Raw genomic sequence first — 54,521 nt, forward strand, 5'->3', positions numbered from 1 at the left:
TGGAGGCCGACGACTGCGCAACCGCTGCACCAGTACGACACCTCGCCCCCGCCGCCACCCATCACAGATGGCCACCCCACAACTCAACGCCTAGGAACCACCCGTGCACGCCACCCTCATCACCCTGACCCTTCTGCTGGCCGTCTTGTTCGCCTTCACCGGAACCACCAAGGCACTGAACACCGTCACCGCTCGCAAGAACGCCACTCACCTGGGCATCAGCACACCGCTGAGCCGCCTCATCGGCATCGCCGAACTCGCCGCAGTCATAGGCCTGTTGGCCGGACTCGCCTTCACCCCCCTCGCGACCGCGACCGCAGCCGCGATCTGCCTGCTCATGATCGGCGCCGCAGGTTCCCACCTCAAAGCCGGGGACTCCGCAGGGGCCCTCGCCCCCGCCGCCGTCACCACCCTGGCCGCCATCGCCCTGCTGGTGCTCACCCTCACCACCTGACGGCGACGCCCCGACACGGCCCTGTACTGCTTTGAGCGCGGTGCAGTCGTGTTGGGGCAACGGCCATCCGGAGGTCTACCCGTGGGCGGGGGATGGTTGGGGCCCAGGCGATCTATGCCGAATGGTCCGGCGACAGCTTGAGCGGACGCAGTGGCTGAGGACTATGCCTGGGCCAGATCCACGAGCAGGGAGAGCGAGTTCTTCCACGCCATGGCGCTGGTTATAGCGTCCTCCAGCGTGCCGCTCTCGGTGATCCGGACCAAGGTCGCGTTCTTCGGGCTGAGCGTCATCGGGCGTTCGTGCGATGCCGGACCTGTTGGCATGATGAAGGGGACCGTGCTTCACGGCTGCTGGCGGCGGTCCGGGGGAGTCCGAGAGTCCCGCCGGGGCCTCGAAGACGTGACGTTGTGCGAACTGACGGGGGCATTGTGGACGCCAGTTGGTCGGGGTTGTGGATCGCCGTGGTGGGTGTGGCGGGGACGCTGGGCGCCGCGGTGCTGACGCAGAGCCGCGCGGACCGTGCCAGGCGTATGGAAAGTCAGAGCGCGAACCTTGAGCGGCGGCGCACCTGTTACATCACGTTGAATACCGCCGCGCGCCAGTACCTGACGGAGATGGGGAATTACCTTCACGCGCTGCAACACGACGAGGGCGTTGCCGCGTCCCTGGAGAATTTGGAAGCGGCCAGGATGACCTACCGGGACAGTTACGCGGAAGCCCAGATGGTCGTCCCGAATGCGGTGCTGGGCGTCTCCCGCGCGGCAAAGAGGCGACTGAACCACGCGTACGGCGATCTCAAGAGGTACGGGGCGGAACCCTCCAGGTACGCAGAGGAGTTGGCGGAGCTGGAGAGGCATCTCCACCGGGAGGTCTGGCCCTCCGTGGGGGCGCTGAGGAAGTCCATGCGCGTCGACCTCGGCGTCGACGACTGACTGGTGCTCCCACCCCGGATGCCGGGGTGGAGACGGGCAACTCGCCACAGGCCTGGAGGCCTGGGGTGGTGATACTTCGTGGGCGCCCGACATCCGACTGCAACGGTGCGCCCCTTGCATGCCCGTTCTGAGCCTCCGTTCACGCAGGCAACAGCCGTACGCTGTGGCGCAGCTCTTCACTCCGCTTCCGAAACTCTCGCCATCGACGCCGCGACGCCGGGAGAGCCGCCATGGACGACACGACAGCCTCCGGTCAGCTTCTGATTTCGGGGGAATCGCTTCATCTTCCGTCTCTCGCGTGTTCCACCACGGCGAAGGTGAATCCCGACTACCCCACGATCTACGAGCACAACGCCGCCTGGGTGATGGCGTTCCTTCCCTTTGCTGATCCGGAGTCGCTTGGCCGCATGCTGGAACACCGCTATCCGCTGTGGGAGTCCATGGTGTTTTCCGTGGGCCTGCCCGAGCGGGTTGCTCACTCCTCATGTGTCACCTCGCTCATGTTCGAAGTGGATGATGTCGCCCTGCTCCAACGCGGCCTTTTCGACGAGGTCGACGCCGACTGGGAGAGCGACCAGCACCCCTATGGGCGGGCCTTTCACGGCATCTGGTCTACTCTGCACGCACGCATGCCCGAGGGTGTCTATCGGCGGTACCTCGCCGATTGGCAGAACTGGTTCGCCGGAGCGCAGCGGGAGAACGAGTTCCGCACCACCGGACAAGTCCCCGACTTGGAGACCTACCTCGCCGTGCGCCGCAGCAACGTGGGGCTGCGCCCGTACATCACCTGCATCGAGTACGTGCTGGACCTGGACCTCACCCAGGACCTGGAGCGGGACGAAGAGCTTGCCGCGGTCAAGGACTTGGCGGTGGAGCACGCCATGCTGGTGAACGACATCTACTCGGCCCGTTGGGAGTGTTTCAACGGCGACTACTTCAATGTGGTGGCCACCCTTCTGCGCGCCCAGGGCAAGACCCTCCAGGAAGCTGTCGACGAGTCCGCAGCCATGGTCGAGAGGGCCGACGCCAGACTGGCGGACGCCGTTGCCACCTTGCGCCGACGCTATGGGTCAGCCGGCCCCAAGGGGCGGGCGATCAGCGCCTACCTGGACGGCATCGGCTCATTCTGCGCCGGGAACCTCCGATGGTCGTGCGAGACCTCTCGCTACAACGGAACCGGATACGGCTGGAACGGGCTACGCACGGGCACGGTGACCATCCATCCGGAGCGCACCGTCATTGCCGCTGGCTGAACTCCACTTGCGGTGGAGTTCACGCCAGGTCGGAGCCCTCGCGTTCCGAGGCTCCGCTCGCGCCGCGCGCGGCCGACGCCCCGGCTGCGAACAATGGCCCAAAATGATTTAACGTTCAACAGAGCTGCGCGGCATGCTGGACGGAGCGTCGGCAACCACCCAGGTGACCGGCCCAACACCCCATCCGACCAACGGAGATGACCCGCAATGAGCCAGACCCTGCCGCTCCGCCTCCACCACCACGCGTGGATCACCGACGACCAGGAAACCAACCGGCGCTTCTACGAGGACGTGATCGGCCTGCCCCTGGTGGCCACGTGGACCGAGCGCGAGGTGCTGTCCGGGGCCGAGCGCGTCTACAGTCACACCCTCTACGGCCTGGCCGACGGCAGCGCACTCGCCTTCTTCCAGTTCGCCGACCCCAAGGACCAGAAGGAGTTCAAGACCGCCATCAACTCCACCCCCGTACGCCACATCGCCTTCAAGGTCGAGGCGGAGGTCCAGGAAGCCATGCGCGAGCGCATCGCCGCGTCCGGCCATGCGGAGGCGAACGCCCATGTGATCGACCACGGGTTCTGCGTCTCGCTGTACATCACGGACCCCAACGGGCTGGTGCTGGAGTTTGCCGTCGACCACCCCGACGTAGAGAAGATCGACGCCGAGCGGCGCGCCACCGCCCACGCCGACCTCGCCCGCTGGCTCGCCGGCGACCACGCCAGCAACAACCACTGGCGCTGACCCGCCCGGTGGGCCTTCACCGGCTGATCAGCCGCTCGACTTCGTTCACCGGTGCGCTGACGTCTCATTGAGTGCCGCGGCGGCTGCGTCGACGAAGGGCGTGATCAGCCGAATGTAGGCACGCAACGTTTCTTGGAACTCACGGCGGTTCTCCCGGCCGGCGTTCTCGGCCATGGCCGCCAGAGCAGTGGTGAGCGTGCCCGACATGATCAACAAATTCGATGCTGCGACTTGGACCGTGGAAGGGCCTTCCAGATCAATCAGCGTCACCGCCCGACGTAACTGCTGATGCCGGGTGCGGTGGGCGGTCAAGACGGCTTCAGACTCGGTGGTCGAGAGGCCGTCGACTCCCCGGAGCCCGTCAGCGACGACCTGGGCCTGCTCGATGAGGCCCAGGTAAGCGGCCCGTCGAGTCTGACGGGTGCTTTCGCGGCGCTGCGCCTCAGTCGTCGCATCGACCTGGACTCGAGCAGCGCGGGCGTTGCCCCTGCTGGTCAGCCAGCTCGCCAGCGAGCTGGCCGCGATCGCCGTCACACCTGTAAGGGCAGCGACGAACAGCGAGTTGTCAGGCATGCCCAAGAGTCTCTCCAAGAAGCACCCACGACGGCCACCGCTTCCAGGGCCGGGGGCTGAGGCTGTCGTCATGGGCGGGAGCTGCATCGACGTGCCACGATGTTGATCGGCGGGGGGCATCCCGTTGCCGACCGTGAAGAGGGACCCGCACACAATGACGAACCAAAGCGACAAGGTCGACCAGTTGATGGAGGCAGTCGATCATCCGCAGAAGGAGGCCGTCGAGTACCTGCGCGCCGCCATCCTGCGGGTCGATCCGAAGATCACCGAGCAGGTGAAGTGGAACGCACCGAGCTTTTGCTATGACGGCGTTGACCGGGTGACCTTCCAGCTGAAGTCCAAGGACATCCAGCTCATCCTCCACCGAGGTGCCAAGGTGAAGGACGGCGCCGAATCGTTCTCCTTCGCCGACGACACCGGCCTGATGAAGTGGCGCTCCAGCGACCGGGCAGTAGTCACGTTCAAGGACCTGGCCGACATCAAGGCGAACGAGACGGCCTTCTTGGCGCTGCTCAAGCGATGGGTCAAGGCATGAAGCCGACTGAGTCGCTCGACCACATCGTGCACGGTCCTTGACCCAGATCATGGAGGCGCGGAGATACAGGCCGGCGAGATGGCTGTCCGGGGTCTTGTCATGGCGGGTGGCGCTGCCCCGCCAGGCTTCCAGCTTGTTGATCAGGCGCTCGACGGTGTTCCTCTCCTTGCAGAGGTCGGTGTCGTGCCCGCTTTGTTCTCCGCGGTCGCCCCTTTTGACCTGGCCTTCTCCTTGGCGGCGACCTTCTCCAGGGCGGCGAGGGCGCCGTCGCCGAGCTGCATCCCGGCGGCGTCATGGTGAGCGCGAGCGGTGGTGGAGTCCACGCTGACCAGCGACAGGTCCACCTCACCGCGCATCGCGACCTCGGCTATCAGGCCCTCCAGCAAGGCCTCGAAGACACTGGCGTCGCGCCGCTGGCGGAAGCGGTTGTGGACGGTGGACCAGGTGCCGAACCCGGCGGGCATCTCCCGCCACTGCCCGCCGGTCGGGAACCGCCAGGCCGCGCCCTCGAACTGCTGCCGCAGCCGCCCGGGACACGGACCGTACGCGCCGACCGGCAGGTGCGGCCTGACGAACTCCCATGCTTCAACAGTCAGTTGCGCCCGCGTCATGCATAACGAACGACCGGATCACGTCACACGACACAGACAAGACCGCAGATTGATCACGACCGAAGACAGCCCCTAGCAGGCCTGCCAGTTCCCGAACCTGCCTGGAAGGTCCCGCTACGGGATACCGGTCCGGATGCGGAACGAGATCCCGTTGATGACCTGCCGGTGATGCTTCCGCGGCCCGCTGCGACCAACGTTCACCGGCGAGTGCGGCTCCAGCCGGTCCCATGCAGCCTCGGCGAGATTTCCCCGCCCCGCAGCGCCCTGAACGATCGGCAGCCCGGCTCGCCACCCACCGATCGGACAGGCCCCAGTGCGCCTCCTCTGGCTCCTCACCTGATCCCAGCCCTTCGCGAACGCGTCGGAGATTCATGACGCGTCGGATTTTTCCGACGCATACTGTCGTCATGCCTGCCGATGTGTTCGGTGTGCTGGCCCATCCAGTACGCCGCAAACTGCTCGAAAGCCTGCGTGACGGGCCTCGCTCCACAGGGGAGCTGGTCGGCTTGTTCGAGCTCGGGAGGCCAGCGGTCTCCGAGCACCTGGCGGTGCTCCGTACCGCCGGACTGGTGCGCGAGGAGCCGCGCGGCCGACACCGCTTCTACCACCTCGAACCGGCCCGGCTGGCCGAGGTGGGCGAGTGGCTGCATCCGTTCGAGCGCTACTGGAAGCAGCGCCTGGACGAGCTGTCCGATCTCCTGGACGAGCAAGAGGGAAACAAGCAATGACCGAGAACGACAACGGCACGATCACCTGCGAGAAGTTCCTGGCCCACACCCCGGCGGCGGTGTGGAAGGCCCTGACCGACCCCGACCTGCACGCCCGCTGGTGGGCCGCCGGCGATGTCAAGCCGGTCGTCGGGCACCGCTTCACCCTCGACATGGGCAACTTCGGCAGCCAGCTCTGCGAGGTGACCGAGGTCGAGGACGAGCGCCGACTGGCCTACCGATTCGCCGAGGGCACCCTCGACACCACCATCACCTGGACGCTCAGCCCGGAAGGCAACGGCACCCGCCTCGTCCTCACCCACGCCGGCTTCGACCTCGACTCCCCGATGGGCCGACAGGCATACGAAGGAATGAGCAAGGGTTGGCCCCATGTCCTGGAGCGCCTCGACACGGTCTTGGGCGAGGCGGTCTGACCGGACGCGCGCACGCATGCACGCGGTGCGAGCCGCACCGGCCAACTGGTTCGCCCGGGAGTACGGTCGGTTCGCGCCGTCAGGGGACCAGCACCTGCCCGATGGGGGGGAGGCGATGAACTGGACTGCCGCTCGTCCGACGCCGTGTAGGGCGGGGTGATTCACCGGAGACGAGCGCGCGGGCAGCGTCGATGTACTCGGCGAAGAGCGGATGGGCTTCCTTCGCCTGCGTCTGTACCGGCACACGGTCAGGCCATGCCGCACCGAACTCCGGCAGCCTCGCGGCGAAGTTGGGGTTCACAGAGGTGGAGCGGTTCGAGGAGTGCGGCGCCGAGCAGTGGTTCGGCATGTGGCCCTCGGTCACGTCGTCCAGCTGAATCCAAAGGCTGTTGTGCAACGGATGCACGGAATAGGTCCACATCCCCGCAGGCTGCGGCCTGCGGTTCGTGCGGGCATGTCGGGCCGACCTCGCTGTCGGCCCGACGCTCTCCGTGCGGAACCTGCCTGATGCCACATCACAGCGGTTGCTCCCTGCCGCAGTGCGGGCCGTTTCAGGAGCGATCGGTCTCATTGCCGCCGACCCGCACCCGCCGTGGCCGTCACCGTGGGCGTGCGCTCTGTTAGCGTCCTCCTGATCACCGTGCGGGAGGGGCCATGACAAGGCTGAGGTGGACGGTGCTGGTCGGGGTGAACACCCTGGCAGTGGCGGCGGGGGCAGGGTGCTGGCCTGGTTTGGGGACAAGGACGGGCTGCGGGACCGCTGTGGTGGCTCGCTCGCCGTGAAGGTGCCCATGGACGCCCGCCCACTCAAGGGGTCGTGTCCGGGTGCGGTCGGTGAGGCGTTCTGCACCATCGAACGCATCGCGACGGGTACGGGGCAAGACGTGCGCCGCCACGGCGCCTCCGACAAGCACACACTCAATGCGGTCCTCCAAGGCTTCGCCAGCGCGTCTGCCGCACGCCACGGTTGCTCTCCGCCAGACAACTGACGCTGATGACTCAGTTCGTTGTCAACGGATCCAGCACCACCAAGTGTTGCCACGGAAGTCTGGGCCGCGGGCTCCGCCACGCAAGCGCCCCGACAGCCATGAGCCACGCAGGAGAAGCGATGCCCTTCGCCTTCGGAATCTTCGACGTGTTCACGTACGCGATACCCGGAGGGCTCCAACTCTCCCTGGTCGCCTATGTCCTGGCCCGGCTCGACGTCGCCGACCTCTCTGGTCTGACCTCGGGCCCGGCGGCGCTCGTGGTCATCGGCGCCGTTGGGGCGAGTTACGGGCTCGGGCACGTCACCTACCCGCTGAGCGTGGTCATGGAGAAGCTCTTCCCGCGGTGGCACCGAGGAGGGCAGGCAGCCCGTGAGGAGTTCATGGCCAGGGTGCCGCAGGCGCGGGAACGGCCTTTCGTCCGTGCGGACCTGCCGTTGCTCCTGGCCGCAGCCGAGCAGCACAACAAGGAGACAGCCGGTGAAGTCCTCAGGCTGCGGGGCCTGTCGCTCATGCTGCGGAACATCGCACTGACGCTGCTCCTGGTGATGCTGACCGCCCTGGCGGAACTGGTGCCTGCCGACCGGCCCTTGCTCGCCGGCGTCTGCGCGGCACTGTCGGCTGCCGGTGCGGTGGGGGCGGTCAGGGAAGGGCGCAGAATGCAGCACTGGGCGCGGCTCAAGACTCTGGAGCTGTGCTTCTGGATCCCAGACATCGACGAGCGGTTCACCCGCTCCGCCTGACCATGTTCTGCGGAAACTCTTTGCCTTGCCCCTGCCCCGGATCAAAGGACCATACGTACCAGGACCGTCAGTCTGTTCTGAAGAGCACCATGGGTTCGGCGGCAACTCGCGTACCAGGGAGGGAAGTTCATGGATGCCGCGGACCCGGTGCCGAAACGCTCGGCAGGATGGAGGCATGGACCACAAGCGTGAGAAGCCCGGCGGTGCACGGCCGGTGGTCGTTCGGATTCCGCAGGAACCGGTGGAATCCGCGGTGGAGGCCGATGCGGTCGACGCCATGCAGGCCACCAAGGTGGCGGTGCGCGGCCCGTTGTTCGGGGTGGCCGCGCAGACGGCGGAGGGCGGGCAGCGGTGGCGGGTGGTGGTCGCGGTGACAGCGGGCTGCCCGCAGGAAGCCCGCGACAGCCTGAACTCACTGCTGTGGTTCCGGGCGAAGGACGACGCGGAGGATCGAGCCGAGCGACGTGCCCTGCTGACGGCAGTCACTCGACTGGAGAACGAGCGCGTCGACGAACTCACCGTGCTCGGGACCCGCTACCGCGTCGTCCGCGCCGACGAATACACCGGGATGGGCCCGGACGGCATCGAGCAACCCCGTCCGACAGATCCAGAACCTGTCATCCCCGACTGGAACCACAGCTCCCGGGACCTGGAGGTCGATGACGATCTGGTCCTGGATCCCGCCACGCCCGTCACCCCCGCCCAGGCCGCCGAGCGTCTGATGCTGTGCGACATGGCCTACTCCGGCGCCCAGTACCCCGACGACGTACTGCGCGACTCGCGTCAGGCCAGGGACACCCACCCCGACGTCCTGTTGCTCCCCACGGCCTTTCTGATCGTGAAACAGACCGCCACCGGATGGCAGCGGGACAGCGGTCTCCACACCAGTGCGCACGGCGCCCGCAAGACGCTGGACTACTCCCTGACGCACTGGCAGCCGCGCAGGCGTGGCCTCATTCCTCTGCAGGCCGGTTTCGACGTCGACGCCCGCACACTCATGGCCGCGGGCGCCGCCACCGCGGACTCGGAGCTGGCTGCGTACGCCGACGCCTCCGATCGGCTCCGCACCGGCCGGGTCAACCAGATCGAGGTCCAAGGCACCCTCTACCGGATCGCTCGCGTCCGCCGCCTGCTGCGCTGGGGCGACAACGGCCCTGAGGGGCCGCGGCCGTCCGACACCAACGGCCACGACCCCGAGCGCATCCACCCGACGCTCGACGAACACGGCACGGTCTTCTTCGAGGACGACGGCGACGCCTGAGGTCCTGCTCACTGTGGCGGCGATGTGACCGCCGTCCGCGATCCTTGCCGGATGTGTCCTTCCGCGGTAACGGCGCTGCTGGTCCCCGTACGTTCGAGCGCACTCAGCCTCTTCCTCGGTCGCTGTCGTCCAGGTTTGTGATGGGGCATGCGGAAGAAGGTGCGATGGTCAGCTCTGGAGTTGGTTGCCGTAGGTGGAGCGAGCGTTGCTCTGGTGTACACCGGGTTCAGCTATCGCTCGGCTCGGTGTGGCCAAGTCACCGACCGCTTCACGAAAGCGATGGAGCGCCTGGACTCCGAGTACTCCCCACAAACCGAGTGCCGAAGTGCAGCACGCCCTGACGGCCCTGAGCGACCCCGGTTTCCGACGCAACGTCCGCGACCCGCGTGCAGTCGAATGGGCATCTCCAAGGCGCGGACCTGAGTCACGCTTCATTGCGCGGCGCTCGACTGGATCACGCTGATCTGACCGGTGCCCATTTGGGCAAAGCCGCCCTGGAGGGAGCCGGTCTGCGGAAGACACCGCCATTGTCCGTGGCGCAGATCGTCTCGGTCTGCCCGACGCCTTCCACCCGGCTGCCGGTCGAACTGAAGACGCACGTAGAGCGTATGGAGCGCCTTTGAGCTGATCGCGGGCGTGGAGAAGGGCGGGGGCGCGCTTCCATCCCATCGTGTGAACTGTTCCTGCCGAGCCCTGGGCCGCGCATGGCGCACGGTCGAATGCAGGCATGTCGTTCTCGTCCGGCCGCCGTCGGCGACCGCATCGCACCAACCGGCGCGTTCCCCGGATCCGTCCGCAGTCGGCTGCCCGCCGCGGGCGACCGCAACAGGCAGGCGTTGACCCGCCTCCGGAAGTCCTGGACTGGGCCCGACGCATCGAGCTGATCTCGGTCCTGGTGGCCTCCCTCGTGGCCGTTGCCGGGCTCTGGTACTCGAATGTCCAGGCACGGCAGACCAACAGCCAAGCGCGAGCGGACAGGGCCCTCGCCAAGGAAGGCCAGATCACCGATCGGTACACCGCGGCGGTGGAAAACCTCGGAGCGGGGAAGATGGATGTGCGCCTGGGCGGCATCTACGCCCTCCAGCGCATCATGCAGGACTCGCCCCGCGACCACGTCACCATCGCCAACGTCTTGGCCACCTACATCCGCGTCCACGCCGCCGCTCCGCCTCCCCGAGGGCAGGACGTCGCCGCTGACGTGCAGGCGGCTTTCACGGTCCTCGGCAACCGCAATCCTGCTCGCGACGGCAAGGAGTTCCTCGTGGATCTCCATGGCGCGCACCTGCCTGGTGTGACTGCAGGCACGATGGGCCTGAGCAGGATGAATCTGTGGGGTGCCGATCTTTACCGTGCGAACCTGCGCGGCGCGTACCTGAGAGGGGCGGACCTACGCCGTACGAACCTTGGCGAGGCGAACCTACGTGGCGCGGACCTGGCGGGTGCAAAGCTCTACGGTGCGGACCTGGCTGAAGCGGACTTGAGCCGCGCGTCCCTGAACGAAGCAGACTTGCGCCGTGTGTACATGGGCAAGGCGGACTTGAGCCGCGCGGACCTGGCTGCAGCGGACCTGCGCGATGCCTACCTGGGCGAGGCGGATCTGCGCCGCGCGGACCTGGGCGAGGCGAACCTGAAAGGCACCAATCTGCTGGGCGCGCGCCATGTCGCCCAAGCGAACCTTCAGAACGCCCGCACCAACGGTGCAACGGCACTGCCCTCGGACCGCCTGTAGCACCGCAATCCACTGTCTGCGCCTGGTGACAGTGTTTGGGTTGGCATTGCCGTGCCGTTCAGGGGGTGCCGGATGTGCACGGAGCGAAGGTCGGTGGGCCTTGACAGAGCAGCACACTCCATATCAGAACTCAGGAATCGCGGTGTTGGCTGCCACCGCACTCTGCGAATTGGCCGGCCGAACCGGATCATGGCTCGCCCATGCGGCGAGTTCCCTGATCACCTGTATCACCCGTTGTTGGCGTTGATCGGACAGGAACGGCCAGGTGATCCAAGCCGGGGTCGAGAGAAGCACCACCAGCACGACGGGAAGTGTGCGCAGGGCCGTGGTTACTGGCTGTGCAAGTCCGTGCGGTATCACCAGAGCCATGACGGCGCCTCCCCGCTGGGTCGTGACGCATCAGGTAGAAGCGTCGGTACGTGCTCATTGCCCAGGCTAGGGGCGGGTGGCGTGAGTGGGGAGGGCCTTGGTGATCGGGCCCTGATGTGACGGACACGCTCGATTGAGTACATAGAGACGTCACGGAACGTGGTGATCAAGTGGCTTGCGAGGGTACGGGAGTTGGGGCAACGGGCCTGTTCGCGGCGTCTCGATGTGTCCTTCGGGTCGTGACTGTCTGCAAGCTCCGGCATTTGGGGTGGCGCCCAAGTCTCGTATCGGCGCGTTCCCGTGTACGTAGTCGAGGTTGTACGTAGGTCAAACCAAGTTGCTATGTCGACGCGCTGACCCTGCGCGAGGGGGAGCGTGCATGCTCCTGCCTGCCCCCCCGGGGACGGTCACGCCAGATCGAGAAAGCTCCACCGCGCCTCCGGCAGCGCGCCGCTCAGCCACCTGCCGCAGTTCTGGAGTACGACCGGGCTCGACGTGATGTGCTGCGCGCCGGTTCCGAGGTCGCGCAGGAAGCGGTCGATCGGGCCGCGGCGGATGGCTGCTGAGCCGGCCCAGTGGTGGACGGTGCGGCCCACCTCGGAGGCGGTCGAGGTGGTGTGGTTCAGGGCGAGGCGGATCAGGGTGTCCTGCTCCGTGTTCAGGAACTCGCCCTGGTCCAGGGTCTGTTCGATGTCTTGCCAGACGTCGTTCATCCAGGCCCGGGCCGCCCGGAGCTTGGCCTCCGCCGTCGCGTACTCGGCGTGGAACTGGGAGGTGTCGACCGCGGCGCCCGGTGAGCCGGTGCGTGCCGCGGCGACGCGCTTCAGCTCGTCAAGGAGGCGCCGGGCGACGCCGAGGGCCCAGCCGGTGTGGCCGATCGCTGCCATGTTGACCAGGCCGAGGCGGTAGAGGGCGCCGCCGGTGGCCGGGGTGTTCGTGGTGGCGACGTAGGTGTACTCGTGCGGTACGTACACATCGGTGCAGTGGTAGTCGACGCTGTGTGTCGCGCGCAGGCCGAGCACGTCCCAGTTGCCATCCAGCGTCACCTGTGACTTCGGCATCGCGAGGACCCGTATCTCGCCGGTGTCCTCGACCTGGATGGCGCTGTGGATGTGGGTGGCGTGCGCCATCCCGGAGGCGAACTGCCATTGGCCGCTGACCCGGTAGCCGCCCTCCACGGGGACGGCCCGGCCGGGGCGTGTGCCGTGCCCGGCGAGCAGCGCGTACTTCCCGTTCGGTACGTCGGGGAACAGCTCGGCCGTCGCGTCCCCGGAGAGGTACGCCGCGGTGGTCCCGGTCACCATCTGCAGGGCGAACATGGTCCACCCGGCCGCCGCGTCGTAGTAGCTCAGCCGCTCGGCCGTCTCGATGAGTTGCCGTGGCGCGAACTCGTATCCGCCGAGGCTCAGGGGGAGTTCGGCCCGTATGATCCCGGTGTCCAGCAGCGCTCGCGCCGTGTCCTGCGGCAGTCTCCCCAACTCCTCGGCGGCATCGGCCCGTTCATCGAGCATCCCGCCGAGCGCGTCGATCCGCTCCAGTACCCCCGCCAGTTCCGCACTGGCATGCAGCCGAGCTGTGTCCCCCATGGAATTCCTCTCGTTGTGTTCTGTTTTTCTCCGATCGTCTCACGCACCTGCCCGGCGGCCCGGTCCGCAGGTGCCAACCAGCCGGAACCGTCCGGCTGTTGAGGCTGGCCTGGTCCGCCCGCAACCTTTCACCAGCCGGTGAACAGCAGATGGTTGAGTGCGAGGGCGAGCAGGGCCTGGGCGGTCAGCCAGGAGCGGCGGGCCGCCGGTGGCAGGAGTGCCGTGGCCGCGAGGAGGAAGGTGGCGAAGGGCAGCCAGATGCGTTCCGTTTCGGCTTTGCTCATGCCGGAGAGGTCGGCGGCGGCCAGCGCCAGCAGGGTGGCCAGGACGAGGGTGATCAGACGGTCGGGGGCCGTGGTCCGACCTGTGGCCGCGTGCCGGACCGCGGTCGGCGCGGACGCCAGGGTCCTGCGCAGGCCGGCGACGCAGGCCAGGCCGACGACGAGCACGGTGCAGGCGAGGTTGGCCCAGACGAAATAGCCGTATGGCCTGATGCCGCCTGCTCCTTGGTAGTAGCGCTCGATGAGCAGGTGGTAGGCCTCCCACCAGTTGAAGCCCGCGAGGGTGAAGGCGAGGGGCGCGAGGGCGAATCCGGCCAGGAGGAGCGGGACCGGGCGCAGGGTGCGGGCGATGAGGAGGACGGCGGCGCAGACGAGGGCGAAGAGTGTGAGGCCGTAGGAGAGATAGCAGGTGAGGCCGAGGAGGAGCCCGGAGCCCAGGGCCGCGGCGGCGGGGGAGCGGGTCGTACGCGTCGCGGCCAGCGCGAGCAGGGCGACCGTCCAGGCGGTGACGGCGGCGAAGTAGCCGTCCGCGGAGGTGCCGATCCAGATCGCGGCGGGCGCGAGGACGAGGTAGGGCGCGGCCCTGCGGGCGGTCGCCTCGTCGGCCAGCGCGCGCAGGGTGATCAGGACGGCGACCACCGCTGTGCTGCCCGCGGTGATGCAGAAGGCCCCGGCCCAGGCGCCGCCGCCGAGTCCGATCCGGTCGAGGAGGACGAAGGTGAGGGTGGCGCCCGGCGGGTGGCCCGCGGTGTGGGCGGGCCAGGGATCGGGGGAGTCGATGAGGATGTGCCGGGTGAAGTCCCGCAGCGTTCCCGGGATGTCTTCGAAGCGGTCGATGACCTGGAGGTACTCGTACTTGGTGGTGAGCCGCCCCGCGACACCGCGGTGCCAGCCGTCGACGAGGGCGAGCGACCAGATCCAGGCCAGGGACGTGCCCCAGGCGGTCAGGAGGAGCGGCCGCCAGGGAAGCCGGGCGGCGAGCGGCGGGGCGTACACGATGACGGCGGTGGCGACGGCGAGTGCCGCGGGCGTGCCCGGTCCGATGTGCGGGTCCCACGTGGCGTACAGCGGTGGCCAGTTGAGGTGGAGGGATCCGTCGCTGTGCTCCATACGGGTGCCGACAAGGATGGCCATGGCGACGAGGAGGGCCGCGCACCCGGCCGCGGCCAGGTCGCGGCGGTTGCCGGTGTGTTCTGTGGTGCTCACATCTGCACGCTAGTGCCGTGGCCGCATAGGTTCGCCGGGGTGGTGTTCGTGGCGCTCAGGCCGGTTGCACGCGGGCCACATACGAAGGGCCCCTTCCGGGCGGGCGGCCTTGCCGCCACGGGAGGGGCCGGGGGTGGTGCCGGGGTCAGCTACCGGTGTTGGTCGCCCAGATCGCGAACTTCGGTTCACCGACGCCGCGGGGGTCGTAGATGACCACGTTGCCGTCTTCCTGCACGGCGAGCGTGCCCCGGTAATTGGGGTACTTCTCCGACTTGGGGTCGATGGCCTGCCAGACCAGCCCGCCCTGGTCGTCGTAAACGTAGAGGTTGCCATCCATCGCGAACTCCGCCTTGAAGCCGCGCGGGTAGACGTTGTCCGCCTGCCAGATCGACTTGTCGTCGCGGTAGAGGACGAAGTTGCCGTCTTCCTGGAGGCGCAGGGCGATGCGGCCGTTGCCGGACGTCCAGGCCTGGTTGCGCTTGATGCTGGTTTCGGGGAGGAAGCGCGCGTCTGCCATCTGTTACCCCTTCAGCTCTGGTCCGGGGGACTTCCCCGACGCCGTACGCAAACCTAGGCGCACAAGGCTCCGCCATCTCAGGGAAGAAGCTGCCGACTTGATGAGACGTCAGGCAGGGGGATGGAAGACGCCAGAGGTTACCGAGGAGTGTTGTTGAGCGGCTTACGGATTCCGGCTGCGGCCCTCGGCTCATTCCGGGAGGAGGAGCGGGCGCGGCGCGTGGGGTGGGTGGGGACGCGGGGCGGTTGGCGGGATCGCCCCCCGCCCCGGATTGCCGTGGCGTCGCGGGCGCGTTTCCGATCGCGCGGGTCCGGCCAGCTTCAGCGGCCCTGTTACGGAGATTCTGGCGGGCTCGCTCCCTTGCCCCGGTGGCTCGTGCCGTGACCGGGAACCTTCACCGGCCCCCGGCTCTGCGCGGCCATCGTCGACCGCCTGACCTTCAACGGTGCCATCATCCAGACCGGCACCGAGTCCTACCGCCTCGCCCGCGCCAAAGCCCTGGCCGAGCGGACCGCAGCCAGCTGAGTGGCATGACCGACCCCGGAGCCGACGGGGTCGGCGTCACTGCCGAGGCGCATCTGCGGCTCTTCCATCCCAGCCCTCCGGCATCCAGTCGTGGGCTCAAGATCCTAAGCGCGAATCACCGCCACCGGTGTCGCCGAGCGCATCCAACAGGACACAGACCCGGCGAACCTTCCCGGTCACAGCACTAGGCGGAGGTGAGGCCTGGACGGGTCGTCGACGGTGGGACGTCAGCGTTTCGTCATGAGTCGTGGACCCGCTGCGGGCAGGGGTGCGGCATACGGTCGAGCCATGCCTCCCGCTCCACGGATCACTTCCCCGGCCGCTCCTGGATTCTGGCGCAGTCCGCTGCGCGGCCCCTGGCTCACCTCGGTCCTCGGGGTCGTCCTGTTGGCCGGTCTGACGGTGGTGTTCGTCACCGGTCTGCTGTCGTACGCCGCGTACAACCCGAACTTGTCGGCGGTCAATGACAAGACCCCCGACAAGGGGCTGCTCGGCTTCTACCTCTTCGACTGGCCCACCGACCCGCACTGGCTCTACCGCGTCAACCAGGGCCTGCACGTCACGGTCGGCATCACGCTGGTCCCGGTGCTGCTCGCGAAGCTGTGGTCGGTGATCCCGAAGCTCTTCGCGCTGCCTCCGGCGCGGTCGGTGGGGCATGCCCTGGAGCGGGTGTCGCTGCTCCTGCTGGTGGGCGGCGCCCTGTTCGAGTTCGTCACCGGCGTGCTCAACGTCCAGTTGGAGTACCTCTTCCCGGGCTCCTTCTATCCGCTGCATTTCTACGGCGCCTGGGTGTTCTTCGGCGCTCTCGTGGCGCATGTCGTGCTGCGGCTGCCCAAGGCGGTGCGCGTCCTGCGCGAGCAGGGATTCCGTGCCCGGCTGCGGGATCCCGGCCCCGAGCCGTACGAGGACGGCGGGCTCGTGTCGCCCCGCCCCGCCGAGCCGACCGTGTCCCGGCGCGGGGCGCTCGGCATGGTCGGTGCGGGTTCCGCCTTGTTGTTCGTGACGACGGCGGGCCAGAGCTTCGACGGCATCCTGCGCCGCACCGCGCTGCTGGCCCCGCACGGCGGCGCGGATCCGGGGAGTGGGCCGAACGGGTTCCAGATCAACAAGACGGCCGCGAAGGTGGGGGTCGGGCCGGTCGACACGGGGGAGGCGTGGCGGCTGGTCGTCGACGGCCCCGGCGGTGTCGTCCGGCTCTCACGAGAGGACCTGCTGCAACTTCCCCTGCACAGCGCGGCGTTGCCCATCGCGTGCGTGGAGGGGTGGTCGACCTCGGATCAGTGGTGGCGAGGGGTGCGGCTGCGGGACCTCGCGGTGCTGGCCGGATACGAGGAGGGAGCGGAGCCCGGCGTCCTCGTCGAATCCCTGCAGCGGCACGGCGCGTTCCGCAAGGCGGCGCTGCGCGACAACCAGGTCCGCGATCCGCGTTCCCTTCTCGCCCTGCAGGTCAACGGCGAGGACTTGTCGCCCGACCACGGCTATCCGGCGCGGATCATCGTCCCGGCCGCGCCCGGCGTGCTCAACACCAAATGGGTGTCCCGTCTGGCCTTCGGAGGACTGCGATGACGACGCGTCGTGGTGGCACGGTGAAAGATCGCTTCCGGCGGTGGTACGGCGAGGGACCACTGCAACTGCTCGTCCTGCTCGGGTCGTTCGCGGTCGCGGGCTATGCGGGGGTGCGCCTGCTCGGCGGCGACTGGCTGCTCATCGCCGTCTGGTTCGTCGGCGCGGCGGTGGTGCACGATCTGGTGTTCGTGCCGCTGTACTCCCTTGCCGACCGTGCCCTGCGGGCCGCCGCCCGGCAGCGGTGGGTCTCCTTCGTCCGCGTACCGGCTTTCCTCTCCGGCCTGTTGCTGCTGGTCTGGTTCCCGCTGATCGCAGGGCGGTCCGAGCGTTACGCGTCCACGACGGGGCTGCCCGCCGATGTGTTCCTCACCCGTTGGCTGCTCATCACAGCCGTGCTGTTCGCGGCCGCTGCCTTGTGGCGGGCGCTTCGTGCGGTACGGGGGCGACGCAGCGCCAGGAAGCATCGGCCCTCGGAGGTCCACTGATCGGCAAGGCGCCAGCCCTGCGGACGTGCGCGGCACAGCAGGGCCGCGGCCCCGAGCCGGGACCAGGGGAACAGCTCGCCCGGTGAGCCGCGTCCGTCGTCCACGCACACCTCCACGCGCTCGTCGACGTCCACCGATGCGGTCTCGACGATCAACAGGCCGCCCGGGGCAAGGAGTTGGGCCACGCGGGCCAGGAGTGCGGTGGGGTCGCCCCCGATGCCCACGTTGCCGTCGATGAGCAGTGCGGTGCCCCAACGCCCCTCGTCCGGCAGTGGGTCGAAGACGGAGCGGAGCAGTGCCGTGCCGCCCAGGCGGAGCGTGCGGTCGACGGCGGCCTCGCTGACGTCGACGCCGAGAGAGCGCTCGCCACGGGCCGCGAGAGCGGCGACCAGCCGCCCGGGACCGCAGCCGATGTCGAGGACGCTGCCCTGGCAGCGCCGCAGCGCGGAGAGGTCCGCGGGACCAGGAGCCGCGCACCAGCGTTCGACCTCCAGGGGGAGCAGCCAGCCGTCGGTGCGGCGCAGGAACAGCGGGCCGTGGCCGTTGCGCAGGGCGTTCGCGTACGGGTCCGCGTGCCAGGGGGCGGGCCCGGATCCGGTGGCGTGGACGGTGCCGGGCGGCACGGTGGTGCTCATCGACCGCCTCCGGCGGCCGAGCCGGACGCGGCGGTGAGGCGGGTGAGGGCGGCGGCGAAACGGCTGCCGGGCGCGGCGGCGGCGACCAGGTCGGCGTCGGTGGCGGTGTCGACGTCGCGCAGGAGGGGCAGATCGCGCACCCGTAGTCCGGCACCGACGAGCCGGGCCCGTTGCCGGGCTCCGGTGTCGGGTCTCGACATGGGGACGCCGCGCAGCAGTTCCGGCCTGGGCGTGGCAAGGCCGAGCGCCCAGAAGCCGCCGTCGACGGCCGGACCGAACCAGGCGTCGCCGTCCCGCCAGGCGTCGGGGGCGAGCGCGGGCGCGAGCAGCGAGGGGGTGATCTGGGGGGTGTCCATGCCGACCAGGAGGGCCGGACCGGTACAGGCGGCGAAGGCCGCGGCGAGCCGTTCGTCCAGGCCGCCCGCGCCTTGCGGGACCACGTCGATGCCGGACGGGAGCCAGGGACCCGGTTGTCCGTCGAGCACGAGGACGCGGCGGTACGCGGGTGCCGCGCGCACCGTGTCGAGGGTGTCGGCGAGGGCCGCCGCGGCCAGTTCGGCCGCTTCCTCGGGGGTGTAGGGCGGGGTGAGGCGGGTCTTGACCCGCCCAGGGACCGGCTCCTTGGCGATGACCAGCAAGGTGGTGTCCGGGGTCATCGTGCATCTCCCGCCGGGTCCGGCGCCGCGGCCCGCGGTGGTTCGGCGAGCACCGCTCTCATGTCCCGCACCGCGTGCCACGTCCCCCGCCACGTCCCGGTGACCTTCGACTTCCCGGTGCGGGGGAGATAGGGGACGTCCCGCTCCTCGATGCGCCAGCCCGCGTCGGCCGCGCGCACCACCATCTGCAGCGGATAGCCGCTGCGCCGGTCCGTGAGGCCGAGCCCGAGCAGGGCCTCGCGCCGGGCCGCCCGCATCGGGCCGAGGTCGCGCAGCCGCAGGCCCGTGCGGCGCCGCAGCATCCTGGCCAGCGCCGCATTGCCCGCCCGGGCGTGCGCGGGCCAGGCGCCGCGCTCCTGGGGGCGCCGCCGCCCGAGGACCAGCTCGACCGCTCCGTCGGCGACATCGCGTACGAAAGGCCGAAGGAGTCCGGGATCGAGCGAGGCGTCGCAGTCGCAGAAGCACACGATGTCCGCGTCGGATGCCATGAGTCCGGCGTGGCAGGCGGCTCCGAAGCCGCGCCGCGGTTCGTGGACGACGGTGGCGCCGTGGGATCGCGCGATGTCCGCCGAGCCGTCGGTGGATCCGTTGTCGACGACGAGGGCCCGCCAGCCCGCGGGGATGCGGTCCAGGACCCAGGGCAGTGCGGCGGCCTCGTCGAGGCAGGGGAGGACGACGTCGACCCGGACGGCGCGTGCTCCGGGCACGGCAGGATCTGTCGAGGGGGAGAGGCGCATGCCGCTCACCTTACGAAGCAGAAAAGGACATTTCGGGCTTGTAGTCCTTACGAAACGCGGACGTCGGAGGGCCCGGCAGGTCCGCGGGGCGCCTCCGTCGCGCGCTGGATGCGACGCTGGCCGTATGCAGCCACCACCGCAGGAACACGGTCCCGGAGCCTTCCGGGTGCTCGTCGTGGACGACGACCCGACCGTCGCCGAAGTCGTCGAGGGCTACCTCGAACGCGCAGGTCATGTCGTCGACCGCGCCGAGGACGGCCCCTCGGCCCTGGCGTGCGCGACGGCCCGCCGGCCCGATCTGGTCGTCCTCGATCTGATGCTGCCCGGCATGGACGGCCTGGAGGTGTGCCGCCGTCTGCGTGCCGAGCGGCCGGTGCCGGTCATCATGCTCACGGCCCGCGGTGACGAGGACGACCGGATCCTCGGTCTCGAGATAGGGGCCGACGACTACGTCACCAAGCCGTTCAGCCCTCGCGAGCTGGTCCTGCGCGTCGGATCGGTGCTGCGGCGCAGCCGGGCGTCGGCGTCCCGTGGCCCCGCCGCACCGCTGCGGGCCGCGGGCGTCAGCGTGGACGAGGTGGCCCGGCGCGCCGCCAAGGACGGCAGGGAACTGGCCCTGACGGTACGTGAGTTCGACCTGCTCGCCTTCTTCCTGCGGAACCCCGGCCGGGCGTTCGGCCGCGAGGAGCTGATGCGCGAGGTGTGGGGCTGGGAGTTCGGCGACCTGTCGACCGTCACGGTCCACATCCGCCGGCTGCGCGGCAAGGTCGAGGACGATCCGGCCAGGCCCCGGCTGATCCAGACCGTATGGGGTGTGGGCTACCGCTTCGAAGCGGCGGACGCCCCTCTCGCGAGCCACCCCCGACCGTCGCGAGCCGAAGGCTGACCCCCGTGCAGGACATCCTCCTCATCGCCCTGTTCGCCTTCCTGGGGGCCGCGGCCGCCGGGCTCCTCGGCGCGCTGGCCCTGCGCCTGCTGCGGCACCGCTCCCTGGTGGTGGCGCTGACCGTCGTCGCGGCGGTCGCGATCCTCGCCATGCTCGCGGGGACGCTCTCCGTGGCCTGGGAGATGTTCCTGTCCCCGCACGACCTGACCGTGGTCACCATCGTCGTCGCCATGGCCGCCGTGGTGTCGCTCGCCACCGCGCTGCTCCTCGGCCGCTGGGTGGTCGCCCGCAGCAAGGCCCTCGCCCTGGCGGCCCGGACCTTCGGCGACGGCGGCAGCTTCGCCGCCCCGCCCGAACCCGGCAGCGCGGAATTCGCGGAGCTCACCCGGGAGTTGGAGGCCACCAGCGCCAAACTCGCCGAGTCCCGCGAGCGCGAGCAGGCCCTGGAGAGCTCACGCCGTGAACTGGTCGCCTGGATCTCCCACGACCTGCGCACCCCGCTCGCCGGTCTGCGTGCCATGTCCGAGGCGCTCGAGGACGGCATGGCCACCGAGCCGGACCGCTACCTGCGGCAGATCCGCACCGAGGTCGAGCGCCTCAACTCCATGGTCGGGGACCTCTTCGAACTCTCCCGCATCCATGCCGGAGCGCTCGCCCTGTCCCCGTCCCGCATCTCCGTGTACGACCTGGTCGGCGACGCCCTCGCGGGTGCCGACCCGCTCGCCCGAGAACACGGCGTACGTCTCGTCGGCGACGGGGTGGAGGCGGTCCCCGTCGAGGTCGACAGCAAGGAGATGAGCCGTGTCCTGGGCAACCTGCTGATCAACGCGATCCGCCGTACCCCGGCCGACGGCACCGTCGCCGTGGCCGCGCAGCGCTCACCGGAGGGCGTGGTCCTGTCCGTGACCGACGGCTGCGGCGGAATCCCGGAGGAAGACCTGAGCCGTGTCTTCGACACCGGCTGGCGCGGCAGCCACGCACGCACCCCGCCGGGAGGCGCGGGCCTCGGCCTCGCGATCGTGCGCGGCATCGTCGAGGCACACCAGGGCTGGGCCGCCGTCCGCAACGTGGACGGCGGCTGCTGCTTCGAGGTCACGCTGCCGGTGGCGCGGTCCTGAGGAGGGGTGGGGGCAGCCCTTCAGAGCGGGGAGCGGGAAGCGGGGACATGGGCGGGTGCGGGGATCCCCCTCGCAGCAGGAACATGAACGAGTGCGGGATCACCCCCGCAGCGGCGCCTTGGCGAACTCGGCCATGCCCTCCGCGAACCCCACCCCGGGCCGCCACCCCAGTTCCGCCCGCAGCCGCCCCGAGTCCGCGGTGACATGCCGTACGTCACCCAGCCGGTACTCCCCGGTCACGACCGGTTCCGGTCCGCCGAACGCCCCCGCGAGCTCCCGCGCCATCTCCGCGATGGTGTGCGGTTCGCCGCTGCCGGTGTTGTACGCCGTGAACGTCCCCGCGGCTCGTTCACGGACCGCCTCCAGGGCGACCGTGTTGGCGTCGGCCACATCCCGTACGTGGACGAAGTCCCGGCGCTGGCCGCCGTCTTCGAAGACGCGCGGTGCCTCGCCCCGTTCGAGCGCGGAGCGGAAGAGCGAGGCCACCCCCGCGTAAGGGGTGTCGCGTGGCATGCCGGGTCCGTACACGTTGTGGTAGCGGAGCGACACCGCGCTGCCCTCGGTGTCCCGCGCCCACGACGCAGCCAGATGCTCCTGTGCGAGCTTGGTCGTGGCGTAGACGTTGCGGGGATCGGCGGGGGCGTCCTCGCTCACCAGACCGGGCCGCAACTCCGCTCCGCACACGGGACACAGGGGTTCGAACCGTCCGGCATCGAGGTCGGCCACGGTCCGCGGGCCCGGCCGTACGACCCCGTGCCGGGCGCATTCGTAGCGCCCTTCCCCGTACACCACCATCGACCCGGCGAGCGTCAGGTGCCGCGTCCCGGCCTCGGCCATCGCGGCCAGCAGCACTGCCGTGCCGAGGTCGTTGCAGCCGACGTACGCGGGCGCGTCAGCGAAGTCCTTGCCGAGGCCGACCATCGCCGCCTGGTGGCAGACCGCGTCCACCCCGCGCAGGGCGACTGCGACCGCGTCCCGGTCCCGGACGTCCGCGACGATCCACTCCTGCCCGGCGGGCGGCTGCGGTGGCCGGGCGTGCGCCGAGGCCAACAGGGCGTCGAGCACCACGACTTCGTGCCCACGGTCCACGAGGACCTCGACGATGTGCGATCCGATGAACCCGGCTCCGCCGGTGACAAGTACGCGCATGCGGGCCAGGCTAGGCCCGCCGAGTCCAGGTCCCGGCGCTCGGCGGGGCTTCGTCACGGGCTCGTAAGAACCCTTCCCCGCCGCTTGAGCGGAGGCGTACTGATTCCCCGGCGGCGCAGATAGGTTCCGATCTTGGTGCTGCTGGAGGAACGGTCCGCGCTGACGCTGTCCGGCGACCGCCATGGCGGGCCCGAACCCACGCGCGGGGCGCGGACCTTGTCCATGACGGGTTCCTCGATGCACCGGCCGCACCGTGGCGATGCTCGGCGCCGACCGCTGAATACGGTGGAGGGGCTCGGTCGAGTGAGAGGACGCGAAGGCGTGGATGTGTACGAGGCCGTGGACAGTCGCCGGGCTGTGCGGGCGTTCAGTGATGAGCCGGTCCCCAAGGAGATACTCGAACGAGTGCTGACCGCGGCGACGCGGGCTCCGTCGAGCGGGAACCTCCAGCCCTGGCGTGTGTACGTGGTGACCGGCGAGCCCTTGGCCCGACTGAAGGGGTGTGCGACGGCCAGGGCGCGGGCGGGCGACCCGGGTGATGACCGGGAGTATCCGATGTACCCGGCCGAACTGACCTCGCCGTACCTGGACCGCTTTTCCGCCGCGGCCGCCCAGCGGTACGAAGCGCTGGGCATCGAGCGCGACGACCCCGACAGGCCCCAGAAGATCGCCGCCCTGAACTCGGAGGCGTTCGGGGCGCCGGTGGTCCTGTTCTGCTACCTCGACCGGGCCATGGGGCCCGGACAGTGGGGCGACGCGGGCATGTACTTGCAGACGGTCATGCTGCTGCTGAGGGCGGAAGGGCTGCACAGCTGCCCCCAGGTCATGTGGACCAAGTACCACAAGACGGTCGGCCGGACAGTCGGAGCCGATGACGGGCTCGTGCTGTTCTGCGGCGTCTCGGTGGGGTTCGAGAAAGAAGGTGTGCCATGGCTGCGTACCGGGCGGGCAGACATGAGAGAAACAGTCAGCTTCATCGGGGCGTGACCGCCGGGCAGGCCAAGGTCGACAGAACAGCTCCTGGCGTGCTCCTCCCGGCTGCCTGCGGTCCGGAGGAGGACGGCACTTCGGGGGTGGGGGCGCGTCGCTGGGGCGTACGTCGATGGAGAACTGCGTTTCCAGGCGTCTGCATCCCTGCAGACTGGCCCACCCGATGGCGCACTCGCGTGCCAGGTCCCGACCAGCTTCGAGCCCCAACCCTGCCCTGGGATCACTGTCAAGATCCCTCTCGGAGAGGGGCCGGGCCTCGGCGGGCTGGGACAGGCAGACAATCCTGGATCCGGCCAGAGTGCCGGGTTCGCCGGGCAAGGAAGTGATCGGGTCAAGGGCCCCGGGTGCGGGGAGACCGAGCCGTCGTTCACGCCATCGAGCGCAGAGCTCACCTCCGCCACAGGAGCGAGCGAAGGCACTGGCCCATGCGTGCTCACGTTCGGGCTCAGGACCGACGGGACGACGCTGTACGCGTTCGCGGAGGTGGCGGACCCCTGGTACTACTGGGGCGGCGCCTGGTACCGCGGCGGCACTCGGTGGATAACCCTCGACCCGCTCCAGTTCACCGTCACCTTCGACAGCCAGGTGATCCTGGACGCGAAGACGACCGGCGGCGTCGAAGGGTCCGGCAGGGGCGAGAGCAGCGGCGTTCCCTACCCCGGCGATGGCACCTTCAAGCTCACCGGCAGCACCACCGTGATCGGACCGTACTGGGAGGTCCATGCGGCCGCCATCGTGCCGTCGCAGACCACCCAACTCGACCTCTACGTCACCGGCCAGGACACGCAGGCGCTCGGCAAGGCCCTGGAGAGCATCTCCGACGACTCCATTCACGCCCTGGCCGGCAAGCTCCAGACCGTCGTCGGTCCGACCACCAGTCCCTCCGTCACCGAGAAGATCGCCGCCTTGGGTCACGACGACGACCCCGCCCGACTGCGCGCCCAAGTCATCGCGGTGGTCACCGCGATCGCCGACGAGGAAAAGAGCTGACCACACTCCCCGGCGCGGTTACGTCCAGCGCGATGCCAGGCCGAAGAAGGAACCGCCCTCCCGGCGGACCTCCTTAGAGCCCGCCCAAACAGATGCGGCGAAGTTCGCTGCTGGTCCATCGCTGTGCGGCTTCATCCAGGCTCGGACACATGAGGGGACCAGTACGTGACTTCGCCGCCCTGCGACCCGACGCGGGACGCCGAAAAGTTCTCCGTGGCTACCTCTGTGGTTTACAAGGCACCTACAACTACCGCGCTGGGTCTACAGCGCCCGGGTGACGCGTCGGTGGGGGAGAGCCCGTTAGTTTCTGCCTGGTCAGCAAGATTCTTCATGTGCACGTCAGTCGACCCGTGGACCGGCGGGGACGGCGTGCATGTCGACCACATTGGGGGACTCATGGTTACCACCAAGCGGATCGCCGTGGCAGTGGCTGGTACCGCGGCCGCTCTCGCCGCGACGATCGTGCCCACCCAGGCCGCGAGCGCGCATACCTCTGAAGCCGCTCCGCTGTCCTGCTACACGCAGTCGTACGAGTCCCAGCCGGGCAGCGGCTCCAGCAACGCGCACTGGCCTTACACGGGAACGTGGGCGGTTGTCAGCTCAGGCTGCACCGCCATCAAGATAAAGACCAACTACACCCGCACTGTCAGGGTCTGCACCCCGAGCGCCTGCAATGGGTGGAAGGTGGCGAAGAGGGGCGAGTGGAAGACCATCTCCTCTCCCGCGCAGCCCGGGAAGCAGTTCTACGTCCAGTTCGAGAACGTGAATGTCAGCACCGGCTTGATCGAGTACTGACGCGATCGACCTGACTGATTCGACCTGACTGATGGTGCCGCGCCGCAGTGCCCCGCTCACAGGGGTGCTGCGGCGTTCGTACGACCCTTGAGGCCGTCGGCAGGCGAGGCGATCGCCCGGCGCAGTAACTCAGCTGGTGAGGGCTGATGTTGACGGCGTCGATGGTTCGGCACTCGGGGAAGTGGTCGGCCAGGAGGCGGGAGAGGAATCCTCAGCCGCAGCCCAGATCCAGAATGCGCCTCAGCCGCGGGCGATCCGGGCCGGTCGGTCCGGCGATTTCGGGCTGTCGACGACGTGGATGAAGGAACGTGGGACGTTCTGGCTGGTCATGTGGGGGGCCTGTGATCGTCGGGGCGTAAGGCCACGGCGCCTGCCGACGGCGATCGGGGTTGGAGCGTGTCGGCGACAGGGAAGGGCCAGTTCCGGCTCTGCCGCCTCCTGCACGACCGTTACGCCGACGGCCCGTGACGCTGCCATCGGGCCCGGCGGTCAGGGGCGCGGCGGCGTCGGGACGTAGTACGGGCGGTTGTGGGCGGCCACTGGGGGGGACTGGTGTGTCCAGACGCCGGCGGCCGGTGCTCTCTCTTCGAGGAGGGCGCGGATGTCGTGGCCGAGACCGTCGCCCGGTGTGTGGACCGCAAGGCGGGTGCGGTCCGAGTGTTCGGGGGCGGCCAGGTCGTACCAGTGGTAGGGCTGGTAGACGTTCATGGGGCCGGCGAGCAGGCGTCCCTCGCGGTCGGTGCCGTAGCCGGTGATCGGGGCGGAGTTGGCGGCGACGGCGGTGAGGCCGGCCAGTTCCACCGTCACGTCGAGCAGCGGGTCCGGGCCCCGTTCCAGGGTGTCGTTCGGGCCGATCGTGGCCGCCTTGCACCGTACGGTCCAGGTCTCGCCCGCAGGTCCGTTGAGGGACGGCAGATCGACCTCGAACCAGCCGGGGTGCTTGGGTTCCGCGTAGAGCTCTTGCCCGGCCCTGATGGCGAACGGGTTGTCGCACACGACGTGGATGCGGGCGATGCCGAGCAGTTTCGTCTGGTCCCAGCCCTGTGCGTACTGGGCGTAGGTGAGTTGCGGCAGGCGGTCGCCCTCGCCGGTCGGGAACGCGATGACGTTGAATTCGATCTCCTGGGTGACGCCACCGCCGAACGCGTACTGCGCGAAGTACAGCTGGTAGTTGAGCGAGACCAGCGCCCGTCCTTCATCGAAGGCGGCCGCGGTCAGAGCCGGATGGTGCTTGGCGAGCAGTTCGCGGACCGGGCCCGGGTCGACCAGCCAGTCGATGCCGACCTGGTGCAACGCACCGTAATGGAAGGGGAGTCGGAAGGGTTCGGGCACGGGCGGCAGGGCGGCGGTCATGCCGGGGCTCCTGGGGTCGGTGACGGCTCATGGGGTGCGGGGGATGCCGGGGGCGGGGCGAGGGAGGCCGGGCGGTCGCGGGCCGCCAGGTCCGCCTCGACGTGCTCCGCGCTGCGCAGGGCGAGCGCGGCCATCGTCAGCGTCGGGTTGGAGGTGGCCACCGAGGGCATGCTGCCGCAGCCGACCGCGTACAGGCCGGGGTGGTCCCAGCAGCGCTGCCACGGGTCCACCACCGACGTGGCCGGGGAATCGCCCATGATGTGGGTTCCGGCGGCATGGCCCGCGCCGCGGTAGCCGTATGTACGGCCGCGATGCTCGAAGCGGCCGGGCCAGGCCGCGACGGGCGTGTAGTCCGTGTGGTCCTCGGCGTCGAGCAGCGCGAAGATCTGGTCGGAGACCGCTCGGGCCGCCGCCATCCCCTCCTTCACGTGCTCGTCCAGGTCGTACGTGACGAGGGGGCGGGGCAGGCCCAGCGGGTCGCGCTCGTGCGGGTGGAGGGTGACCCGGTTCGCGAGGGTGGCACCCTGTTCCATCTCGAACTGGAGGGCGAACTGGCGGCGGATCCGGTCTCCGACCGCCTGCCGTAACTCCGTGCCGAACAGGCCCCGTTCGGTGAGGAAGTGGGCCACGTCCGCGTCGACGGACCCCTTCGCCCAGGTCCAGCCCCACGCCCCGAGCTCGACGCGGAACGGCGCCCGAAGGCGGCGCGCCGCGCCGGTGCGGAAGCCTTCGAGGCCGGAGACCGAGCCGGGGCCCCGGTAAGGCCCGGCGTCCTCGGGCAACAGGCCCCAGGTCAGCAGGACCGGATGGTCCATCAGATTGCGGCCGACCTGACCACTGCGCTCGGCGAGCCGGGACAGGAGCAGCAGCCGGGCGTTCTCCACGGCGTGCGCGGCGAGCACGACGACATCGGCATGCGCGACGGACACCGCCCCGTCGTACGAGAGGTACTCCACTCCCGTGGCGTGCCCCCGCCCGTCGACGAGCACACGGCTCACCACGGCCCGGTCCCGGAGCGTGACGGTCGCACTCCAGCGCCCCTGGGTCTTGAGCGGCGTGTACTTCGCGTACGAGGGGCAGTGCGGGACGCAGCTCGCGTTGCCCACGCACCGGCTGTCCGGGGCGGGCCGCCCGTCCCGCCCGCGCGGCACGTAGCCTCGGCCGCCGTCGTAGCGGGCGTCCGGAACGCCGTTGCGCGCGTGCGGGGTGCCGACCACTCTCAGCTCGACCTCGCCCAGGGAGACGGGGTCCTTGACGCGCTGTCCGTCGAGGCGGGCCGCGAGGAGACGGTCCACGCGCGAAGGGGGCAGGGCTCGCATGGGGAACACGTAATCGTCGGGGAAGGGCAGGCCGACGTGCTCGCGCTGTTCGTCGGCATCGGCGGCCACCCCCAACTCCTCCTCGGCCGCCCGGTAGTGGCGCTCGAGGTCGGCGTAGGTGAGGGGCCATCGCCGCCCGTACCCGAAGGACTCGGTGTCGAAGTCCTCCGGGAGCATGCGCGGCGCGAGGCCGGTCCAGACGTTGCCGGTGCCGCCGTTGACACGGACGTATCCGCTGGCGTACGGGAGCGGGCCGTCCTGCCGCAGGTGGCCGGCCGCCCGGAAGCCAGGGGTCCCGTCCGTGCCGGAGAGGTCCGTCACCTCGGGCCAGGGGGCTGCCGGGTGGGCCCGGTAAGGAGAGCCGGGTACCTTGGCGGCGGCCGTCAGATAGGTGGTGAGCGGATCGGCGGACGGCACGTGGTCTCCGGAGCCCGCCGCGCCCGCCTCCAGGACCAGGACCCGCCGACCGTGCAGGCCGAGCCGGTGCGCGACGAGGGAGCCCGCGACACCGGCGCCCACGACGATCACGTCGTACCGCATCACGGGCGGCTCTCCCCCGTTCCGTCGCCCACCCCGGGCCGGTCGCCCGCCTCGCCCCAACTCCCATAGCTCCCAGGCTCCGTGGCGGGAGCCTTGAGACCGGCCGCCTTCCAGACGAGGCCCTCTGCATAGGCGCGCGGGGACACCACGATCGGCGGCGGGCCCGGCCAGCTTCCCGTGTACCAGAGGTACGTCACCGTCCGGGCTGCTTCCCGCAGCTCGCCATCCATGACGTCGTCCGGTTCCCCCAGCTCGAACAGCAGCCGTGCGAACCGCGCCGCGCCGAGCCGTTCCGCGGCGACTGCCCGGTACACCTCGGTAAGACCGGTGGCCTCCAGGTCCGATTCCTCGAAGCCTGTCAGCCGCGCCGACAGGGCGGTGAAGCGATGTACGTCGTCTGTGAGGGACACGCGGGCATCGGTGCCCGGCCGCCCGTCGGTCCATGCGCCGTGCCCGCGGAAGGGCTTGTTCGCGACTTCGGGCGGGCCGGGATCCTCGCAAGAAGTAGCGATCAGAGGGGATTTGGCCTCGACTCCGCGGGAGCCGAGCCGTGCGAACCGGTCACGGGCGCGGCAAGGCCGGCCGCGAGGCTGCTCGCCGCTCTGCCAGGGGGCGTCAACCACCGGACGTCCGCTGGAGCTTGGCGAGGGTGAGGACCTCGCCGCCGATGCCCCAACCGCCGTCCGGGACCTCCTCGACCAGGACCATGGTGGTGGCACGGGCGCGTTCGCCGTAGAGGTCGACGTACAGCTCGGTGGTGGCGGTGACGATCCGTTCCATCTGCTCGGTGGTCAAGGTCCCGGAGGGGACCTTGAAATTCGCGAAGGGCATGACGGGCTCCTTGACGCAGGACTCGGAAGGACTGCTTACGTGGGCCACGGTCGGCGGGTGCCGCACGGTGAGCCAGGGCTGTGTCCACCCTGGGGTTGCGGGCCCCTGGCTCGGACGGCGCCGCACGGTTCAGGACGGGCGGCGTGGACCTTCCCGAACTCGCCGCCTTCCTCACGTCCCGGCGCGCCCGCATCCGGCCGTGCGACGTGGGCCTGCCCACCGGGCCGCGGCGTCCAGCCCTCCGAGCAGACCCTGGCCGCGCTCGCCCGCGCGCTGCGGCTGAGCAGTGACGAGCGCGACCATCTGTTCCACCTCGCCGACCGGCGCGTCCCACCCGCAGCGCACGGCCCGATGGCCCACGTACAGCCCGGTCTGCTCGGCCTCCTGGACCGGCTCGCCACCACACCCGCCCTGGTCATCACGGACCTGCACGAGACCTTGGCACAGAACGAGTTGGCCACCGCCCTGTTCGGGCCGCCTCCAGCGGCGCGCGGCCGTACGGCCGGGTTCGTGTACCGCTGGTTCACCGACCCCGCCTCGCGCATGATCTATCCGCCCGAGGACCACCCGCACCACTCCGAGGTCTTCGTCGCCGATCTGCGGGCCGTCGCCGCCCGCCGCGGGCGTGACCCCGGTGTCATCCGGATGGTGGCCTAACTGCGCCGCCGCAGCGCCGAGTTCAGCGCCTTGTGGGACACCCGGGACGTCGCCGTCCGCAGGTGGCTGCTCTGGCTCACCGCCCCGCCTGGCACGGATGGCGCGGCCCGCCTCGAGCTGCTGTCCCTCATCGGCACACAGGACATGACGCCGACCATCCGGCCGCGCGCGGATGGGTACGCTCCCGGCGCTTTTTGAGTGTGCGTACTCAGGCCTCGGAGGCAGGTAGCGGCGACAGTAGGGGGCAGACCTTTCGACCGGCGACAGGAGAGAGCCGTGCCTTCAACCCACAGGCCGTGTCGGCCCACCGCCACTCGCAGGGCCGGTGGCGCTCGTGCGGCAGCCGCTGCTCTCGTCGGCGTGGCCGCGGTCGTGGCACTCACCGGATGCTCCGCCTTTGAGTACCGGGAGGACATCTGCTCGGACGGCGAGTACCCGGTCATGACGGTGGGCGACACCGGATCCGCCTGTGTCGCGAACGGAGAACAGCCCCCGACGGGATTCACGCGGTACCCGGAGGGCAAGGTGCCGCAGCAGGTGGATGACACATGGGACGTGTACTGGCGCACCCACACGCTGGACAAGGACGGCAACATCATCGACGCTCCGGACGCCGGCTGACCGTATCCACGTCATGCCGTCCGCCTGCGCCGTCTTCGCCACGTGGGCCTTGATGGTGGGAAGTTCACGTTCTTCCACAACGGGACGGTGCTCACCGCTGCCGTCGCATCGTCAGGATGCGTTCGGCCTGGCCCATCACCTCCCGGACGATGTCCCCGGCGGGCCGGATGTCGTGGACGAGGCCGACGCCCTGTCCCATGAGCCAGGGCATCTCTTCCCAGTCGGCCTCGGTCGCGGGCACGGGCGGCAGCACGTTGAACTTGCGCAGCACCGTCTTCTCGCCCTGGAAGACCGTGGTGCCGACCGGTTCGAGGCCGTCACGGACGGTCGGTACCTCGGGCTGCCTCTCGTTCCACTGGGACACCACACGGTCGCGCTGTACCCGCATCGGATTGAACTCGGGCCACTCCGGGCCGAAGATCCCGCTGAGCACGGTGTCCTCGCCCCGTGCGACGATCAGCCGACGGTGGTGTTCGGGGTGTACCTGCGCCTCGTGCGAGGCGACCAGCCGGGTGCCCACCCACACACCGGCAGCACCCAGGCACAGGGCCGCGGCGACCTGGCGTCCATCGGTGATCCCGCCGGCGGCGAGGACGAGCGCGCGATCTCCCACGGCGTCCACGACGGCGGGCACCGCGACCATGGTGGGCAGCCCACCGTAGTTGTGCCCGCCCGCCTCCCAGCCCTGGGCGACCACGACCTCCACACCGTCGTCGACGGCACGCCGCGCGGCGTCGGCGGAACCGACCTGTTCCCACACCGAGATCCCGGCATCGCGCAGCCGGCCGAGCTGGTCGGCAGGCGGGTGGCCCCAGTGGAAGGAGACGATCGGGACCCGCTCCTCGACACAGACGCGTACGAGCTCGGAGTTGTCGAAGTAGGTGATCAGGTTGGCGTGGAACGGAGCACTTCCCACGCGCTTGCGGATCTCGTGGATGATCTGCCGGAGCTCATCCGGGCGCATCAGCCCGGCACCCACCGCACCGATGCCACCCGCTTCGCAGACGGCCGTCGCCAGTTCCGCGGTGCCGCCCGCGAAGGCCATCCCGGCACAGACGAACGGGAACGGGACGGCGAACTCCTCGGTGAGGCGGGTGGACAGTACGGCCATGTCGTTCTCCTCCTTCGAAGAGTCCCCGCGTCCCGCCAGAGGCCTCTAGAGGTCGGTGCGCAGCAGCTCCGCGGCACGTTCGGCCACGGCGTACACAGTGGCGTTGGTGTTCGCCGACGGGATCGACGGGAAGACGGAGCCGTCCGCGACCCTGAGCCCGGCGATCCCGTGGACACGGAGGTCGGGTCCGACGACGGAGAGGTCGTCCTCTCCCAACCGGCAGGTGCCCACCGGGTGGCAGTACGAGGCCAGGGTCCGACGCAGATACGCGCGTACGGCCCCGTCGTCGTCCGTGCCGGGCCCGGGGAGCGCCTCCTCGCCGCGCCACGCGGCGAGAGCCTGCGCCGCGCCGATCTCCCGGGCGAGTCGTACACCGGCGACGACCGCCTCGAGGTCGCGGTCATCGGCGTAGAAGCCGGGGTCGAGCAGCGGTGACACACCCGGCGCGGCCGTCGCGAGGCGTACTGTGCCGTGGCTGCGCGGTCGCATCAGGGAGACACCGATGGTGTAACCGTCCTCGGGTCCCTCGACTGAAGGCAGATGGAGCGGGATGTCGACGAAGATGACCTGCAGATCCGGCTCGTCAAGGGCGGGGTCGCTGCGCAGGAGACCGATGGCTTCGCCGTGGTTGCTGCTCTCCCGTACGGGGAGGGGGCGAGTCGGTCTGAACACGACACTGGCGATCGGATGGTCCTGGAGATGCGCGCCCACACCGGGCAGGTCGAGGACGGTCTCGACGCCGACGTCCCTCAGGTGCGCGCGAGGACCGACCCCGGACAGGAGCAGCAGCTGTGCGGAACCGATGGCACCGGCGGTCAGAACGACCTCGCCCGCGCACGGTGCGGTCACCGATTCGGTGCCGACGCGGTACTCCACACCGGTGCAGCGCCCCTCGGCGACGTGCAGCCGGTGCACCAGGGCGCCGGTCACGACGGTCAGGTTGGGGCGGTCGAGGACCGGCCTGAGATAGGCGTCCGCGGCGCTCTGCCGCCTGCCGTCGACGATGTTCAAGTCGGTGAGGCCGAACCCCTCCTCAAGACCGCCGCTGATGTCGGCGGCCCGGGCGTATCCCGTCTGCGCGGCCGCCTCCAGGCATGCCTCGATCACCGGGTGCGCGGGGGCGGCGGGCGCGACTGTCAGCGGACCGCCGATGCCGCGCAGCGCCGGGTCCCGGCCCTCGGCGTGCTCGCTGCGCTTGAAGTAGGGCAGCAGATCGTCGAAGCCCCACCCCTTGGCTCCCTCTCGTGCCCATCGGTCGTAGCAGGAGCGGTGCCCCCGGGCGAAGACCATGGCGTTGATGGCTGAGGAGCCGCCCAGACCGCGCCCGCGAGGAAGGAGCGGGGTGGTCCCGGTGGCCGCCTGCTCGACGGTGAACTCGCCCCAGTTCGCCGGGGATTCCAGCAGGGTCGGCCACAGGGAAGGCACGCTCTGCGCGGGCAACGGCTCCGAGCCGCCGGCCTCGATCAGCAGGACATGTGTGTTCTCACCCGCGGACAACCTGTTGGCCAGCACACAACCGGCTGTGCCCGCACCCACCACGATGAAGTCGTACGCTGGCACGCCCACCTCCCCATTTCGCCGTGCACGGTGCCGATTCTCCTCGGGCCGGGCAGAAGAGAAGGACGCGGATACCGGCCAGCTCTTCGTCATAGACGTGGCTGTACGGACTCGTGTCCGACCGCCTCGTGGGCTGTCGGCTCCTGCAGGGCCGTCTTCGGGGCCGGGGGCCGCGGGGCGCCGGTGGGGGCGACTCGTCGTAGCAGCAGGAGTACGAACACGATCAGCGCGGCGGACAGCGCGCCGCTGATGAGCGCGGCGGCGTGCAGCCCGGAGGTGAGCGCGTCGCGGACGGCCGAGGCCATCGCCCGGCCCAGCTCTCCGGGAAGGCGCTCGGCTGTGGAGAGGCCGCCACCGAGGTTGTCGGCCGCCTGCGACACCACCCCGGTGGGAGCGTCCGCGGGGGCGTCGGCGTTCACCTGGCGTCGGTACACCGCGGCCACCACGCTGCCGGTGGCGGCGATACCGAAGGCGAGGCCGAGTTCGTACGCCGTCTGCCCGACCGAGGTCGCCTGACCGTTCTTGCCCGGCGGGGCCGCCGCGGCGGCAATGCCGGTGCCGAGAACGGTGATCGGGGCCAGCCCCAGCATCATGGCGGTTGCCGCGCCGACGGCCGGAACCGCTCCGGAGGCGTCGGACGGGAGCACGGACATCACGGCGAAGGCCGCTGTCGCGAGGGCGGCTCCCGCGGCGATCACGTGGGAGAGGCGGATCCGTCGCGTCAGTACGGGGGTGAGCTGTGCGCCCACGGCGAGACCGACGGCAGGAAACACCATGAGCAGGCCTGCCTGAAGGGGCGATGTCCCGGCGACGACCTGGAGGTACTGCGGCGTCAGATACTCCACGCCGTTCATCGCGGCAAGGCCGAAGAACATCAGCACCAGGGCGGCGGTGAACGTGCGGTTGGAGAAGAGCCGTACGTCCAACAGGGGTGCGGCGACGCGCCGTTGGCGTCGGAGGAACAGCGCACCGAAGACGAGCCCCGCGACCAGCGCCGCGAACGTCTCCGGCACGGGCCCGTACTCGCCCAGGCTCTTGATCGCGTAGACCAGCGGCAGTACGGCAAGCAGGAGCAGGGGAGCGCCGACCCAGTCGAGCGACCGGGCCCCGGGATTCACCTGCCGGGGTACGAGGGCCGGTGCGGCGACCAGAGCAAGGGCCGTGAACGGAACGGCGATCAGGAACACCGAGCCCCACCAGAAGTGCTCGAGCAGGATGCCGCTGACCACGGGGCCGATGGCGATGCCGCTCGACAGGGCCGTCACCCACAGCGCGATGGCCCGCGCCCGCCCGGCCGGATCGGTGAACATCTGGCTGATCAGCGACAGAGTGGCCGGGAGCACGGCCGCTCCGGCCGCACCGAGGATCGCCCGGGCCGCGATCAGCACCTCCGGTCCTGGCGCATAGGCGGCCATCACCGAAGCGAGCATGAAGACGGCGATGCCGGACATCAGGAGCCTGCGGTGTCCGAAGCGGTCGCCGAGGTTTCCCGCCAGGACCAGCAGGGAGGCGACGGCGAAGCCGTACACGTCGTTGATCCACAGCAGTTGTGTGCTGGACGGACCGAGGTCGGCCGCCAGTTCGGGCGTCGCCAGCCACAGGACTCCCAGGTCGACCGTCATCAGGAGCGTGGGCAGGAGGAGTACGACCAGGCCAACCCAGGGGCGGCGGACAGGTGTTGGCATCGGCGGAGTGGTGGGTGAAGTGGTGAGTGAAGTAGACACATCGGCCAGCCAACCGGTGATCGGTTGGACGGGCGATAATCGTGTGTCTGCGATCGATGCGCGTGCGTCTACGCTGTCCGGCATGGGAGACGCCCTTTCGAGCCTGCTGCGTGACATCCGCCCCACCGGTGCACTGTTCGACCAAACGGTTCTCAGCCCACCGTGGTCGCTACGGTTCGCCGAGGAGACGTCGTTGACCCTGCTGACCATGCTCAGCGGCGAGGCATGGGCGTCCCCCGACGACGGGCCCGCCGCACTGCTGCACACCGGGGACGTCGCGCTCGTCCGCGGTCCTGCCCCCTTCACCGTCGCCGACGACCCGGCCACAGCGCCCCAGGCCGTGGTGAACCCGTCGGGTGCCTGCGCCGCACCCGACGGTCAGACGCTCGCCGGTGGGCTGCCGGTGTGCCGCCCCGGCGGTCTCTCCGGCGATTCCGCCGTGCTCCTCAAGGTCACCTACGAGGTGGACGGTCAGATCGGGCGCCGCGTACTCGACGCGCTGCCCCGCCTCGCCCGCATCCCCGCGCTCCCCGAAGGCTGCCCCATCCTGGGCATGATCTCCGCGGAGGTCCCCGGAGACACCCCCGGACGGGACGTCATCCTCGACCGCCTGCTCGACCTGCTCCTCGTGTCCAGCCTGCGCGAATGGTTCAAGCTGCCCACCACCGATGCCCCCGCGTGGTACCGGGCGCAGACCGATCCGGTGGTCGGCCAGGCTCTCCGGTCCCTGCACGACGACCCCGCACACCCGTGGACCGTCGCACAGTTGGCGGCGCGGAGCGGGATCTCACGGGCCGCCTTCGCCCAGCGCTTCAGCCACCTCGTCGGCAGCCCGCCGATGACCTACCTCGCCGAGTGGCGCGTCTGCCAGGCCGCCGACCTGCTGGCGAGCAGCGACGCCACCGTCGCCGCCGTGGCGCGCCAGGTCGGCTACTCCAGCTCCTACGCGCTCAGCGCCGCCTTCAAGCGCACCCTCGGCATCCGCCCGACCGAACACCGTGACCGATCTCGGGGCCATGCCGCGGCCTGACGGGCGACGAAGGTGGCTCACGGCTGGGCCCACGGCAAGGCCGACATGCATCATGGCGAGATGCCTGAGCTGATAGATCCGACCCCCGACCTGCGGACGTCGTTCCTGGCAGCGGTAGCCGAGTTCCGCGCAGATCGCGACTATCCAACTCCCTGGTTCGTCAACGATGTTGACCCGCCTGCCCTGACGGACGCCACGGCCTTCACCGCCTACGTGACGCGCCTGCTCGGCGAACAGGACGAAGCAGCCGGGCGGGCCGAATGGTTCGTGCCGATGACTACGTTGTGGTGGGTCGAGGGCGACCAGATGCTCGGCAGACTGGCCATCCGCCATCGGCTGACACCGGCCCTGGAGAAGGTCGGCGGACACATCGGCTACGACGTTCGGCCCAGCGCGCGCCGCCAAGGGCACGCGACCGCGATGCTCGCCGCGGCCTTGCCCATCGCCCGCTCGCTCGGCATCGCAGAAGCCCTCCTGACCGTCGACGCGACGAACGTCGCCTCCCGGCGCGTGATCGAGACGAACGGGGGCCGATTCATCGACACGGTGGGCGAGAAATGCCGCTACCGGGTGACGACAACCTGATACGTGGAACGTACCGCGTCCTGGCTGGCAGGGTGCCGACGCCTGTACCGCGAGTGACTACCGCCCGGCCGACTACCCTCTCCCTGTGACCTGCAGAAAGATATCCCGGTGAGCCAGTACTACGACATGGGCGACCAGACCCTGTGGAACCCGTCCAACGGCGTCTCTCGGCTGTTCTCGGGCCAAGTAGCCCTCTACGAAGCCGAATTGGCTCTGCCGTCCGGCATCGGGCCGATGGAGGCCGACGAATGCCAGATCGATCCCACCGTTTTCAAGGGGTTCGTGGACGCCCTGCTGGCCTGGCACCGCAGAACCAGCCACGCCGTCGTGATCGCTCTGTCTGAAGGGTTCGTCGCCACGGTGCTGGTCCTGGCGGAGAGGGCTGGCATCGCGGTGGCCTGGAAGCCGACCGACCTCGCTGCGCGCGACGAGCTCAGGGACGTCCGGGCCCCGGATCCCGGTCAAGAACAGTGGGCGGCCGCCCTGCGCCAGAAGGCGCGCGAATTGGACCGGTTGATGGCTCGATGAGCACGGACGACGGGACAATCGGTCCGCACGATCGGCCTCCACTCCTGTGTCAGCGAGCGACAGCAGACACAGAAGCGAGCGACAGCAGACACAGAACGGCCCCGCCACCTGAGGCGACGGAACCGCGGGGCAAGCGGTGGCCTGCGAGCCGCCGACTGCGCACAGGCCACCCGTCCGGTCAGCCGCGGGATGTCACCGGGTGGTGAAGCCACCGTTGACGAAGAACACCTGGCCGTTGGCCCACCAGCCGTCGGTGAGGAGGAACTTCACCCATGGCGCGATCTGCTCGATCTTGGTGAGGTCGCCGTTCATCGACTGGGACTTCAGGTAGGTCACGGACTCGTCGGTTTCGGCCGGGTAGAAGAAGGGGGTGTCCATGGGGCCGGGGGCGATGGTGTTCACGGAGATGTTCCGGCCGAACAGTTCCTTGGACAGGGCGCGGGTGAAGTCCTCGACCGGCGCCTTGCTGCCCGCGTAGACGGAGTAGAGGCCGGTGTAGGCGGCCAGCAGTGAGGTGACGACGGTGAGGATCTTGCCGCCGTCCTCGGTGCGCTTGGCGGCCTCCTTCATCACGAGGAACGCGGCTTTGGAGTTGACCGCGAACATGCGGTCGTACTCCTCCGAAGTGACCTGTGACAGCGGCTTCTTGATGACCGTCCCGGCCGTGTTGACGCTCGCGTACAGGGAGCCGAACCGGTCCACGGCCTCGTCGAAGACGCGCTCGACCTGCTCGGGTTGGGTCAGGTCGCCCTGCAACGCGAACGCCTCGCCACCGGCCGCGGTGATGTCGTCGACGACCTGCTGGGCCTGTTTCGCGGAGGAGTAGCTGTTGTAGTGGACGGCGACGCGGGCCCCCGCGTCCGCGAGGGTGCGGCTGATCAGTGCGCCGAGATTGCGCGATGCGCCACCGACGAAGACGGCCTTGCCTTCGAGGGTGTGGGCGATGGGGGTGGCGGTGGCCATGTCGTACTCCTTGAGGGCGGGGCCTGTCGACGGGCCGGAGGCGCGGGCCGTCGAGGCGCGCCGAGGGATTCGGCGATGAGGGAGATCGCTCCGATTCTGCACCGCGCGAATGTGACGCAGGTAACAGGAGTTTGCTGGCCGGTCCACAGGCGATCGTTGTGGCCGGTCCACTGGTGCGTGCGTGCGCCCACAGCAGGTGAACCCGTGGCCATCCGATGCGAGAGGACCCCGACAACGAGACACTGCCGCGGTGGATCTGAACCTGAGACTCGTGCACGCCCTGCTGACCGTCGCGGAGGAAGGCAGCATCACCAAGGCGGCGGCGCGGATGCACCTCACCCAGCAGGCTGTGAGCGGGCAGATCCAGCAGTTGGAGAAGGTGGTCGGGACCACGCTGTTGCTGCGCACCGCGCAAGGGGTGGTGCCTTCTCCGGCCGGGCACGAAGTGGTCCAGCGTGGGCCCGCGCTGCTGGCGGCGGCACGAGCCATGGTGAGCGAGGCCCGGCTGGTCGGCGAGGGGCGCAGCGGGCGGCTGCGTATCGCCTTCAAGGCGCAGAGCACCGCGCACTTCATGCCGAATGTGGTGGCGGCGCTGGAGAAGGAGGCGCCCGGGATCGAGGTCGATGTGATGTCGGTGTCCACGCTCGCCGACGAACTCGACGCGCTGGCGGACGGCCGGGCCGACGCGGCGCTGCTGTGGCTGCCCGCGGGCGACGACCGGTTCGCGGCGGCGGAGGTCCTGGCCGAGGGCCGCGTCGTCGCACTGCCGCCGGACCACCGCCTGGCGGACCGGGACGCCGTCACGCTGGCCGACCTCGCCCAAGAGCCTGTGGTGGGCCCTCACCCGGTCATGCCGCCGGACGTGGTGCGGTTCTGGTATGTCGACCCGCGCCCCGACGGCTCGCCCGTCGTGTACGGGGCGCCGGCGCACACGCCCGAGGAGTGTCTGCAACTGGTGGCGGCGGGCCGGGGCATCTGGATCGCTCCGGCGTCCACCGCCGGGTACTTCACCCATCCTCGGCTCGCATGGGTGCCACTGACGGACGCGGATCCGTTCCGTCTCGCGGTGGCCTGGCGCCGCGAGTCCCCGCCCGCCCTGCTGACCTGTCTGGTGCGCAACTGCCGCCGCTGGGCAGGCGAGCCGGGCTGAGGCGAGACGAGAGCGCAGAGCTCCCGCGCGTCAAGGTGCCGCGTTGTAGAGCGCGGCGAGCCCGCCGTGGCGCCCGCGACATGGCGAGCTCGGTCGCGGGCGCCAGGGAGCTGCCGATGAGCGCGCGCACGAACGGATCGGTCTCGTCGTCCGGACGCGCAGGGCGGCCCGCTCCTCGCCGGTCAGCTGCCGCAGCAGGGCCCGCAGCCACAGAATGGCGTGCGGGGCCGGGCTGTTGGCGGGCTCGTCGAGCAGCAGCACCGATGGGTTCCCCGAGCAACGCCTCTGCGATCCCGGCGCGCTGCGCCATGCCTGGAGCGCGCCGATGCGTCGGCCCGCCGTCTCCTGGAGACCTATACGCTCCAGGACCCTGTCAACTCGCCCTGCCCGTCAGCCAATTCCCGCCGCCAGTCGACCAGCGGCCGCCCGTGGAGCCCTGCTCCGGCCGCCGCGCGCCAGACCGAGCATGAGCCGTACGGTGGTGGTCTTGCCCAAGCCATTGGCGCCGAGAAGGGCCGCGGCGGAACCCACGGACAGGATCCTCGCAACGCCGTCGACGACCAGGCGTCCGTGAAAGCTTCACTTTTCCCTGGGTTGAACCAATTGAGAGGCCCTGATCGCCCGCTCTCCGTCCCGTGGACATGATCCGGGATCCACTGGCTGCGGCCCACCGGAGAACCGGTGGGCCGCGCCTGTCGTTGCCTCCTCAGTGGCGCCTTACGGGCGCGACGGGTGCTCCCGGCGCCTGGACCAGCCGAACAGCAGTGCCCCGGCCCCCGTGAGGAGCACGGCGAGCCCGGCTCCCCACCAGCCGATGCCGTTGTTGCCGGTCGGCGGCAGCACCGGCGTGGGCGGCCGCACGATCGTGGTCGTGGTGCAGCCGGGTTCCGTGCCGATGACGCAGGTGCCGCCGGGTGCGGTGGTGGTGACCGCGTTGCGCAGCCTGCGGTCGCCCTTCGGCTTGGCGTCGACCGTCACCGAGTAGGTGACGGTCACCGACTCTCCGGCGGCCAGCGGACCGCTCCATGTGAGGCGGGAGCCGGATACGGCGATGGCGCCCGCGGTGGCGGTCGCGTCGCCGTTGTAGCGGGCGTCGTCGAGGACCCGCGTGAGGTTGTCGCGTACGACGGCGCGGTCGTATGCCGTCGCCCCGGTGTTGGTGATGGTCAGGGTGTAGGTGACCGTACCGCCGGGTTGGACCTTGGTGGACGGGGATGCCGTCTTGCGGAGGGTGAGGGACTGGACGGGTGTGGTGGTCGTGCACCGCGGGTCGATCGCGGCGCGTGCCGAGCGTCCCGAGCGGGGCATCGGCAGCGGGCAGTTGGTCTGGTCCGGACTGGTGACCTTGTTGCGCAGCTTCTTGTCGCCGCGCGGGGGCTTGGCGACCTTCACCGAGTAGGTGACGGTCGCGACGGCCCCGCCCGGCAGGTCGCCCGTCCAGGTCAGCCGGGGCCGGGCATAGCTCACCGTGCCCACGCCGGCCCGGGCGTCGCCGTTGTACGTGGCGTCGTCGAGGACTCCGCTCAGGTCGTCGGTGAAGGAGGCACCGGTGTAGTCGGCGTCGGTGCTCTTGTTGGTGACGGTGACGGTGTACGTCAGCGCGTCACCCGGCTTGGTGTCCCTCGGCGCGACGGTCTTCCAAGGCCGGAAGGAACCGGCCGCCGACTGGTACCTGCATCGGCCTGTAACAGCCGGTGGCCAGCTCCAGAACACCCCGAGCCACCCGGGCACAACGACCCGTCCGACAGGGTTCAGTCGAGGTTCAGCGCCTGGATGGTGTGCTCGGCCATCTTGGCCTCGCCCAAGGCGTTGGGGTGGACCGATGCGAGGCTGGCGTGCGGGACGACCGGTTCGATCCAGCGGGTGCCGACGGGCTTGCACGCGTCGTGGCCCTTCGATGCCGCGGCCATGTCGACGAACGTGGCACCGGACTCGGCGGCAGCCCGCTCGATGACCCGGTTGAGACGGGTCTCCAGGTCATGCAGGAAGGGGACGTCCCCGGAGGCGATCGGCATCCTGGCGAAGCAGGACGGGTCCGCCTTGGCGGGCAGGATCGACGGGTACCCGAGGATCGCCACGCGCGCCGCGGGGGCCTTGTGCCTGACCGCTCGCAGCGCGGCTGTGACGGCCGGTCCGGTCTTCGCCTCGACCGCCTGGGCGAGGCTGTCCTTGAAGATGTCCTTGCACGGGCTGCCCTGGCCGCCACTGAGCACGCCGGCCGCGCCGCAGGCCAGGACGGAGCTGATGAAGGTGTTGTTGTCGTTGCCGCCGATGGTCATCGTGACCAGCTTGGTGCCGGGCTTGACCGCGTCGAGCTGCGGGGCGACACCCGGGTACTGAGGGGTCGTGAAGTCCTTGGTCTGAGCCCCACCACAGGTGACGTCCTGGAGGTGGGCGCCGATGCGCTTGGCGATGACGTGGGGGTAGTTCGTCGTCGACCGGGCACACAGCAGCGGGGCTGCGGGGTCGAGGGGGAAGTTGCCGGAGGCCGCGCTGTAGCTGTCGCCGAGGGCGACGTAGGGCAGTGGCTCTGTGGCGGCGGCGGTGGCGGCCTCTGTGGCCGAGGCGGTGAGGCCGAGCACAGCCGTGGTGCCGACCGCGGCGAGGGCGCCGGTGAGGCGCCGTGCGGGGGCGCGCAGGTGCATCTGATTCTCCTTCACGTGAGTCGTGCGAGGAATCCGTGCGGGAGCCGCGCGGCCTTCGACGGGGGCGGAAGGTGCACACCCCGGGCCAAGGCGAGATGCGGCAGAAGTGCCGGACTGCTTCGAAGGTGCGAGGAGCGAAAGGCGTGACGAACCCGACGACGCGTGGGCTCAACGCCAACAACGATCCTGCTGTGGCAGGGGAGTTCAGCGATGCCATCTTGAAGTTACTGATGGGTTTGACTCTGAGTCAATACATCTGCCGGAGGCTTCTGACGCCGATCGCCGCGAGCTTGCTCCGGATTCCGCTTTGCCCTTTGCTGCCGCGCCCGGCGCGGGACTCTCGCGCAAGAGAGCGCAGCGGTGGCGCGCGTGTCGCCGTCGACGCACAGGCCGCCACCCGCGGGGAGTGCGGGCGGCGCCGCAGCGCGGGCTTCGCTCATCCGAACTGGCCGCGCTTGGGCGGTACTTGAGTCGACGGGCGGTGCACTTGGACCAGGCCACGCCTGGACCTCGCGGCGGCGTCATTCTCGCGCCAGCCTCCCTCACGGGACCTATGGAGTTGCTAATGTTGGCAATTCCTGAGTTCATCACCTGGTGTGCTGCCGCCGGACTCAGGAAGTCGGTGTTCACGTCCGGATTCTGAGTGGGTGGATGCGATGCGCCGTGGTCCGGCCGGGGCGGCCGTACTGGTCAGCGGCGGGAGGCGACCGCCTTGCCCGGCACGGTCCTGCTGGGCAAAGAATCACCAAGCAGGGCAAAGTGTGAGGAAAGTGCCGTAACTCCGCTGTCGGGGCCCTCTGTTAGCCGCCAGGGGAGGAGAGGTCTCGACAGGATTCGGGAAGGGCGTTCATGGGCCTGCTGCGCAAGATCCGCGATACCGGACGGGTGGCGGAGGAAGCTCCGCCGCTGATGGAGGGTGAACCGCCCCAGGGCGCCGGGGAGTTCGGTGGTTCCGTGCAGGTGCGCTGCGTGGACGCGGGTTCGTGCAACGGCTGTGAGATCGAGATCGCGGCGGCCTTCAACCCGGTGTACGACGCCGAGCGGTACGGGGCACGCCTGGTGGCCTCGCCCCGGCATGCGGACGTGGCGCTGGTGACCGGGCCCGTGACGCGGAACATGGCGGAACCGCTGCGGCGCACGGTCGCCGCGATGCCCGAGCCGCGCCTGGTGGTCGCGGTCGGGGACTGCGCGCTGAACTGCGGGGAATTCGCCGGTGGTTACGGGGTGGTGGGCGCCGTCGACGAGGTCGTGCCCGTGGATCTGCGCGTGCCAGGATGCCCGCCGGAGCCGCAGACGATCGTGGCCGCGCTGCGGAGGGTGACCGGCCGGTGAGCGTCATCCCGGCCGCCCTCGCCGCGGCCTCGGGCCTGGGGGTGGCCGGTGCGGTGGCCGGGCTCGTACTGCCGGGCCGGGCGCGGGCGCCGGTGGGCGGGGCATTGACGGCGGGGGTGGGGGTGGCCGGTGGTGCGTCGGGTGTGGCTGCACTGGGCGGCGAGCGGTGGGCGGCCCGGCTGCCCGGGGTGCTGCCGCTGGCCGGGGCGGATCTGGCGGTGGACGCGCTGTCGGGCCTGTTCATGGCGGTGGCCGGGGTCGTGGTCGCGGCGGTAGCCGTCTACGGGATCGGGTATGCGGGCGGGCACGGATCGCACAGATCGCACGGTTCTGGCTCGGACAGCTCTGGCCCTCACGGTTCTGGCTCCCGCGGCTTCGGCTCGCACGGCTCTGGCCCCCACGGCTTCGGCTCGCGCGGCGTGCAGGCGGTGCTTCCGCTCTTCGGGCTGACCTTGCTGCTTGTGCCGGTGGCCGCGTCCGTGTCGACGTTCCTGGCGCTGTGGGAACTGATGGCGCTCACCTCGCTGTTGCTCGTCCTGGCCGAACACCGCGCCCGCGCCTCGGTGCGGGTGGCGGGCGTCTGGTATGCGGTGATGACCCACCTGGGGCTCGTACTGCTCCTGGCAGGGCTGCTCGTCTACGCCGCAGGGGCCGGAGGCGAGAGCTTCGTGGCCCTGCGCGCGGGTGCCGGGCAGCTGCCCCCGGCGGTGCGCGGCCTGGTGTTCGTCCTGGCGGCGGTCGCGTTCACGTCCAAGGCGGGCCTGGTGCCCCTGCACGCCTGGCTGCCGCGTGCGCACCCCGAAGCGCCCAGCGCCGTCTCGGCGTTGATGAGCGCCGCCATGGTCAACCTCGGCGTCTACGGGCTCGTACGCGTCGGCTTCGACCTGCTCGGCGGGGGACCGGCCTGGTGGTGGCTCCTGGTGATGGCGCTGGGCGGCCTGTCGGCGGTGTACGGGATCCTGCAGGCCGCCATGGCCTCGGACCTCAAGCGCCTCCTGGCGTACTCGACCAGCGAGAACATGGGACTCGTCGTCCTCGGGACGGGGGCGGCGGGCCTGTTCGCGCACGCCGGGAACGGTGACCTCGCGGGGCTCGCGCTCGCGGCGGCGCTGCTGCACCTGGTCAACCACGCCGCTTTCAAGGCCCTGTTGTTCTGCGCGGCGGGCTCGGTGCTGCGGGCCACCGGCGAGCGGGATCTGGACCGGCTCGGCGGGCTGCGGGAGCGGATGCCGGTGACCGCCGGTCTTTTCGCGCTCGCCGCCCTGGGCGCGGTGGCCCTGCCGCCGGGCAACGGATTCATCAGCGAGTGGCTGCTGCTCCAGTCGACGATCCACGGGCTCGCGGTGCCCGGGGTGACCACCGTCCTTGTGCTGCCGCTCGCGGTCGCGGTGATCGCCCTGTCGGCGGGGCTCGCGGCAGCGGTCTTCGTCAAGGCGCTGGGCGTGGGGTTCTTCGCCCGCCCGCGCAGCCGGGCGGCCGCCGATGCCAAGGAGTCACCGCTGCCGATGCTCGCCGGGATGGGCCTGCTCGCGGCCCTGTGCGTGGCCCTCGCACTGGTGCCCGGACTCCTCGGCGGCGGCCTGGACCGCGCGGTCGCGGAGGCCGGGCTGAGCGGGGCGCGGCCGCTGTCGGGCGGCGGACTGCGCGTACGGCTCGACGAGGTGTCCGCGACGCTGTCGCCCCTGTGGGCGGTGGCCGCCCTCACCCTCGCCCTGGCCGGAGTGCTGGGGATCGTACGGCTGACGGCACGGCGCCGCGAGCGGCGCAGGAACGCGAAACTGTGGGACTGCGGCGGGGGTGCGCCGACACCGCGCATGGCCTATACGGCGACCTCGTTCGCCGAACCGCTGCAGCGGGTCTTCGACGACGTACTGGCTCCGGAGCAGGACGTGAACGTGACGCACGCCGGCGAATCGACGTATCTCGTGGAGCGGGTGCGCTTCCGCAACCGCGTGCCCGACCGTCTCGAACACCGCCTGTACCGGCCGGTCCTGGCCTTCCTCGCCGCGGCCGGGCAGTCGGCCAGACGCCTGGCGAACGGCAGCGTGCACCTCTACCTCGGCTATGGCTTCTTCGGCCTGATCACCGTCCTGGTCGTGCTGGTGGTGGGCTGGTGAACACGGCGACGGGATACGCGGCCGTCACGGCCCAGCTGGCCGCGGTGGGGGCGGGGGCTCCACTGCTCGCCGGGCTGATGCGGCAGACCCGGGCCCGGCTGGAAGGGCGGGCCGGGGCGGGCGTGCTCCAACCTTGGCGGGACGTACGCAAGTTGCTGCGCAAGGAGCCGATCACCCCGACCGGCACGGGGCCCGCCTTCCGCTGGGCGCCGCCCCTCCTGGTCGCCACCACGCTGGTCCTGAGCGCACTGGTGCCGCTGGTGTCCACGCGTACGCCGGTCAGTGACCGGGCCGACCTCATCCTGGTGGTGGGGCTCCTGGCCCTGGGCACCCTTGCTCTCGCCCTCGCCGGGCTCGACACGGGAACAGCTTTCGGCGGCATGGGGGCATCGCGCGAGATGACGATCGCGGCCCTGGTCGAACCGACCATCCTGATGTCGGTGTTCGCGCTGTCGATACCGGCCGGTTCGACCAATCTGCCGGTCATCGTCGCCGGTGCGGTCGACGAGCCGGCCCGCCTCACATCGCCGGCCGGTCTCCTCGCCGTCGCCGCGCTCGCGGTGGCGGTGCTCGCCGAGACCGGACGCCTGCCGGTGGACAATCCGTCCACGCACCTGGAGCTGACCATGGTGCACGAGGCGATGGTCCTGGAGTACGCGGGCCCCGACCTGGCGCTCGTCGAGTACGGCTCGCAGCTGCGCCTTACCGTGCTGCTCGGCCTGTTGGCGTCGCTGTTCGCGCCGTGGGGCATCGCCACGGGCGCCGCCTCCCTCGCGGCGGTGCTGCTCGCCCTTGTCCTGCTCGTCCTCAAGGTCGCACTCCTTGGGATGGTCCTTGCCGCGGCCGAGGTGTTCTGGGCGAAGCTGCGCCTGTTCCGGGTCCCCGAACTGCTCGCCGGGTCCTTCCTGTTGGCGCTGCTCGCCGTGACCGCCTCGTACTTCCTGAGCGGAGAGTGAGGGCGTCGTCATGAGCGAGAGCCTGTTCACCCAGCTCCTCGACCTGGCCTGCGGGGCCTTCCTGCTGGCCGCGGTCGTGGTGCTGTGGCGGCGTGAACTCGCCGCCATCGTGCGGGTCTTCGCCCTGCAGGGCGTCGCGCTCGCGGCCATCGCCGTACTCCTCGGTGTGCACGAGGAGCGGTGGGACGTGGTCGGCGTCGGGGTCGGGATCGGACTCCTGCGGGCCGCTCTGCTGCCGTACCTGATCCGCCGCGCCCTGATCGCCCTGGTCGCCGGGCGCGCGCACGACGAGGCCCGTGAGACCCAGCCGGTCGTCAACGTCGCCGCCTCGCTGCTGACCGCCGCCGCGCTGACCCTGCTCGCCTATGCGGTGGCCCGCCCGCTGGTCGAACTGGATCCGACCCCGGCGACGCGGGCGCTGCCGGTGGGGATCGCGGTCCTGCTGATCGGCTTCTTCGTCCTGGTCACGCGCCGCAGAGCCCTGGCACAGGTGGTCGGCTTCCTGCTCCTCGACAACGGCATCACCGCCACCGCCTTCCTCGCCGCCTCCGGAGTGCCGCTGATCGTCGAACTCGGCGTCTCCTTCGACGTGTTGCTCGCCGTACTCGTACTGCAGCTGCTCACGGCCCGGATGCGCGAGGCGTTCGGCACCACCGACATCGACGACCTGAGGGAGCTGCGCGACTGATGAACACCACCGTCACCAGCACGCTCCTGACCCTGCCGACCGCCGTGCCGCTGGCCGTCGCCGGGGCGTACGCGCTCACAGGGAGTCGGCAGGCCCGGCAGGCCGCCATGGTGCCCACGGCCGGGGAACTGGTCCCGGCCGCGGCGACCGGAGCGGGCCTCCCCCCGATCGCGGTCGCCGAGGAGCCGGAGCCGGGGAAAGCCGCCGAGGAGCCGGAGTCGGGGAAAGGGGACCCGGAGCCGCCGACGCGCGGCTGGGGCGGGCTCGTTTCCCCCGCGGTCATCTTGGCGTGTGGTGGCCTGCTCGCCGCCCGGGTGCTGAGCGAGGGCGCCGTGTCCGCGTACGCGGGACTCCTTCGCGCCGACGCGCTGACCGCCTGGATGCTGCTGGTGATCGGCGCGGTCGCCTTCGTGGCCTGCGCGTCGACTCCCGCGCATCTGGCGGGCGAACGGGCGGCCGGGCGCGCCACCGGGCAGACCGCATGGCGCCTGCACCTGCTGATCCACGCGTTCCTGGCCGCGATGTGCCTGGCGGTGGTGACCGCGAACCTCGGCGTGCTGTGGGTGGCCATCGAGGCCACCACCATCGTCACCGCCTTCCTGGTCGGCCACCGCCGCACCCGCGCCTCCGTCGAGGCCGCGTGGAAGTACGTGGTGATCTGTTCGGCCGGGATCGGCCTGGCCTTCCTCGGCACCGTGCTGATCTACTACGCCGCCCGGCAGGCGGGCATCTCCGAGACATGGGCGCTGGACTGGCCCACCCTGGTGGCACGGGCCGACCGGCTGGACCCCGCGGTCACCCGCCTCGGCATCGCCCTCGTCGTCCTCGGCTTCGGCGCCAAGGCCGGACTGGTTCCGCTGCACGCCTGGCTGCCGGACGCCCACAGCCAGGCTCCCGCCCCCGTCTCCGCGCTGATGTCCGGCGTCCTGCTGTCCGTCGCCTTCGGCGCGGTGCTGCGCTTCAAGGCCATCGCGGACGCCGCCCTGGGCGGCGACTTCACGCGGGCTCTGCTGACCGCGATCGCACTGCTCACCCTCGCCCTGGCCGCCGCCCTCCTGCTCGCCCAGCGCGACTACAAGCGCATGCTGGCCTACTCGTCCATGGAACACATGAGCCTGATCGCCCTGGGTGCGGCCATCGGCAGCCCGCTCGCCCTCTCGGCCGCGCTGCTGCACATCGCCGGGCACGGCCTCGCCAAGTCCGTCGCGTTCTGCGGCGCAGGCCGCGTCCTCCAGCTGACCGGCACCGCACGGATCGGCCGGGTGCGCGGCCTGTTCGCCCGTTCCCCCTGGCTCGGTGCCTGCCTCGGCGCGGCTGTCGTGGCCCTGCTCGGCTTCCCGCCCTTCAGCCTCTTCGCCTCCGAACTCGCCCTCGCACGCGCCGGATTCGCGGACGGGATGGGCTGGCCCATGGCGGCGGCCCTGCTCCTCGTCCTGATCGCCTTCGCCGCCATCGCCGCCCGCACGGCCCGGATGCTCCTGGGCCCCGCACCCACTCCCCGTACGCCCGACGAAGCCCCCGCCGCGCTGTGGCCGCTGCTGACGGGGCTCACCGCCTGCGCCGCACTCGGCATCGCCACCGGCCCCCTCGGCGACCTGCTGACCCACGCCGCCACCGTCCTGGAAGGCCACTGACCGATGCGCACCGTGTACGAACTGGGCGCCGGCGAACTGCCCGAACGGGTCGAGGCGCTGCTCCGCGAGGGACACCGACTTGCGCTGGTGGCCGCCCACCACGACCCGGACGCCATCCGCGTCGTCCACCTCTTCGTCTCCGGCCCGCCCGACACCCGTATCGAACTCCACGTACGCCTCGATCCCGACCGGCCCGAGATCCCGACCCTGGCCCAACTCTCCTTCCCCGCAGGCCGGTTCGAGCGCGAGATGCGCGATCTGCACGGCGTCGTCCCCCTCGACCACCCGCTGCCCCGACGCCTGGTGCGCCACTTCCACTGGCCGCGCGGCTGGTACCCCATGCGCCCCGACGCGGGAGCCCCACCGCCCTTCGGCGAACAGGAAGGCCCCTACCCCTTCTTCGAGGTCGAGGGCGACGGGGTGTACGAGATCCCGGTCGGCCCCGTCCACGCCGGGCTCATCGAACCCGGCCACTTCCGCTTCTCCGTCGTCGGCGAGACCATCCTCAAGCTCAAGGCCCGCCTGTGGTTCGTCCACAAGGGCATCGAGAAGCTCTTCCAGGGCCGCTCCATCGCCGCCGGACTGCCGCTGGCCGAACGCATCAGCGGCGACACGGCAGTCGGCCACGCCCTCGCCTACTGCCAGGCCGTCGAAGAAGCCACCGCCACCCTTGTCCCCGCCCGCGCCCAGCAGGCCCGCGCCCTCCTCCTCGAACTCGAACGTGTCCACAACCACGTCGCCGACCTGGGCATGCTCTGCAACGACGTCGGCCACGGCATCCTCAACGCCCACGCCCAGCGCGTCCGCGAACACCTCCTGCGCCTGAACCAGGACACCACCGGCCACCGACTGCTGCGCGGCGGCGTCGTCCCGGGCGGCGCCGCCCTGCGCACACTGCCCGATCCGCGCCGACTGACGGAGATCGGCGCCGACATCCGCGAGATCACCGACCTCGCCCTGGGCCACTCCACCGTCCGCGACCGCTTCACCAACACCGCCGTGCTCAGCACCCGGGCCGCGCGCGACATCGGCTGTCTCGGCTATGTCGCGCGGGCCAGCGGCCTGGACGGCGATGCCCGCATCGCCCATCCCTTCTTCGCCTACGACGCACAGCTCGACATCCCGGTCCATGACACCGGCGACGTCCTGGCCCGCTTCCTGGTCCGCGCGGAGGAGATCGACACGTCCCTCGCACTCATCAAGCACCTGGCCGACGGCCTGGCCCCGGGCGCCGCCCTCGCCCCCGCGGTGCCGACCCTGGGCCCGGGTATGGGCACGGGCACGGGTATGGGCACGGGTGTGGGCCTGGTCGAAGGCTGGCGCGGCACCATCGCCACCCGCGTCGAGCTCGCCCCCGACGGCACCCTGGCCCGCGTCAAGCCGGTCGACCCGTCCTTCTTCAACTGGCCTGCTCTGCCGGTCGCGTTGGCGGACACGATCGTCCCGGACTTTCCGCTGACGAACAAGAGCTTCAACCTCTCGTACGCAGGCAACGACCTGTGACGCTTCGATCCTCCGTTCCGACACAGCCCACAACTGGGCCCTTGCAGGCGCTGGTTAGGCTGAATCGTTCCCGGATCCGGCCGGGGGCATGACGAGGGAATGAGGCGATCGTGGGCGAACTGGACGGCAGGACCGCGCTGGTGACGGGCGGCTCGCGCGGGATCGGGCGCGCGGTCGCCCTGCGGCTCGCCGCCGAGGGGGCGCTGGTCGCGGTCCACTACGGCGGCAACGACGCGGCCGCCGCGCAGACCGTGGCGAAGATCGCCGAGAGCGGCGGCCGGGCGTTCGCGGTGCAGGCCCGCTTCGGCGAGAGAGGTGCGGTGGACCGGTTGTTCGAGGGGCTCGCCGCCGGACTGGCGGACCACGACGCGGACGGCCTGGACATCCTGGTCAACAACGCGGGCATCCACTCCACGACGTCGATCGGCAAGCTCACCGAGGAGGAGTTCGAGCAGCTGCTGGCGATCAACGTGAGTACGCCGGTCTTCGTGGTCCAGCGGGCGCTGCCGCTGCTGCGGGACGGCGGACGGATCGTCAACATGGGCTCCGCGGCCACCCGGATCGCGAACCCCCTCCAGATCGGCTACACCGTCACCAAGGCGGCGCTGGCGGCGCTCGGCCCGTCGCTCGCCAACGAGCTGGGCCGGCGCGGGATCACCGTGAACACGGTCGAGCCCGGGGTGGTGCTGACCGACATCATCGCCCCCTACGCCGCTGTCCCCGAGGCTCTCGCCGGACTTGAGTCGATCACCGCGCTCGGACGGATCGGCGAGCCGGAGGACGTCGCGGACGTCGTGGGCTTCCTCTCGGGGCCGCAGGGGCGCTGGGTGACCGGCCAGACCATCGACGTTTCCGGCGGTACCTACCTCGGACCGATCACGGCTGAGTGATCCGCCAGGAGCGTAGCCCCGAAATACCGTGCACTCCACTAATCTCTGACTTGTCACGTGGGAAGCTTGGCCAGGCAGGCGGCGAAGTTGGACTGTGACACCAAAACTCCCGCCCCATAGCTGTCGAGGGGCTGTGCTGCGGGGCCGGGGGCGCGAAGCACGCGGGCCCCGCTCCAGGTGTGGAGCGGAGCCCGTGGGGGAGCGGCGCCGATTGAGCTGCCGCTTCCCGGGGTCTTAGGGGGACCCCGGGAAGCGGCTTACAGCAGCGGCAGGGTCGCGTCCACGAGCTTGGCCGCCACCGCGGACACAAAACTGGCGATGACGATCAGCGTCAGATCGCGACGACCGAGCCGTCGGCACCATTCCGCCATGTGCTTGCGCATCAGAGTCCTCCTTCTTGATGTCCCGTACCTGGTTGGCCGGTGACGTGGGGTGTTCAGGAGGATCCGTGCCTGGGCACGATCAAAGGCTACGGCGAATCCACGTGTCTCAGGCGGCAGTTGGGGAAATGTACGGCCTGCCAGCCGACTTCAGGTCAGTGCCCGGCCGGTCGCGTCACGCGGCGGTGTCACTTGCCGGACCGCACGGCGACGTGGCGAACGGCCTGTTCCCGCGCGGCGCGCGAGCGCAGCAGCTTCTTGTCCGGCTTGCCCGCACCGGTCAGCGGCAGTGCGTCGACGAAGGTGATGTGCGCCGGTTCGTACAGCGCGCCCCGTTGTTCGCGGACCATGGCCCGCAGCTCGTCCGCGTCCGTCCCGGCCTCCGGGGTCCGCACCACCACCGCGTGCACCTGCTCGGCGCGGTCGCTGTCGTGCACTCCGAAGACTGCGCTCTGGCGTACCTGGGGGTGGGAATTGAGCAGGTCCTCCAGCTCGGTGGTGTAGATGTGACCGCCGACCACGACGATCATGTCCTTGATCCGGTCGACGATGGTCAAGTACCCCTCGTCGTCCAGGAATCCGACGTCACCGGTGTGCAGCCAGCCGTCCCGCAGTACCTCGGCGGTCAGTTCGGGCTGCTTCCAGTAGCCCTGCATGACGTGCCGGGACCGCACGCAGATCTCGCCGTGCTCACCATGGGGGAGGTCGTGGCCGTCCGCGTCACGGACGGCCACCTCGACCCCGTCGAGGACCCTGCCCGCGGAGCGCAGTCGCTCGGGGCGGTCCAGGTCGTGGTCCCCGGGCCCGAGGACACTGATGCTGCCGGACTCCGTCTGGCCGTAGCCCTGCAGGAGGACGGGGCCGAAGCGGTGGATCGCGTCGGCGACGCGGGCCGGGGACGCCTGGCAGCCGCCGTAGATCAGTTGACGCAGGCTCGAGGTGTCGGTGCGGTCCGCGTCAGGGTGGTCCACGAGCCGGTACAGCAGGGGCGGCAGTACGTAGAGGTGGGTGATGCGCTCACGTTCGATCATGGCGAGCACCTCGCCCGGGTCGAAGTCTTCCAGCAGCACGACCGTGCCGCCCTCGGCCAGTAGGTAGTCGGTGACCAGACCGGCGGCGTGCGCGAGGGTGGTGCACACCAACTGCCGGGGTTTGCCGGTGTCTTCCGCGCCGAACCTGCGCCGCATCCGGCCGGCTCTCTCGAAGCTGGTGCAGATGCCCTTGGGGTGGCCGGTGGTGCCCCCGGTGTGGCGGATGGAGCAGATGTCCTGAGGGCGGGCCAGCCCCGGCATCGGCTCCGCGGACTCGGCGGCGGCCAGTTCCAGCAGGTCGGTGCCGAGATCGCTCACGCCGAGGGTCAGGACGTGCGGGGGCGGAGCCAGGGCGATGATCTCGGCGGCCCGTTCCGCGCAGGCAGGGTCCACGATCAGCGCGCGGGTCTCCACATCGCGCACGATGGCCGCCTGGGAGTCGGCGGAGAGTTTGTCGTAGAGGTGGTTGACCTGGCAGCCCAGCAGGTTGGCGGCGTATCGGGCGGCCAGGACTTCGGGGAGATTGCCGCTGAGCAGCGTGACCGTCTGCTTGCGCTCCAGGCCCAGGGCACGCAGCGCACGTGCAAGGCGGTGGACCAGATCATGGAACGCACCGGCAGTGATGCGCCGCCCTTGGTGGACCAGCACCTCTTGTGTGGGAGCGGCCGCGAGAGAGTCCAGGATGTCGTCCACGAACGATCGGAAGGGCGGGGGAACAGGGGGCATGCCGAATTCCTTCTGATGTGGGTTGCCAGGTCCTGGCGCGCTCGCACGGAACGAACGGCGAACTCACCGGCGGGCCCCGGCGTCCGCCGCCGCGGACTGATGTCCTGTCAACTTGCCGTGCCCTGGCGGCAGTTCGCGACCGCGGCAGGGGCCGCTCGCTCCGTCGGCGGCGGCACTACGGACAAGCTAGGTTGCCTAATGACATTAGGCAAATGCATAATTTGATTAGAGCTTGGGTGGAGGCGTTGAAGGGGGCAGTGATGGCAGGAGCGCGCGCAGGTCTCACCACGGAACGGGTGGTGCGGGCAGGGGTGGAACTGGCCGACGAGATCGGCTTCGACCGTGTGACCCCGACGGAGCTTGCACGGCGGTGCGGCGTCAAGACGGCGAGTCTGTACGCGCACATCAAGAACTTCCAGGACCTCAGGACTCGGATTGCCCTGTTCGCCCTGGAAGAGCTCGCCGACCAGGCCTCGGCCGCCCTGGCGGGGCGGGCCGGGAAGGACGCCTTGGCCGCGTTCGCCGACGTCTGCCGTGACTACGCCCGAAAGCACCCCGGCCGATACGCCGCCACCCAGCTCCGGCTCGCCCCGGACGCCGCCGCCGACAGCGCGGCCCTCCGTCATTCCCGGATGCTCCGGGCCATCCTGCGTGGCTACGGCCTCGGCGAGCCCGAACAGGCGCACGCCGTCCGCCTACTGGGCAGCGTCCTGCACGGCTACATCAGCCTGGAGGCGGCCGGCAGCTTCAGCCACAGTGCCCCGGACACCCAGGAATCCTGGTCCTGGATCCTCGATCGCCTCGACAGCCTGCTGACGACCTGCTGACGACCTGCGCTGGCGGCGAATGACGTCGACGCGGTGGGCATCCTGTCCCGGATTCCTCAGGCACCGTCACCGCAACTGCTTGTTGAATTTCTTGGCCCTGCTGATGACCTCACCGCGAGCCATCATCCCCACGCCGTGCTCCTTGAGTTGGGCGTCGACGTGCCGCGGCTTCATGCCCTCGCGCAGCATCTTCGCGGCGCCACGGGCCAGTTCGTCCAGTTCCTGCTCCTTGGCCGCCTCGGCGTTCTTCTTGGCTGTCTTCTTGGCCTCGCTCTTGAGGTACTTGTCCGCCTCCCGGACGGCGCCGAGAAGGTAGCGGTCGGTGAGACCCTGTTCCTGGAGCTGGGACATCAGCTCCTCTGCCGTGAACCCGTTG

Annotated in this window: 54 protein-coding genes and 3 pseudogenes (1 of these 57 cut by a window edge); 32 read left to right on the forward strand and 25 right to left on the reverse strand. The window is 70.2% G+C overall.

The genetic code is table 11. From position 1 onward, the window contains the following. Positions 1-103 precede the first annotated feature (103 nt). Positions 104-454, forward strand: coding sequence for a DoxX family protein (locus ACFWZ2_RS13090; protein WP_384545148.1), 351 nt, complete (start codon positions 104-106; stop codon positions 452-454). Between the two features lie 161 nt (positions 455-615). Here the strand turns inward: ACFWZ2_RS13090 and ACFWZ2_RS13095 are convergent, their stop codons facing one another. Next, the gene (locus ACFWZ2_RS13095) at positions 616-744 is read right to left on the reverse strand and encodes a hypothetical protein (RefSeq protein ID WP_384545149.1); all 129 of its coding nucleotides are present in this window, start codon (positions 742-744) and stop codon (positions 616-618) included. A 240-nt stretch (positions 745-984) separates the two neighbouring features. On the opposite strand from ACFWZ2_RS13095, the gene ACFWZ2_RS13100 reads away from it, so the two are divergent. From ACFWZ2_RS13100 to ACFWZ2_RS13110, 3 genes are all read left to right on the forward strand, one after another. Beyond that, positions 985-1,386 carry a hypothetical protein gene (locus ACFWZ2_RS13100; RefSeq protein ID WP_384545150.1) on the forward strand — a complete coding sequence of 134 codons (402 nt, stop codon included), beginning with the start codon at positions 985-987 and terminating at the stop codon, positions 1,384-1,386. A 230-nt stretch (positions 1,387-1,616) separates the two neighbouring features. Next, positions 1,617-2,639 carry a terpene synthase family protein gene (locus ACFWZ2_RS13105; RefSeq protein WP_384545151.1) on the forward strand — a complete coding sequence of 341 codons (1,023 nt, stop codon included), beginning with the start codon at positions 1,617-1,619 and terminating at the stop codon, positions 2,637-2,639. 207 nt (positions 2,640-2,846) lie between these two features. Further along, positions 2,847-3,377 carry a VOC family protein gene (locus tag ACFWZ2_RS13110; protein ID WP_384545152.1) on the forward strand — a complete coding sequence of 177 codons (531 nt, stop codon included), beginning with the start codon at positions 2,847-2,849 and terminating at the stop codon, positions 3,375-3,377. A gap of 45 nt (positions 3,378-3,422) precedes the next feature. Here ACFWZ2_RS13110 and ACFWZ2_RS13115 read toward each other — a convergent pair whose 3' ends face one another. Next, positions 3,423-3,950, reverse strand: a complete 528-nt coding sequence (locus ACFWZ2_RS13115; protein ID WP_384545153.1) for a hypothetical protein — start codon at positions 3,948-3,950, stop codon at positions 3,423-3,425. A gap of 154 nt (positions 3,951-4,104) precedes the next feature. Between ACFWZ2_RS13115 and ACFWZ2_RS13120 the strand changes: the two genes are divergently transcribed. Then, entirely contained in the window at positions 4,105-4,485 is a 381-nt protein-coding gene (locus tag ACFWZ2_RS13120; protein WP_384545154.1) for a DUF1801 domain-containing protein, read from the forward strand. A 15-nt stretch (positions 4,486-4,500) separates the two neighbouring features. On the opposite strand, the pseudogene ACFWZ2_RS13125 reads toward ACFWZ2_RS13120, so the two are convergent. Continuing rightward, a pseudogene (locus ACFWZ2_RS13125) lies at positions 4,501-5,096 on the reverse strand (transposase); the annotation flags it as partial. A 407-nt stretch (positions 5,097-5,503) separates the two neighbouring features. Between ACFWZ2_RS13125 and ACFWZ2_RS13130 the strand changes: the two are divergent. Together ACFWZ2_RS13130 and ACFWZ2_RS13135 are read left to right on the forward strand one after the other, a co-directional pair. Further along, on the forward strand, positions 5,504-5,824 hold the full coding sequence (locus ACFWZ2_RS13130) for an ArsR/SmtB family transcription factor (protein WP_384545155.1): 321 nt from the start codon (positions 5,504-5,506) through the stop codon (positions 5,822-5,824). Continuing rightward, the gene (locus tag ACFWZ2_RS13135; RefSeq protein WP_384545156.1) at positions 5,821-6,237 is read left to right on the forward strand and encodes an SRPBCC domain-containing protein; all 417 of its coding nucleotides are present in this window, start codon (positions 5,821-5,823) and stop codon (positions 6,235-6,237) included. Before ACFWZ2_RS13130 ends, ACFWZ2_RS13135 begins: the two co-directional genes overlap by 4 nt. Before the next feature lie 79 nt (positions 6,238-6,316). Here the strand turns inward: ACFWZ2_RS13135 and ACFWZ2_RS13140 are convergent, their stop codons facing one another. Beyond that, positions 6,317-6,658, reverse strand: a complete 342-nt coding sequence (locus tag ACFWZ2_RS13140) for a hypothetical protein (protein WP_384545157.1) — start codon at positions 6,656-6,658, stop codon at positions 6,317-6,319. A gap of 687 nt (positions 6,659-7,345) precedes the next feature. On the opposite strand from ACFWZ2_RS13140, the gene ACFWZ2_RS13145 reads away from it, so the two are divergent. From ACFWZ2_RS13145 to ACFWZ2_RS13160, 4 genes are all read left to right on the forward strand, one after another. Then, on the forward strand, positions 7,346-7,966 hold the full coding sequence (locus ACFWZ2_RS13145; protein WP_384545158.1) for a hypothetical protein: 621 nt from the start codon (positions 7,346-7,348) through the stop codon (positions 7,964-7,966). 175 nt (positions 7,967-8,141) lie between these two features. Then, on the forward strand, positions 8,142-9,227 hold the full coding sequence (locus ACFWZ2_RS13150; protein WP_384545159.1) for a DUF5954 family protein: 1,086 nt from the start codon (positions 8,142-8,144) through the stop codon (positions 9,225-9,227). Between the two features lie 386 nt (positions 9,228-9,613). Continuing rightward, entirely contained in the window at positions 9,614-9,850 is a 237-nt protein-coding gene (locus tag ACFWZ2_RS13155) for a pentapeptide repeat-containing protein (protein WP_384545160.1), read from the forward strand. Between the two features lie 104 nt (positions 9,851-9,954). Then, entirely contained in the window at positions 9,955-10,956 is a 1,002-nt protein-coding gene (locus tag ACFWZ2_RS13160) for a pentapeptide repeat-containing protein (protein ID WP_384545161.1), read from the forward strand. Positions 10,957-11,079: 123 nt separating this feature from the next. Here the strand turns inward: ACFWZ2_RS13160 and ACFWZ2_RS13165 are convergent, their stop codons facing one another. The 4 genes from ACFWZ2_RS13165 to ACFWZ2_RS13180 form a co-directional block, all read right to left on the reverse strand. Next, positions 11,080-11,325: a hypothetical protein gene (locus tag ACFWZ2_RS13165; RefSeq protein WP_384545162.1), complete on the reverse strand. Its 246-nt coding sequence runs from the start codon at positions 11,323-11,325 to the stop codon at positions 11,080-11,082. A 407-nt stretch (positions 11,326-11,732) separates the two neighbouring features. Next, the gene (locus ACFWZ2_RS13170; RefSeq protein WP_384545163.1) at positions 11,733-12,911 is read right to left on the reverse strand and encodes an acyl-CoA dehydrogenase family protein; all 1,179 of its coding nucleotides are present in this window, start codon (positions 12,909-12,911) and stop codon (positions 11,733-11,735) included. Positions 12,912-13,039: 128 nt separating this feature from the next. After that, positions 13,040-14,326, reverse strand: a complete 1,287-nt coding sequence (locus ACFWZ2_RS13175; protein WP_384545247.1) for a hypothetical protein — start codon at positions 14,324-14,326, stop codon at positions 13,040-13,042. Between the two features lie 217 nt (positions 14,327-14,543). Beyond that, positions 14,544-14,915 (reverse strand): hypothetical protein, encoded by a 372-nt coding sequence (locus ACFWZ2_RS13180; protein ID WP_384545164.1) that lies wholly within the window; start codon positions 14,913-14,915, stop codon positions 14,544-14,546. 390 nt (positions 14,916-15,305) lie between these two features. On the opposite strand from ACFWZ2_RS13180, the pseudogene ACFWZ2_RS13185 reads away from it, so the two are divergent. Together ACFWZ2_RS13185 and ACFWZ2_RS13190 are read left to right on the forward strand one after the other, a co-directional pair. Continuing rightward, positions 15,306-15,440: pseudogene (locus ACFWZ2_RS13185) on the forward strand (AAA family ATPase); the annotation flags it as partial. Between the two features lie 288 nt (positions 15,441-15,728). Further along, positions 15,729-17,006, forward strand: a complete 1,278-nt coding sequence (locus ACFWZ2_RS13190) for a molybdopterin-dependent oxidoreductase (RefSeq protein ID WP_384545165.1) — start codon at positions 15,729-15,731, stop codon at positions 17,004-17,006. A 328-nt stretch (positions 17,007-17,334) separates the two neighbouring features. Here the strand turns inward: ACFWZ2_RS13190 and ACFWZ2_RS13195 are convergent, their stop codons facing one another. From ACFWZ2_RS13195 to ACFWZ2_RS13205, 3 genes are read right to left on the reverse strand one after another with little or no spacing between them, the layout of a single operon-like run. Then, complete coding sequence (locus ACFWZ2_RS13195) at positions 17,335-18,126, reverse strand: class I SAM-dependent methyltransferase (RefSeq protein WP_384545166.1); 792 nt, start codon at positions 18,124-18,126, stop codon at positions 17,335-17,337. Next, entirely contained in the window at positions 18,123-18,782 is a 660-nt protein-coding gene (locus ACFWZ2_RS13200; RefSeq protein WP_384545167.1) for a DUF2064 domain-containing protein, read from the reverse strand. The genes ACFWZ2_RS13195 and ACFWZ2_RS13200 overlap by 4 nt, the downstream gene beginning before the upstream one ends. Continuing rightward, entirely contained in the window at positions 18,779-19,519 is a 741-nt protein-coding gene (locus ACFWZ2_RS13205; protein WP_384545168.1) for a glycosyltransferase family 2 protein, read from the reverse strand. The genes ACFWZ2_RS13200 and ACFWZ2_RS13205 overlap by 4 nt, the downstream gene beginning before the upstream one ends. Before the next feature lie 124 nt (positions 19,520-19,643). On the opposite strand from ACFWZ2_RS13205, the gene ACFWZ2_RS13210 reads away from it, so the two are divergent. Both ACFWZ2_RS13210 and ACFWZ2_RS13215 read left to right on the forward strand, forming a co-directional pair. Further along, the gene (locus ACFWZ2_RS13210; protein WP_384545169.1) at positions 19,644-20,405 is read left to right on the forward strand and encodes a response regulator transcription factor; all 762 of its coding nucleotides are present in this window, start codon (positions 19,644-19,646) and stop codon (positions 20,403-20,405) included. 5 nt (positions 20,406-20,410) lie between these two features. Continuing rightward, positions 20,411-21,523 (forward strand): sensor histidine kinase, encoded by a 1,113-nt coding sequence (locus ACFWZ2_RS13215; protein WP_384545170.1) that lies wholly within the window; start codon positions 20,411-20,413, stop codon positions 21,521-21,523. 99 nt (positions 21,524-21,622) lie between these two features. On the opposite strand, the gene ACFWZ2_RS13220 is transcribed toward ACFWZ2_RS13215, so the two are convergent. Then, positions 21,623-22,672, reverse strand: coding sequence for an NAD-dependent epimerase/dehydratase family protein (locus tag ACFWZ2_RS13220; RefSeq protein WP_384545171.1), 1,050 nt, complete (start codon positions 22,670-22,672; stop codon positions 21,623-21,625). Between the two features lie 321 nt (positions 22,673-22,993). Here ACFWZ2_RS13220 and ACFWZ2_RS13225 point away from each other — a divergent pair, with 321 nt between their 5' ends. The 3 genes from ACFWZ2_RS13225 (at position 22,994) to ACFWZ2_RS13235 (ending at position 25,447) form a co-directional block, all read left to right on the forward strand. Further along, positions 22,994-23,659: a nitroreductase gene (locus tag ACFWZ2_RS13225; protein ID WP_384545172.1), complete on the forward strand. Its 666-nt coding sequence runs from the start codon at positions 22,994-22,996 to the stop codon at positions 23,657-23,659. A gap of 432 nt (positions 23,660-24,091) precedes the next feature. Beyond that, positions 24,092-24,652, forward strand: coding sequence for a hypothetical protein (locus ACFWZ2_RS13230; RefSeq protein WP_384545173.1), 561 nt, complete (start codon positions 24,092-24,094; stop codon positions 24,650-24,652). A gap of 396 nt (positions 24,653-25,048) precedes the next feature. Continuing rightward, positions 25,049-25,447: a hypothetical protein gene (locus ACFWZ2_RS13235; RefSeq protein WP_384545174.1), complete on the forward strand. Its 399-nt coding sequence runs from the start codon at positions 25,049-25,051 to the stop codon at positions 25,445-25,447. A gap of 489 nt (positions 25,448-25,936) precedes the next feature. Here the strand turns inward: ACFWZ2_RS13235 and ACFWZ2_RS13240 are convergent, their stop codons facing one another. The 4 genes from ACFWZ2_RS13240 to ACFWZ2_RS13255 all read right to left on the reverse strand — a co-directional run bounded on the left by ACFWZ2_RS13240 (position 25,937) and on the right by ACFWZ2_RS13255 (position 29,490). Beyond that, positions 25,937-26,800 carry a hypothetical protein gene (locus tag ACFWZ2_RS13240; protein WP_384545175.1) on the reverse strand — a complete coding sequence of 288 codons (864 nt, stop codon included), beginning with the start codon at positions 26,798-26,800 and terminating at the stop codon, positions 25,937-25,939. Beyond that, a complete protein-coding gene (locus ACFWZ2_RS13245; protein ID WP_384545176.1) occupies positions 26,797-28,659 on the reverse strand; it encodes a GMC oxidoreductase in 1,863 nt (620 codons plus the stop codon). The genes ACFWZ2_RS13240 and ACFWZ2_RS13245 overlap by 4 nt, the downstream gene beginning before the upstream one ends. Beyond that, complete coding sequence (locus tag ACFWZ2_RS13250; RefSeq protein WP_384545177.1) at positions 28,659-29,069, reverse strand: hypothetical protein; 411 nt, start codon at positions 29,067-29,069, stop codon at positions 28,659-28,661. Before ACFWZ2_RS13250 ends, ACFWZ2_RS13245 begins: the two co-directional genes overlap by 1 nt. A gap of 205 nt (positions 29,070-29,274) precedes the next feature. Next, complete coding sequence (locus ACFWZ2_RS13255; RefSeq protein WP_384545178.1) at positions 29,275-29,490, reverse strand: tautomerase family protein; 216 nt, start codon at positions 29,488-29,490, stop codon at positions 29,275-29,277. A gap of 143 nt (positions 29,491-29,633) precedes the next feature. Between ACFWZ2_RS13255 and ACFWZ2_RS13260 the strand changes: the two are divergent. Both ACFWZ2_RS13260 and ACFWZ2_RS13265 read left to right on the forward strand, forming a co-directional pair. Continuing rightward, positions 29,634-30,345: pseudogene (locus ACFWZ2_RS13260) on the forward strand (transcriptional regulator). 78 nt (positions 30,346-30,423) lie between these two features. Then, positions 30,424-30,768, forward strand: a complete 345-nt coding sequence (locus ACFWZ2_RS13265) for an SCO0607 family lipoprotein (protein ID WP_384545179.1) — start codon at positions 30,424-30,426, stop codon at positions 30,766-30,768. A gap of 91 nt (positions 30,769-30,859) precedes the next feature. On the opposite strand, the gene ACFWZ2_RS13270 is transcribed toward ACFWZ2_RS13265, so the two are convergent. The 3 genes from ACFWZ2_RS13270 to ACFWZ2_RS13280 form a co-directional block, all read right to left on the reverse strand. Beyond that, positions 30,860-31,879: an NAD(P)H-dependent flavin oxidoreductase gene (locus ACFWZ2_RS13270; RefSeq protein WP_384545180.1), complete on the reverse strand. Its 1,020-nt coding sequence runs from the start codon at positions 31,877-31,879 to the stop codon at positions 30,860-30,862. 45 nt (positions 31,880-31,924) lie between these two features. Next, the gene (locus tag ACFWZ2_RS13275; protein WP_384545181.1) at positions 31,925-33,439 is read right to left on the reverse strand and encodes a GMC family oxidoreductase; all 1,515 of its coding nucleotides are present in this window, start codon (positions 33,437-33,439) and stop codon (positions 31,925-31,927) included. 86 nt (positions 33,440-33,525) lie between these two features. Further along, the gene (locus tag ACFWZ2_RS13280) at positions 33,526-35,121 is read right to left on the reverse strand and encodes an MFS transporter (RefSeq protein WP_384545182.1); all 1,596 of its coding nucleotides are present in this window, start codon (positions 35,119-35,121) and stop codon (positions 33,526-33,528) included. Positions 35,122-35,242: 121 nt separating this feature from the next. On the opposite strand from ACFWZ2_RS13280, the gene ACFWZ2_RS13285 reads away from it, so the two are divergent. From ACFWZ2_RS13285 to ACFWZ2_RS13295, 3 genes are all read left to right on the forward strand, one after another. Then, positions 35,243-36,190, forward strand: coding sequence for an AraC family transcriptional regulator (locus ACFWZ2_RS13285; protein WP_384545183.1), 948 nt, complete (start codon positions 35,243-35,245; stop codon positions 36,188-36,190). A gap of 60 nt (positions 36,191-36,250) precedes the next feature. Next, positions 36,251-36,775 carry a GNAT family N-acetyltransferase gene (locus ACFWZ2_RS13290; RefSeq protein WP_384545184.1) on the forward strand — a complete coding sequence of 175 codons (525 nt, stop codon included), beginning with the start codon at positions 36,251-36,253 and terminating at the stop codon, positions 36,773-36,775. Between the two features lie 108 nt (positions 36,776-36,883). Further along, complete coding sequence (locus tag ACFWZ2_RS13295) at positions 36,884-37,303, forward strand: DUF6086 family protein (protein WP_384545185.1); 420 nt, start codon at positions 36,884-36,886, stop codon at positions 37,301-37,303. 192 nt (positions 37,304-37,495) lie between these two features. Here the strand turns inward: ACFWZ2_RS13295 and ACFWZ2_RS13300 are convergent, their stop codons facing one another. Further along, entirely contained in the window at positions 37,496-38,266 is a 771-nt protein-coding gene (locus ACFWZ2_RS13300; RefSeq protein WP_384545186.1) for an SDR family oxidoreductase, read from the reverse strand. A gap of 250 nt (positions 38,267-38,516) precedes the next feature. Between ACFWZ2_RS13300 and ACFWZ2_RS13305 the strand changes: the two genes are divergently transcribed. Further along, positions 38,517-39,416 (forward strand): LysR family transcriptional regulator, encoded by a 900-nt coding sequence (locus ACFWZ2_RS13305; protein ID WP_384545187.1) that lies wholly within the window; start codon positions 38,517-38,519, stop codon positions 39,414-39,416. A 717-nt stretch (positions 39,417-40,133) separates the two neighbouring features. Here ACFWZ2_RS13305 and ACFWZ2_RS13310 read toward each other — a convergent pair. Both ACFWZ2_RS13310 and ACFWZ2_RS13315 read right to left on the reverse strand, forming a co-directional pair. Beyond that, complete coding sequence (locus ACFWZ2_RS13310) at positions 40,134-41,129, reverse strand: hypothetical protein (RefSeq protein ID WP_384545188.1); 996 nt, start codon at positions 41,127-41,129, stop codon at positions 40,134-40,136. A 38-nt stretch (positions 41,130-41,167) separates the two neighbouring features. Then, positions 41,168-42,061 carry an SGNH/GDSL hydrolase family protein gene (locus tag ACFWZ2_RS13315; protein WP_384545189.1) on the reverse strand — a complete coding sequence of 298 codons (894 nt, stop codon included), beginning with the start codon at positions 42,059-42,061 and terminating at the stop codon, positions 41,168-41,170. A gap of 849 nt (positions 42,062-42,910) precedes the next feature. On the opposite strand from ACFWZ2_RS13315, the gene ACFWZ2_RS13320 reads away from it, so the two are divergent. From ACFWZ2_RS13320 to ACFWZ2_RS13350, 7 genes are all read left to right on the forward strand, one after another. Then, positions 42,911-43,393: an NADH-quinone oxidoreductase subunit B family protein gene (locus ACFWZ2_RS13320; RefSeq protein ID WP_384545190.1), complete on the forward strand. Its 483-nt coding sequence runs from the start codon at positions 42,911-42,913 to the stop codon at positions 43,391-43,393. Beyond that, a complete protein-coding gene (locus ACFWZ2_RS13325; RefSeq protein ID WP_384545191.1) occupies positions 43,390-45,510 on the forward strand; it encodes a proton-conducting transporter membrane subunit in 2,121 nt (706 codons plus the stop codon). The genes ACFWZ2_RS13320 and ACFWZ2_RS13325 overlap by 4 nt, the downstream gene beginning before the upstream one ends. Beyond that, a complete protein-coding gene (locus tag ACFWZ2_RS13330) occupies positions 45,507-46,466 on the forward strand; it encodes a respiratory chain complex I subunit 1 family protein (protein WP_384545192.1) in 960 nt (319 codons plus the stop codon). Before ACFWZ2_RS13325 ends, ACFWZ2_RS13330 begins: the two co-directional genes overlap by 4 nt. Positions 46,467-46,476: 10 nt before the next feature. Next, positions 46,477-47,154 (forward strand): hypothetical protein, encoded by a 678-nt coding sequence (locus tag ACFWZ2_RS13335; protein WP_384545193.1) that lies wholly within the window; start codon positions 46,477-46,479, stop codon positions 47,152-47,154. Beyond that, positions 47,154-48,788 carry a proton-conducting transporter membrane subunit gene (locus ACFWZ2_RS13340; protein WP_384545194.1) on the forward strand — a complete coding sequence of 545 codons (1,635 nt, stop codon included), beginning with the start codon at positions 47,154-47,156 and terminating at the stop codon, positions 48,786-48,788. The genes ACFWZ2_RS13335 and ACFWZ2_RS13340 overlap by 1 nt, the downstream gene beginning before the upstream one ends. Before the next feature lie 3 nt (positions 48,789-48,791). Continuing rightward, entirely contained in the window at positions 48,792-50,291 is a 1,500-nt protein-coding gene (locus ACFWZ2_RS13345; protein ID WP_384545195.1) for an NADH-quinone oxidoreductase subunit C, read from the forward strand. 110 nt (positions 50,292-50,401) lie between these two features. After that, complete coding sequence (locus ACFWZ2_RS13350) at positions 50,402-51,181, forward strand: SDR family NAD(P)-dependent oxidoreductase (RefSeq protein WP_384545196.1); 780 nt, start codon at positions 50,402-50,404, stop codon at positions 51,179-51,181. Positions 51,182-51,438: 257 nt separating this feature from the next. Here the strand turns inward: ACFWZ2_RS13350 and ACFWZ2_RS13355 are convergent, their stop codons facing one another. Both ACFWZ2_RS13355 and ACFWZ2_RS13360 read right to left on the reverse strand, forming a co-directional pair. Next, positions 51,439-51,564: a hypothetical protein gene (locus tag ACFWZ2_RS13355; protein WP_384545197.1), complete on the reverse strand. Its 126-nt coding sequence runs from the start codon at positions 51,562-51,564 to the stop codon at positions 51,439-51,441. 185 nt (positions 51,565-51,749) lie between these two features. Continuing rightward, positions 51,750-53,318: an AMP-binding protein gene (locus ACFWZ2_RS13360; RefSeq protein ID WP_384545198.1), complete on the reverse strand. Its 1,569-nt coding sequence runs from the start codon at positions 53,316-53,318 to the stop codon at positions 51,750-51,752. A gap of 260 nt (positions 53,319-53,578) precedes the next feature. Between ACFWZ2_RS13360 and ACFWZ2_RS13365 the strand changes: the two genes are divergently transcribed. After that, a complete protein-coding gene (locus tag ACFWZ2_RS13365) occupies positions 53,579-54,145 on the forward strand; it encodes a TetR/AcrR family transcriptional regulator (RefSeq protein WP_384545199.1) in 567 nt (188 codons plus the stop codon). A 66-nt stretch (positions 54,146-54,211) separates the two neighbouring features. Here ACFWZ2_RS13365 and ACFWZ2_RS13370 read toward each other — a convergent pair whose 3' ends face one another. After that, on the reverse strand, positions 54,212-54,521 hold the 3' portion of the coding sequence (locus ACFWZ2_RS13370) for a DUF4236 domain-containing protein (protein ID WP_384545200.1). Its footprint extends 254 nt past the window's final position; only the last 310 of its 564 coding nucleotides appear in the window; its start codon lies beyond the right edge, outside the window; the stop codon is at positions 54,212-54,214.

It is taken from the genome of Streptomyces sp. NPDC059002 (assembly GCF_042740435.1).
GTDB lineage: Bacteria > Actinomycetota > Actinomycetes > Streptomycetales > Streptomycetaceae > Streptomyces.

What these genes read in the sequence shown, in the direction of transcription:
- ACFWZ2_RS13095 (WP_384545149.1), bottom strand. Translation starts at nt 744, where the DNA reads ATGACGCTCAGCCCGAAGAACGCGACCTTGGTCCGGATCACCGAGAGC.
- ACFWZ2_RS13100 (WP_384545150.1), top strand. Translation starts at nt 985, where the DNA reads ATGGAAAGTCAGAGCGCGAACCTTGAGCGGCGGCGCACCTGTTACATC.
- ACFWZ2_RS13105 (WP_384545151.1), top strand. Translation starts at nt 1,617, where the DNA reads ATGGACGACACGACAGCCTCCGGTCAGCTTCTGATTTCGGGGGAATCG.
- ACFWZ2_RS13110 (WP_384545152.1), top strand. Translation starts at nt 2,847, where the DNA reads ATGAGCCAGACCCTGCCGCTCCGCCTCCACCACCACGCGTGGATCACC.
- ACFWZ2_RS13115 (WP_384545153.1), bottom strand. Translation starts at nt 3,950, where the DNA reads ATGCCTGACAACTCGCTGTTCGTCGCTGCCCTTACAGGTGTGACGGCG.
- ACFWZ2_RS13120 (WP_384545154.1), top strand. Translation starts at nt 4,105, where the DNA reads ATGACGAACCAAAGCGACAAGGTCGACCAGTTGATGGAGGCAGTCGAT.
- ACFWZ2_RS13130 (WP_384545155.1), top strand. Translation starts at nt 5,504, where the DNA reads ATGCCTGCCGATGTGTTCGGTGTGCTGGCCCATCCAGTACGCCGCAAA.
- ACFWZ2_RS13135 (WP_384545156.1), top strand. Translation starts at nt 5,821, where the DNA reads ATGACCGAGAACGACAACGGCACGATCACCTGCGAGAAGTTCCTGGCC.
- ACFWZ2_RS13140 (WP_384545157.1), bottom strand. Translation starts at nt 6,658, where the DNA reads ATGTGGACCTATTCCGTGCATCCGTTGCACAACAGCCTTTGGATTCAG.
- ACFWZ2_RS13145 (WP_384545158.1), top strand. Translation starts at nt 7,346, where the DNA reads ATGCCCTTCGCCTTCGGAATCTTCGACGTGTTCACGTACGCGATACCC.
- ACFWZ2_RS13150 (WP_384545159.1), top strand. Translation starts at nt 8,142, where the DNA reads ATGGACCACAAGCGTGAGAAGCCCGGCGGTGCACGGCCGGTGGTCGTT.
- ACFWZ2_RS13160 (WP_384545161.1), top strand. Translation starts at nt 9,955, where the DNA reads ATGTCGTTCTCGTCCGGCCGCCGTCGGCGACCGCATCGCACCAACCGG.
- ACFWZ2_RS13165 (WP_384545162.1), bottom strand. Translation starts at nt 11,325, where the DNA reads ATGGCTCTGGTGATACCGCACGGACTTGCACAGCCAGTAACCACGGCC.
- ACFWZ2_RS13170 (WP_384545163.1), bottom strand. Translation starts at nt 12,911, where the DNA reads ATGGGGGACACAGCTCGGCTGCATGCCAGTGCGGAACTGGCGGGGGTA.
- ACFWZ2_RS13175 (WP_384545247.1), bottom strand. Translation starts at nt 14,326, where the DNA reads ATGGCCATCCTTGTCGGCACCCGTATGGAGCACAGCGACGGATCCCTC.
- ACFWZ2_RS13180 (WP_384545164.1), bottom strand. Translation starts at nt 14,915, where the DNA reads ATGGCAGACGCGCGCTTCCTCCCCGAAACCAGCATCAAGCGCAACCAG.
- ACFWZ2_RS13190 (WP_384545165.1), top strand. Translation starts at nt 15,729, where the DNA reads ATGCCTCCCGCTCCACGGATCACTTCCCCGGCCGCTCCTGGATTCTGG.
- ACFWZ2_RS13195 (WP_384545166.1), bottom strand. Translation starts at nt 18,126, where the DNA reads ATGAGCACCACCGTGCCGCCCGGCACCGTCCACGCCACCGGATCCGGG.
- ACFWZ2_RS13200 (WP_384545167.1), bottom strand. Translation starts at nt 18,782, where the DNA reads ATGACCCCGGACACCACCTTGCTGGTCATCGCCAAGGAGCCGGTCCCT.
- ACFWZ2_RS13205 (WP_384545168.1), bottom strand. Translation starts at nt 19,519, where the DNA reads ATGCGCCTCTCCCCCTCGACAGATCCTGCCGTGCCCGGAGCACGCGCC.
- ACFWZ2_RS13210 (WP_384545169.1), top strand. Translation starts at nt 19,644, where the DNA reads ATGCAGCCACCACCGCAGGAACACGGTCCCGGAGCCTTCCGGGTGCTC.
- ACFWZ2_RS13220 (WP_384545171.1), bottom strand. Translation starts at nt 22,672, where the DNA reads ATGCGCGTACTTGTCACCGGCGGAGCCGGGTTCATCGGATCGCACATC.
- ACFWZ2_RS13235 (WP_384545174.1), top strand. Translation starts at nt 25,049, where the DNA reads ATGGTTACCACCAAGCGGATCGCCGTGGCAGTGGCTGGTACCGCGGCC.
- ACFWZ2_RS13240 (WP_384545175.1), bottom strand. Translation starts at nt 26,800, where the DNA reads ATGACCGCCGCCCTGCCGCCCGTGCCCGAACCCTTCCGACTCCCCTTC.
- ACFWZ2_RS13245 (WP_384545176.1), bottom strand. Translation starts at nt 28,659, where the DNA reads ATGCGGTACGACGTGATCGTCGTGGGCGCCGGTGTCGCGGGCTCCCTC.
- ACFWZ2_RS13255 (WP_384545178.1), bottom strand. Translation starts at nt 29,490, where the DNA reads ATGCCCTTCGCGAATTTCAAGGTCCCCTCCGGGACCTTGACCACCGAG.
- ACFWZ2_RS13270 (WP_384545180.1), bottom strand. Translation starts at nt 31,879, where the DNA reads ATGGCCGTACTGTCCACCCGCCTCACCGAGGAGTTCGCCGTCCCGTTC.
- ACFWZ2_RS13280 (WP_384545182.1), bottom strand. Translation starts at nt 35,121, where the DNA reads ATGCCAACACCTGTCCGCCGCCCCTGGGTTGGCCTGGTCGTACTCCTC.
- ACFWZ2_RS13285 (WP_384545183.1), top strand. Translation starts at nt 35,243, where the DNA reads ATGGGAGACGCCCTTTCGAGCCTGCTGCGTGACATCCGCCCCACCGGT.
- ACFWZ2_RS13290 (WP_384545184.1), top strand. Translation starts at nt 36,251, where the DNA reads ATGCCTGAGCTGATAGATCCGACCCCCGACCTGCGGACGTCGTTCCTG.
- ACFWZ2_RS13300 (WP_384545186.1), bottom strand. Translation starts at nt 38,266, where the DNA reads ATGGCCACCGCCACCCCCATCGCCCACACCCTCGAAGGCAAGGCCGTC.
- ACFWZ2_RS13315 (WP_384545189.1), bottom strand. Translation starts at nt 42,061, where the DNA reads ATGCACCTGCGCGCCCCCGCACGGCGCCTCACCGGCGCCCTCGCCGCG.
- ACFWZ2_RS13320 (WP_384545190.1), top strand. Translation starts at nt 42,911, where the DNA reads ATGGGCCTGCTGCGCAAGATCCGCGATACCGGACGGGTGGCGGAGGAA.
- ACFWZ2_RS13335 (WP_384545193.1), top strand. Translation starts at nt 46,477, where the DNA reads ATGAGCGAGAGCCTGTTCACCCAGCTCCTCGACCTGGCCTGCGGGGCC.
- ACFWZ2_RS13340 (WP_384545194.1), top strand. Translation starts at nt 47,154, where the DNA reads ATGAACACCACCGTCACCAGCACGCTCCTGACCCTGCCGACCGCCGTG.
- ACFWZ2_RS13345 (WP_384545195.1), top strand. Translation starts at nt 48,792, where the DNA reads ATGCGCACCGTGTACGAACTGGGCGCCGGCGAACTGCCCGAACGGGTC.
- ACFWZ2_RS13355 (WP_384545197.1), bottom strand. Translation starts at nt 51,564, where the DNA reads ATGCGCAAGCACATGGCGGAATGGTGCCGACGGCTCGGTCGTCGCGAT.
- ACFWZ2_RS13360 (WP_384545198.1), bottom strand. Translation starts at nt 53,318, where the DNA reads ATGCCCCCTGTTCCCCCGCCCTTCCGATCGTTCGTGGACGACATCCTG.
- ACFWZ2_RS13365 (WP_384545199.1), top strand. Translation starts at nt 53,579, where the DNA reads ATGGCAGGAGCGCGCGCAGGTCTCACCACGGAACGGGTGGTGCGGGCA.